General features: G+C 41.3%; 55 protein-coding genes and 3 tRNA genes (2 of these 58 running past the window's edge). 34 read left to right on the top strand and 24 right to left on the bottom strand.

The window, feature by feature from the left end; genetic code table 11:
• The 4 genes from hemA to BLT41_RS11920 all read left to right on the top strand — a co-directional run.
• Positions 1–363, top strand: the end of a protein-coding gene (hemA, locus tag BLT41_RS11935; protein ID WP_092161399.1) for a glutamyl-tRNA reductase. It extends 948 nt beyond the left edge of the window; 363 of the gene's 1,311 nt are visible here — the last part of the coding sequence; its start codon lies off the left edge, out of view; it ends in the stop codon at positions 361–363.
• A gap of 18 nt (positions 364–381) precedes the next feature.
• Positions 382–717: a hypothetical protein gene (locus tag BLT41_RS11930; RefSeq protein ID WP_092161398.1), complete on the top strand. Its 336-nt coding sequence runs from the start codon at positions 382–384 to the stop codon at positions 715–717.
• A gap of 33 nt (positions 718–750) precedes the next feature.
• Entirely contained in the window at positions 751–1,782 is a 1,032-nt protein-coding gene (gene tilS / locus BLT41_RS11925; protein ID WP_092161397.1) for a tRNA lysidine(34) synthetase TilS, read from the top strand.
• Between the two features lie 62 nt (positions 1,783–1,844).
• Positions 1,845–2,516, top strand: coding sequence for an adenylate kinase (locus BLT41_RS11920; protein WP_092161396.1), 672 nt, complete (start codon positions 1,845–1,847; stop codon positions 2,514–2,516).
• 98 nt (positions 2,517–2,614) lie between these two features.
• Here the strand turns inward: BLT41_RS11920 and mgtE are convergent, their stop codons facing one another.
• Entirely contained in the window at positions 2,615–3,967 is a 1,353-nt protein-coding gene (gene mgtE, locus BLT41_RS11915) for a magnesium transporter (RefSeq protein WP_092161395.1), read from the bottom strand.
• 171 nt (positions 3,968–4,138) lie between these two features.
• Between mgtE and nadC the strand changes: the two genes are divergently transcribed.
• The 3 genes from nadC to nadB all read left to right on the top strand — a co-directional run bounded on the left by nadC (position 4,139) and on the right by nadB (position 7,703).
• A complete protein-coding gene (nadC, locus tag BLT41_RS11910; RefSeq protein ID WP_092161671.1) occupies positions 4,139–5,011 on the top strand; it encodes a carboxylating nicotinate-nucleotide diphosphorylase in 873 nt (290 codons plus the stop codon).
• A gap of 11 nt (positions 5,012–5,022) precedes the next feature.
• A complete protein-coding gene (gene nadA / locus BLT41_RS11905) occupies positions 5,023–6,045 on the top strand; it encodes a quinolinate synthase NadA (protein WP_092161394.1) in 1,023 nt (340 codons plus the stop codon).
• 62 nt (positions 6,046–6,107) lie between these two features.
• Positions 6,108–7,703, top strand: coding sequence for an L-aspartate oxidase (gene nadB, locus BLT41_RS11900; protein WP_092161393.1), 1,596 nt, complete (start codon positions 6,108–6,110; stop codon positions 7,701–7,703).
• Between the two features lie 57 nt (positions 7,704–7,760).
• Here nadB and BLT41_RS11895 read toward each other — a convergent pair whose 3' ends face one another.
• Both BLT41_RS11895 and BLT41_RS11890 read right to left on the bottom strand, forming a co-directional pair.
• Positions 7,761–9,032, bottom strand: coding sequence for a M20 metallopeptidase family protein (locus tag BLT41_RS11895; RefSeq protein ID WP_092161392.1), 1,272 nt, complete (start codon positions 9,030–9,032; stop codon positions 7,761–7,763).
• Positions 9,033–9,062: 30 nt separating this feature from the next.
• Positions 9,063–9,251, bottom strand: a complete 189-nt coding sequence (locus BLT41_RS11890) for a hypothetical protein (protein ID WP_092161391.1) — start codon at positions 9,249–9,251, stop codon at positions 9,063–9,065.
• 127 nt (positions 9,252–9,378) lie between these two features.
• Here BLT41_RS11890 and BLT41_RS11885 point away from each other — a divergent pair, with 127 nt between their 5' ends.
• Positions 9,379–9,729 carry a DsrE family protein gene (locus BLT41_RS11885; RefSeq protein ID WP_092161390.1) on the top strand — a complete coding sequence of 117 codons (351 nt, stop codon included), beginning with the start codon at positions 9,379–9,381 and terminating at the stop codon, positions 9,727–9,729.
• A 150-nt stretch (positions 9,730–9,879) separates the two neighbouring features.
• Positions 9,880–11,259, top strand: coding sequence for a bacteriohemerythrin (locus BLT41_RS11880; RefSeq protein ID WP_092161389.1), 1,380 nt, complete (start codon positions 9,880–9,882; stop codon positions 11,257–11,259).
• A gap of 24 nt (positions 11,260–11,283) precedes the next feature.
• On the opposite strand, the gene BLT41_RS11875 is transcribed toward BLT41_RS11880, so the two are convergent.
• The 8 genes from BLT41_RS11875 to rimI all read right to left on the bottom strand — a co-directional run bounded on the left by BLT41_RS11875 (position 11,284) and on the right by rimI (position 15,238).
• Positions 11,284–11,619, bottom strand: a complete 336-nt coding sequence (locus BLT41_RS11875; protein WP_092161388.1) for a VOC family protein — start codon at positions 11,617–11,619, stop codon at positions 11,284–11,286.
• A 105-nt stretch (positions 11,620–11,724) separates the two neighbouring features.
• Positions 11,725–11,811 (bottom strand) — tRNA-Leu (locus BLT41_RS11870).
• 202 nt (positions 11,812–12,013) lie between these two features.
• Positions 12,014–12,100, bottom strand: a tRNA-Leu gene (locus BLT41_RS11865).
• A gap of 163 nt (positions 12,101–12,263) precedes the next feature.
• A tRNA-Leu gene (locus BLT41_RS11860) sits at positions 12,264–12,350 on the bottom strand.
• A gap of 43 nt (positions 12,351–12,393) precedes the next feature.
• Positions 12,394–12,738 carry a preprotein translocase subunit SecG gene (gene secG / locus BLT41_RS11855; RefSeq protein WP_092161387.1) on the bottom strand — a complete coding sequence of 115 codons (345 nt, stop codon included), beginning with the start codon at positions 12,736–12,738 and terminating at the stop codon, positions 12,394–12,396.
• Between the two features lie 43 nt (positions 12,739–12,781).
• Entirely contained in the window at positions 12,782–13,537 is a 756-nt protein-coding gene (tpiA, locus tag BLT41_RS11850) for a triose-phosphate isomerase (protein WP_092161386.1), read from the bottom strand.
• Positions 13,534–14,727, bottom strand: a complete 1,194-nt coding sequence (locus BLT41_RS11845) for a phosphoglycerate kinase (RefSeq protein WP_092161384.1) — start codon at positions 14,725–14,727, stop codon at positions 13,534–13,536. The genes tpiA and BLT41_RS11845 overlap by 4 nt, the downstream gene beginning before the upstream one ends.
• Before the next feature lie 46 nt (positions 14,728–14,773).
• Entirely contained in the window at positions 14,774–15,238 is a 465-nt protein-coding gene (gene rimI / locus BLT41_RS11840; RefSeq protein ID WP_092161382.1) for a ribosomal protein S18-alanine N-acetyltransferase, read from the bottom strand.
• A gap of 135 nt (positions 15,239–15,373) precedes the next feature.
• Here rimI and BLT41_RS11835 point away from each other — a divergent pair, with 135 nt between their 5' ends.
• Complete coding sequence (locus tag BLT41_RS11835) at positions 15,374–15,889, top strand: NUDIX hydrolase (RefSeq protein WP_244512262.1); 516 nt, start codon at positions 15,374–15,376, stop codon at positions 15,887–15,889.
• Between the two features lie 7 nt (positions 15,890–15,896).
• Here BLT41_RS11835 and BLT41_RS11830 read toward each other — a convergent pair whose 3' ends face one another.
• The 4 genes from BLT41_RS11830 to BLT41_RS17855 are packed head-to-tail and all read right to left on the bottom strand — an operon-like array spanning position 15,897 to position 18,984.
• Positions 15,897–16,673, bottom strand: coding sequence for an inositol monophosphatase family protein (locus BLT41_RS11830; RefSeq protein WP_092161380.1), 777 nt, complete (start codon positions 16,671–16,673; stop codon positions 15,897–15,899).
• A 23-nt stretch (positions 16,674–16,696) separates the two neighbouring features.
• Positions 16,697–17,722: a rod shape-determining protein gene (gene mreB, locus BLT41_RS11825; protein ID WP_092161379.1), complete on the bottom strand. Its 1,026-nt coding sequence runs from the start codon at positions 17,720–17,722 to the stop codon at positions 16,697–16,699.
• 26 nt (positions 17,723–17,748) lie between these two features.
• Positions 17,749–18,774 (bottom strand): GAF domain-containing protein, encoded by a 1,026-nt coding sequence (locus BLT41_RS11820; RefSeq protein WP_092161378.1) that lies wholly within the window; start codon positions 18,772–18,774, stop codon positions 17,749–17,751.
• Between the two features lie 3 nt (positions 18,775–18,777).
• On the bottom strand, positions 18,778–18,984 hold the full coding sequence (locus tag BLT41_RS17855; RefSeq protein WP_092161377.1) for a DUF6485 family protein: 207 nt from the start codon (positions 18,982–18,984) through the stop codon (positions 18,778–18,780).
• 288 nt (positions 18,985–19,272) lie between these two features.
• Between BLT41_RS17855 and BLT41_RS11810 the strand changes: the two genes are divergently transcribed.
• The 6 genes from BLT41_RS11810 to BLT41_RS11785 all read left to right on the top strand — a co-directional run bounded on the left by BLT41_RS11810 (position 19,273) and on the right by BLT41_RS11785 (position 27,245).
• Positions 19,273–21,018, top strand: a complete 1,746-nt coding sequence (locus BLT41_RS11810; RefSeq protein ID WP_092161376.1) for a hypothetical protein — start codon at positions 19,273–19,275, stop codon at positions 21,016–21,018.
• A gap of 75 nt (positions 21,019–21,093) precedes the next feature.
• Positions 21,094–22,155 carry a glycine cleavage system aminomethyltransferase GcvT gene (gene gcvT / locus BLT41_RS11805; RefSeq protein WP_092161375.1) on the top strand — a complete coding sequence of 354 codons (1,062 nt, stop codon included), beginning with the start codon at positions 21,094–21,096 and terminating at the stop codon, positions 22,153–22,155.
• Between the two features lie 559 nt (positions 22,156–22,714).
• Positions 22,715–22,954, top strand: a complete 240-nt coding sequence (locus BLT41_RS11800; protein ID WP_139167353.1) for a hypothetical protein — start codon at positions 22,715–22,717, stop codon at positions 22,952–22,954.
• Positions 22,955–22,980: 26 nt separating this feature from the next.
• Positions 22,981–26,040 (top strand): formate dehydrogenase-N subunit alpha, encoded by a 3,060-nt coding sequence (gene fdnG / locus BLT41_RS11795; protein WP_092161373.1) that lies wholly within the window; start codon positions 22,981–22,983, stop codon positions 26,038–26,040.
• Entirely contained in the window at positions 26,040–26,795 is a 756-nt protein-coding gene (locus BLT41_RS11790; RefSeq protein WP_092161371.1) for a 4Fe-4S dicluster domain-containing protein, read from the top strand. Before fdnG ends, BLT41_RS11790 begins: the two co-directional genes overlap by 1 nt.
• Before the next feature lie 24 nt (positions 26,796–26,819).
• Positions 26,820–27,245, top strand: a complete 426-nt coding sequence (locus tag BLT41_RS11785) for a cytochrome c3 family protein (RefSeq protein WP_092161369.1) — start codon at positions 26,820–26,822, stop codon at positions 27,243–27,245.
• A gap of 112 nt (positions 27,246–27,357) precedes the next feature.
• Here BLT41_RS11785 and BLT41_RS11780 read toward each other — a convergent pair whose 3' ends face one another.
• The 3 genes from BLT41_RS11780 to purT all read right to left on the bottom strand — a co-directional run bounded on the left by BLT41_RS11780 (position 27,358) and on the right by purT (position 31,602).
• Entirely contained in the window at positions 27,358–28,551 is a 1,194-nt protein-coding gene (locus BLT41_RS11780) for a type 1 glutamine amidotransferase family protein (protein ID WP_092161367.1), read from the bottom strand.
• Between the two features lie 201 nt (positions 28,552–28,752).
• Positions 28,753–30,057, bottom strand: coding sequence for a Na+/H+ antiporter NhaC family protein (locus BLT41_RS11775; RefSeq protein WP_092161365.1), 1,305 nt, complete (start codon positions 30,055–30,057; stop codon positions 28,753–28,755).
• A gap of 363 nt (positions 30,058–30,420) precedes the next feature.
• Positions 30,421–31,602: a formate-dependent phosphoribosylglycinamide formyltransferase gene (gene purT, locus BLT41_RS11770; RefSeq protein WP_092161363.1), complete on the bottom strand. Its 1,182-nt coding sequence runs from the start codon at positions 31,600–31,602 to the stop codon at positions 30,421–30,423.
• A 286-nt stretch (positions 31,603–31,888) separates the two neighbouring features.
• On the opposite strand from purT, the gene BLT41_RS11765 reads away from it, so the two are divergent.
• A complete protein-coding gene (locus BLT41_RS11765) occupies positions 31,889–32,467 on the top strand; it encodes a UbiX family flavin prenyltransferase (RefSeq protein WP_092161361.1) in 579 nt (192 codons plus the stop codon).
• 2 nt (positions 32,468–32,469) lie between these two features.
• Entirely contained in the window at positions 32,470–33,159 is a 690-nt protein-coding gene (locus BLT41_RS11760) for a metal-dependent hydrolase (RefSeq protein ID WP_092161359.1), read from the top strand.
• Positions 33,160–33,301: 142 nt separating this feature from the next.
• Here BLT41_RS11760 and uvrC read toward each other — a convergent pair whose 3' ends face one another.
• Positions 33,302–35,107 carry an excinuclease ABC subunit UvrC gene (gene uvrC, locus BLT41_RS11755; protein WP_092161358.1) on the bottom strand — a complete coding sequence of 602 codons (1,806 nt, stop codon included), beginning with the start codon at positions 35,105–35,107 and terminating at the stop codon, positions 33,302–33,304.
• A gap of 304 nt (positions 35,108–35,411) precedes the next feature.
• Here uvrC and BLT41_RS11750 point away from each other — a divergent pair, with 304 nt between their 5' ends.
• The 13 genes from BLT41_RS11750 to BLT41_RS11690 all read left to right on the top strand — a co-directional run bounded on the left by BLT41_RS11750 (position 35,412) and on the right by BLT41_RS11690 (position 48,499).
• Positions 35,412–36,803 carry an outer membrane homotrimeric porin gene (locus BLT41_RS11750; RefSeq protein ID WP_092161357.1) on the top strand — a complete coding sequence of 464 codons (1,392 nt, stop codon included), beginning with the start codon at positions 35,412–35,414 and terminating at the stop codon, positions 36,801–36,803.
• A 202-nt stretch (positions 36,804–37,005) separates the two neighbouring features.
• Positions 37,006–38,310, top strand: a complete 1,305-nt coding sequence (hisD, locus tag BLT41_RS11745; RefSeq protein ID WP_092161356.1) for a histidinol dehydrogenase — start codon at positions 37,006–37,008, stop codon at positions 38,308–38,310.
• 12 nt (positions 38,311–38,322) lie between these two features.
• Positions 38,323–39,225 carry a phosphoribosylaminoimidazolesuccinocarboxamide synthase gene (locus BLT41_RS11740; protein WP_092161355.1) on the top strand — a complete coding sequence of 301 codons (903 nt, stop codon included), beginning with the start codon at positions 38,323–38,325 and terminating at the stop codon, positions 39,223–39,225.
• 143 nt (positions 39,226–39,368) lie between these two features.
• On the top strand, positions 39,369–40,133 hold the full coding sequence (locus tag BLT41_RS11735; protein WP_092161354.1) for an enoyl-ACP reductase FabI: 765 nt from the start codon (positions 39,369–39,371) through the stop codon (positions 40,131–40,133).
• 174 nt (positions 40,134–40,307) lie between these two features.
• Entirely contained in the window at positions 40,308–40,622 is a 315-nt protein-coding gene (gene rpsF / locus BLT41_RS11730) for a 30S ribosomal protein S6 (RefSeq protein WP_092161353.1), read from the top strand.
• Positions 40,623–40,624: 2 nt separating this feature from the next.
• Positions 40,625–40,885 carry a 30S ribosomal protein S18 gene (gene rpsR / locus BLT41_RS11725; protein ID WP_092161352.1) on the top strand — a complete coding sequence of 87 codons (261 nt, stop codon included), beginning with the start codon at positions 40,625–40,627 and terminating at the stop codon, positions 40,883–40,885.
• 12 nt (positions 40,886–40,897) lie between these two features.
• Positions 40,898–41,392: a 50S ribosomal protein L9 gene (gene rplI / locus BLT41_RS11720; RefSeq protein ID WP_092161350.1), complete on the top strand. Its 495-nt coding sequence runs from the start codon at positions 40,898–40,900 to the stop codon at positions 41,390–41,392.
• Positions 41,364–42,794, top strand: coding sequence for a replicative DNA helicase (dnaB, locus tag BLT41_RS11715; RefSeq protein ID WP_092161349.1), 1,431 nt, complete (start codon positions 41,364–41,366; stop codon positions 42,792–42,794). Before rplI ends, dnaB begins: the two co-directional genes overlap by 29 nt.
• A 56-nt stretch (positions 42,795–42,850) precedes the next feature.
• On the top strand, positions 42,851–44,149 hold the full coding sequence (locus BLT41_RS11710; protein WP_092161336.1) for a phenylacetate--CoA ligase family protein: 1,299 nt from the start codon (positions 42,851–42,853) through the stop codon (positions 44,147–44,149).
• Between the two features lie 3 nt (positions 44,150–44,152).
• The gene (locus tag BLT41_RS11705; RefSeq protein ID WP_092161326.1) at positions 44,153–44,656 is read left to right on the top strand and encodes a DUF456 domain-containing protein; all 504 of its coding nucleotides are present in this window, start codon (positions 44,153–44,155) and stop codon (positions 44,654–44,656) included.
• A 37-nt stretch (positions 44,657–44,693) separates the two neighbouring features.
• The gene (gene thrC, locus BLT41_RS11700) at positions 44,694–46,145 is read left to right on the top strand and encodes a threonine synthase (RefSeq protein WP_092161323.1); all 1,452 of its coding nucleotides are present in this window, start codon (positions 44,694–44,696) and stop codon (positions 46,143–46,145) included.
• Positions 46,146–46,889 (top strand): TlyA family RNA methyltransferase, encoded by a 744-nt coding sequence (locus BLT41_RS11695; RefSeq protein ID WP_092161321.1) that lies wholly within the window; start codon positions 46,146–46,148, stop codon positions 46,887–46,889.
• Between the two features lie 323 nt (positions 46,890–47,212).
• Positions 47,213–48,499 (top strand): OmpP1/FadL family transporter, encoded by a 1,287-nt coding sequence (locus BLT41_RS11690; RefSeq protein WP_092161320.1) that lies wholly within the window; start codon positions 47,213–47,215, stop codon positions 48,497–48,499.
• 54 nt (positions 48,500–48,553) lie between these two features.
• Here BLT41_RS11690 and BLT41_RS11685 read toward each other — a convergent pair whose 3' ends face one another.
• Positions 48,554–50,104 carry a DUF4139 domain-containing protein gene (locus BLT41_RS11685; protein WP_244512261.1) on the bottom strand — a complete coding sequence of 517 codons (1,551 nt, stop codon included), beginning with the start codon at positions 50,102–50,104 and terminating at the stop codon, positions 48,554–48,556.
• A gap of 300 nt (positions 50,105–50,404) precedes the next feature.
• Between BLT41_RS11685 and galE the strand changes: the two genes are divergently transcribed.
• Genes galE through larB form a run of 3 tightly spaced genes read left to right on the top strand, consistent with a single transcriptional unit; the run spans position 50,405 to position 53,416 of the window.
• Entirely contained in the window at positions 50,405–51,400 is a 996-nt protein-coding gene (galE, locus tag BLT41_RS11680) for a UDP-glucose 4-epimerase GalE (RefSeq protein WP_092161319.1), read from the top strand.
• Positions 51,401–51,444: 44 nt separating this feature from the next.
• A complete protein-coding gene (gene larC, locus BLT41_RS11675; protein WP_092161318.1) occupies positions 51,445–52,671 on the top strand; it encodes a nickel pincer cofactor biosynthesis protein LarC in 1,227 nt (408 codons plus the stop codon).
• Positions 52,658–53,416: a nickel pincer cofactor biosynthesis protein LarB gene (gene larB / locus BLT41_RS11670; RefSeq protein ID WP_092161317.1), complete on the top strand. Its 759-nt coding sequence runs from the start codon at positions 52,658–52,660 to the stop codon at positions 53,414–53,416. Before larC ends, larB begins: the two co-directional genes overlap by 14 nt.
• Here the strand turns inward: larB and BLT41_RS11665 are convergent, their stop codons facing one another.
• From BLT41_RS11665 to BLT41_RS11650, 4 genes are all read right to left on the bottom strand, one after another.
• Complete coding sequence (locus BLT41_RS11665) at positions 53,417–54,151, bottom strand: class I SAM-dependent methyltransferase (RefSeq protein ID WP_092161316.1); 735 nt, start codon at positions 54,149–54,151, stop codon at positions 53,417–53,419.
• Positions 54,152–54,169: 18 nt separating this feature from the next.
• Positions 54,170–54,985, bottom strand: a complete 816-nt coding sequence (locus tag BLT41_RS11660) for a DsbA family protein (protein ID WP_092161315.1) — start codon at positions 54,983–54,985, stop codon at positions 54,170–54,172.
• 127 nt (positions 54,986–55,112) lie between these two features.
• A complete protein-coding gene (locus BLT41_RS11655) occupies positions 55,113–55,553 on the bottom strand; it encodes an exosortase system-associated protein, TIGR04073 family (RefSeq protein ID WP_092161314.1) in 441 nt (146 codons plus the stop codon).
• Between the two features lie 142 nt (positions 55,554–55,695).
• Positions 55,696–57,671, bottom strand: partial view of a PEP/pyruvate-binding domain-containing protein gene (locus BLT41_RS11650; protein ID WP_092161313.1) — the 3' portion only. 1,609 nt of this gene lie beyond the right edge of the window; the window shows 1,976 of its 3,585 coding nt (coding positions 1,610–3,585); the start codon falls outside the window, past its right edge; it ends in the stop codon at positions 55,696–55,698.

Genomic DNA, 57,671 nt, shown 5'->3' with positions numbered 1-57,671 from the left:
GTAAAAGCAAACTCCATCGTCGACTCAGAAACACTTTCTTTCGGTAATTGGATAAACTCACTTGATCTGCAACCAACCATTGTTGACCTTTTTGACCGCAGTGAAGGTGTTGCTAGAAAAGAGTTAGCCAAGACTTTAAAAAGACTTGGTAAAATTGATATTGAAACACAAGAAGCCATTGAAACTATGGCTCTGTCTATCGGTAAAAAACTGCTTCATGAACCCGTTTCTTTTCTCAAACGCCGAACAGAAGAAGAAGGCGCCGCAGAAAAGTTTGTTGATTTAGCCAGACGCATGTTCAACCTTGATAATGATACTATTCCACCGGATGCACACTGTAGGCGCAAGAAACAAAAAGATTAAAGTTTAAGGATATCAAAAATGAGAAATTACCTGCTTGAAGACATATACGAAGAAGACTTAAAAAAGATTTCCAAGGCTCTTACTGACCTTGAATTTACCGGTGGATTAGAAGGAATTTATTACATTCCGGTTCCTGAGGATCTTTTACAGGCCGAACAAAAAGAACACATCAACGAATGCGGTCCGTACTTCATGGCGTTAGAAGTACTTGAAGAAGGCCTTAAACTTGAACTTCTGGTTCGCGCACGCAACAAACTGCGTTGTTCCTGTGTCTGTTACGCGACGACTGACCAGCGTAACCATATGCTCGATTATCTTGATAATTTCATTAACGATCTTGAAATTTCTCTGTAGTAAAAGCTACCTAAGCTTCCGGAAACATTACTAGTGAAATTACCTTTATCAATACAAGAACTGAACTCAGAGCATGCACGGTTATGCCTTGATATTGAAAAGTTCGGTAATCTTAAATCAGGCACAAACTTTGCTTCGCAAAAACTGCTCATTGCGGTTTCAGGTGGAATAGACTCCACCGCCCTTCTGATCATATCAACCCTGCTGGCCCGTAAATCGGGTGGCAGGGTTTTCTGCGCTCATATGGATCACAATCTTAGAGAAGAGTCATGTCAAGATCGTGAGTTTGTTGAAAAATTATGTTCGAACCTAGACGTTCCATGTGTATGTAAATCTGAAGATGTAAGCGATTATGCTGTTAACAAGTCAGTCGGACTTGAAGAAGCAGGTAGAATTTTAAGATACAATTTCTTCAACGAATGCATGAAGAAATTTGATACTTCATTTTTAGTTCTGGCTCATCATCTTGGGGATCTCTGTGAAGACGTTGTAATGCGCCTTATCCGCGGAGCAGGCTGGCCTGCTCTTGGCGGAATGGATGCCTATGATCCAGGCAGAAAGCTCCTTAGACCTCTACTGACAACGAATAAACTGCAACTTGAAGACTTTCTAAAAAGCATAGATTGTCCGTGGCAAGACGACAAAAGCAATTTTTCGGACAAATGGACCAGAAACCGGATTCGTAATCACATAATTCCATTGCTGCACAATGAAAATCCAAGTTTCGGTACCAGCATTGCCAGACTAAAAAGTCAGGCCGATCAGGATCAAAATTACTGGAATTGTGAAATAGCAAAAAGTTTAAAAAAACTGGAACAACTTGATGGCGGAGAATGGCTGGCACCTTGCTCATTGTTAAATAAAAGCCATCCAGCCTTAAGATGTCGCCTTTTTAAAAAAATCATAGAAATGCTTGGTAAAGGGCATGCCCTTGCCGATTCAATAACTCTCCTTGAGAATGCGTACTCTGCCCGGAAAACCGGAGCAGTATTTCAATTTCCGGCTGGAAAAACTGCGACAATTACAAGAAAAGGCATAGTGTTCAAAATTTCCCAGAGATATTGACAGCGAAAGCGGCAGGGTTTAAACCTTGTGAAATTTGTTACTAATTCATTAGGAGGACTACAATGAATATTCTTATTTTCGGACCTAACGGTAGTGGTAAAGGAACACAGGGCGCTCTTGCTAAGAAAAAATTTGATCTTGATCATATCGAATCCGGTGCTATCTTCCGTAAACATATCGGTGGCGGAACTGAACTTGGAATGAAAGCTAAGGCATTCATTGAAAAAGGCGAACTCGTACCTGACGATATCACTATTCCTATGGTTCTCGACGTTCTTCAGTCTTCCGATGAAAACGGCTGGTTGCTTGACGGTTTCCCTCGTTCTATCGTTCAGGCTCAGAAACTTTGGGAAGCTCTCGAAAAAGACGGCGTAAAACTTGATTACGTTATCGAAATTCTTCTTCCTCGTGAAACTGCTAAAAACCGCATCATGGGTCGTCGCCTTTGCGAAAATGATCCTAACCACCCTAACAACAAATTCATCGACGCTATCAAGCCTGATGGAGACAAATGTCGCGTATGTGGCGGAGCTCTTACCGAACGCGCTGATGATCAGGACGAAGAAGCAATCAGCAAACGTCATGACATTTACTACGATGACAAGACTGGTACCATTGCAGCAGCATACTTTTACAGAGATCTCGCTCCTAAAGCCGGCTTCAAATACATTGAACTCAACGGCGAAGGTTCTATTGATTCTATTAAAGAAACTCTCATGGCTCAGCTTGTATAATCCGGTTTATACCAGATTGAATTATAAAGCCCTTCTACCATCAGGTAGAAGGGCTTTTCATTTAGCTTCATAAAAACAAAATTTGTTTCATGCTATTTTTACAGTAAAAATATCCCGGCCAGACCGAGCAAGGAAAGAAATCCTAAACTATCTGTAACCGTTGTTAAAAAGATTGAAGATGCCTGCGCCGGATCACGACCGAATTCTTTTAGAATAATCGGGATAGCACCGCCGACCACAGCTCCCATAAGCATATCGATAAACAAAGCCCCGGACATTACCATTGCAAGAGCTGAATTGTCAGTCAGCATATAAACAGCCATGAGCACTAAAAGTGATATGCAAACACCGTTAGCAAGTCCGATCTTGAGTTCACGAAAAACTGCGTTCCAAGATTTTTTCCGATCAAATTTTTCCGTTGCAAATTGTCTGATCATAACAGCAAGAGCCTGCTGCCCGGTATTACCTGCCTGATTTGCAACAATTGGCATCAGAACCGCTAAAATAGCCATCTTGGCGATATTGGCCTCAAATAGATGAACTACCCAAGCTGAAATAGCAGAATTAGCAACGTTTATAACAAGCCAAGGAAGTCTCTTTTTAACAGAGTAAGTCCACGGAGAATCCGTTGTTTCATCAGTACCCGCACCAACCATTGACTGCATATCTTCACTGGCTTCTTCATTAATAATGTCAATAACATCATCAACTGTGACAACTCCCAGCAGTCTATGTTCAAAATCTGTGACAGGCATCGCAAGAAAATTATAATGTCCTATAAGTCTGGCAACTTCTTCCTTGTCCACTTCATAAGTAACGGAAATCAAATGCTGATTATGAATTAATTCTTTTAATTTTTTTCCGGGACGGGAGATAAGAAGGTCGCGCAAGGAAACTGCACCGGTCAAATGATTTCTGCGGTCAACAAGATACGCGTAATAAGGAATGCTTTTATCTTCAACCTCTGCCCTGATGGATGCAATTGCCTGATCGACAGTGAGATCTTCAAGAAGAATAGCAACCTCGGTGTTCATAACACCACCGGCTGTTTCAGGATCAAAGGTGAGCAGAGTAGAAATTTCTTCTCTGTCTTCAGCTTTTATTTGACGCAGCAAACTCTCGCGCAAATCATCATCAAGCCCTTCAAGAATATCAGTCGCATCATCCGGAGACATAAACTCCAAAATCCGTGCGGCCATTCCCAAATTAAGCTTTTCGACCAGCTCTCGCTGGTCATATTTTTCCATCTCGGCAATAGAATCAGCGGCATCACGAATTGGAAGCTGTTTGATGAACTTTACCTGTTCATCCAGCCCTAATTCTTCGATATGGTCAGCAGCATCCGCAGGATGCATAGCATCAATAACCCGTTGGTCAACTTCACCAACGAGTCCTTTTCCGCTTTCTTGCCATTGCCTGAGTGGTTCAGGTATTCCTTTTGCCCTTTTCATTGCGCTCCAACTAACTTAAATACAACTAAAGGTCAAAATTTCTTAGACTGTAACAATTCAAAGAACACTTTGTGAAATCCTTCTCAGCCCTTGTGCCCATTAGAAAAAACGGATACCAAAAATTGCTAATAGTTCTTAAACTTTATGTTACAAAAAATTAACAGGTACAATATGACTGACAATAAATTCGATACATTCTTTCAGGCTGAATCAAAAATGTTCCTTTTAGCAACAATTAGAATAGCTTTGAGTGAAGATGGGCCGGACCTGACTTCACAGGGATTATTCGAACCTGAAGATCTAGCAAATGCTCAGATCATTGCAAAAGAAGAAACTATTGTTGCCGGATTACCACTTATTCCTCTTATCCTTGAATTTGCAGACAAAGATAACGTTTGCAAAGTTCATTTAAATGTTGATGAAGGCGACAGAATTTCAGCCGGAACACTTATAGCTGCCATTCAAGGTCCTGCCGCAATACTTCTGAAGGCAGAAAGAGTTATGCTTAATTTTCTCTCCCATCTATCCGGAATAGCGACTCTTACCAATAAGTATGTTAAAGCACTTGATCATAGTGAAACAATTTTACTGGACACAAGAAAAACTATTCCAGGACTTCGCTACCCTGAAAAATATGCTGTTCTTGTAGGCGGAGCTCAAAATCATCGTCTAAATCTTGTTGAAATGCTGATGTTAAAAGATAATCATATTGATAGAGCCGGATCTATTACGCTCGCAGTTGAAAAACTTCGTAGCAAATATGAGCCCTGCCCGCCCATAGAAGTAGAATGCCGAAATCAGCAGGAAGTTGATGAAGCGATAGCTTGTAAAGTTGAGCGGATAATGCTCGACAATATGACTTTTGAAGAAGCAAAGGCTTCGATAGCAACGGTTCCTGATTCAATAGAAACAGAAATCAGCGGAAACGTGACTCTTGAAACAATTGCACATCTTGCAGAAGCCGGCCCTGACTATATTTCCGTAGGAAGAATCACACATTCTGCAAAGTGTTCAGACATGAGCATGCAAATATATTCAATCTAGGATTTATTAAAATGTATTCCAAAATTATCAGTGACATAAAAGCAAAATACGGAAGTAAGCTGGCCATTCTTGGGCACCATTATCAGGCTGATGAAATAATCAGACACACTGATTTAAAAGGAGATTCACTGGAACTCGCTCGCCAGATTGATAAGCTTGAAGCCGAATACATTGTTTTTTGCGGTGTGCATTTTATGGCTGAATCTGCGGCCATCGTCCGTAAAGCTAATCAGAAGGTATATATTCCGGACCCTTCAGCTGGATGCGTCATGGCCAACATGGCCCCTGCCGAGCTGGTTGATACTGTTTTGACAAAAATTCTTGAAGAAAGCGGCAGAAAGATAATTCCACTGGCTTACGTCAACACCCCTGCTGCAGTAAAAGCTGTTTGCGGTAAACATGGCGGATCTGTCTGCACTTCTGCAAATGCCGAAAAAATGCTGAAATGGGCACTCGAAAGAGGAGACGGAGTTCTTTTCCTTCCCGATAAAAACCTCGCACTCAACACAGCTGACAAACTTGGCATTCCAGAAAATAAAAGATTAATTCTTAATATCCGCAAGAAAGGTGAAAAACTTAATGTTGAAGAAACTCTGGACAAACAGCTTTTAATTTGGCCCGGACTTTGTGCTATCCATCAAAAATTCAAGATTTCTCAAATAGAAAATCTCCGTAAAAAATATCCGGGAGCAAAGGTTGTCGTACATCCTGAATGCCCGCCTGAAATAGTTGCTGCTGCTGACGGAGATGGTTCGACGTCTTATCTTATTAAATATGTCACTGAAGCTCCAGTCGGTTCGACTATTATTATTGGTACTGAAACCAATTTAGTAAATAGGCTGGCTAAACAGTTCCCTGATAAAAACATTCTTCCTTTAAGTGTAAGTTTTTGTAGCAACATGGCTAAAATAACTGAACAAAAACTTGCCGAACTTCTCCAGAACCTTGAAAGTGCCGAATTTGAAGACGTATCAGACAATATAAGAATTCCCGCCAAAGTTGCCCTTGAAAGGATGCTTAAGGTCTGTGCTTGATTCAAAAGTAATTAACCTTTAGCCGGAAACCTTAATGGCAACCGTCAATTGAGATAAATTGCATGCAAGACAACCGAATGAAAACTGATGTTTTAATTATCGGAGCAGGAATATCCGGCTGTATATCAGCTTTAACCGTAGCGGAAAAAGGTGTCGAGGTAACACTGTTAACTCAGGGAGACGACCTTTTCACAGGTAACACCAGACTGGCCCAAGGTGGCATTGTTTATACCGGTCCAGGCGATTCTCCTAAAATTCTTGAAAAAGATATCAGAACCGCAGGATGGGACTATAACAATATAAAGGCCATCCGTACCTTAACGAAAGAGGGTCCGGAAGCGCTGAAACATCTGCTTCTGGAAAAATATCCTGTTCCTTTTGCCTGCGATGAAAATGGTGACTACAGCCTGACTCGTGAAGGCGGACACGCCGTGCCCCGCATACTCTACTGTGCGGATCATACCGGACATTCCATCATGGAAGTTCTTTCAAAAGCCGTAGCAGATCATCCTAATATCACCGTCTGTACTCAGCGAACAGCTGTTGACCTTTTGACAAATCATCATCACGCGAGAGAAACCGAGTTTAAATATTGCCTCAGCAATAAATGTCTCGGAGCATATGTCTATAACGAATCCATAGATGCTGTTGAAACTATACTGGCTGACTTTACTGTATTAGCAACAGGTGGACTCGGTCAGATTTATTTGCATACTACGAATTCTACCGGATCTATCGGGTCCGGAGTGGCTATGGCTTCACGTGCGAAAGTCAGAATTATAAATTCAGAAATGGTACAATTTCACCCTACTGCTTTTTATCAGGGCACACGTTCAAGAGCGAGCCGCCGCTTCCTGATATCTGAAGCTGTTCGCGGTGAAGGAGCAAAATTAGTAAACTGTTACGGTGAAGCGTTTATGCCACGCTACGACCCAAGAGCAGATCTTGCCCCGCGTGACATCGTAACTCGTTCAATTCAGGAAGAGATGCTTAGAACGGGAGAAGAATGCGTCTACCTTGATGCCGCAAACTTTGTGAAACATGATTTAAAAGAAAGATTCCCCACAATCTATGGAACTTGCGCTGATGCAGGTACCGATATCACAAAGACACCTATTCCGGTTGTTCCTGCCGCCCATTACTACTGCGGCGGAATTCTTGTGGATGAAAAAGGAAGAACGACTCTGGACAGACTGTATAGTGTCGGAGAATGCTCCTGTACGGGTGTTCATGGCGGAAATAGACTCGCATCAACTTCACTGCTCGAAGGAATGTTCTGGGGATATACTTCCGGTAAGGATATGGCGTCAAAGATTTCTAAGAAAACAGCAATTAGCAAGAAATTGATGAACGCAATTCCTAATTGGGAAAACTCCGGTACAAATGAAAATGAAGATCCGGCTTTGATTGCTCAAGACTGGATGTTGATTCGCAGTATTATGTGGAACTATGTAGGAATAACAAGATCTACTGCCCGTCTCAGTCGTGCAATGTACGATCTGCAAAATCTCAACAGAGATTTAAGATCATTTTACAAAAGAACGCCTATCAGTAGACCTATTGTTGATTTATTTCACGGCTGTCAGGCAGCTCTTTCTGTTACGGCTGCTGCGATTAAAAACAAAAAAAGTCTCGGGTGTCATTATAGAGTTGATTAACAACATTCATTGAAAGTTTATAAAAAAAGGCTGTGAGGTTAACCTCACAGCCTTTTTTTATAAGCGCGGTTTAGAGCTGGTTTGATAATTTAATACTGTAGCAGTCATTGTTATAACCGCAGCGAGAATGCTATTTTCATACTGAGGAAGAAATCCGCTGTTATGAAGATTCGGCGGATTAATTAATTGTGTTTCATATAATTCCATATCAGAGGAACTAGTCACGCCGGTAAAAAACATACAACAAGGGATTTCGGTCGAAGCTGACGTTCTGTATAGCGCAAAATCTTCACTACCCATAACCATATCAGCTTCAACGAAATGATCTTTACCCAAATGCTCTTCTACAGCTGCTTTTACTATTGCCGACAAATCATTATCATTAATTGTTGCCGGAAGCTCATCATCCTTTTCCATCGTAATAACAGGGAAAAGATTTTCAGGAAAATCCATTGTTAATGCTTCGTTACGGCAGATACGCTTAATTGACCGCAAAATATGATCACGTGTTTCAGAATCAAAAAATCTGGCTGTTAATTCCATAACAACTTTTTCAGGAATAATATTAGACCTTGTTCCACCATGAATAGAACCTATTGTGACAACTGCCGGAGTAAGAGGATTCAACTCCCTGCTGACTATTGTTTGAATCGACGAAATGATTCGAGCTGCCAACACAACAGGATCACGCGTTTCATGAGGAGCTGATCCATGCCCGCCTATCCCGCGAACTAAAATTTTAAGTTGAAAAACTCCTGCCATCACCGGACCGGGCCTGACAGCAATTGTTCCTGCTTTAACTTTCGGACGAACATGCGTTCCGATACAATAGTCGGGCCGCCCGAACTTTTGAAATAAGCCATCATCAATCATGGCTCTGGCTCCGGACATTGGTTCTTCTGCCGGCTGCCCGACAAACAAAATCCTGCCACTCCAACTATTTTTTAGTTTCGATAAAGTTTTTGCAGCTCCGACAAACGCAGCCATATGAAGATCATGCCCGCACGCGTGCATAACGCCTACAGAATTGCCAGAGCCGTCTACAGCCTGAATAGTGCTGGCATATTCTGCCCCGGAATTTTCGGTAACAGGGAGTGCATCCATATCAGTGCGGATCATAACCGTCGGGCCGTCTCCATTTTCAAGAGTTCCGACAATTCCGAAACCACCGACATTACGCGTGACATCAATTCCACAATTTTCAAGCTGATCAGCCAAAACACGTGAAGTTTCTTTTTCCTGTCCAGAAAGTTCAGGATTAGCATGAAAATGCTTATACAACTCAACCAAAGAATTTAATTCTGACAGAACAATCTTTCTCAAATCCATAATCACAAAATCCTTAAAAAAATCAAACCGTTATTCTTTATTTTGACTAATAGCGGAAACTTCTGTGTGAGCACGTCTTTTAGCGTCTTCAATAAGCGGATGCAAAAGCCCTACAATATTACGAACATTCAGATTTTCAGCTTCCTTTGAGCAAAGCAGAATGTCCAGCGCTTCAAGTCCGTGAAAAATATAATCTACACTCTTTTTGATATCTTTCATTTCTATCTCCTCAGATAAATATTATATACTTAAAACCATCAAAATTGTATTAGTAGCAAGTACTGATGTCTATGAATAATTGTTCATTTTTCGGACATTCTCTACTTTTTTACAGGAGAGGTTGCCAATGAGCTATAAAGTTGTTTTTCATATAGATTGGGATGATGATCAAATTTTAAAAATGGCTCTTGTAAACATTGAAAATTTATTAAAAGACCCTTCTGCTATTTCTTCAAAAATTCATCTGGTTGCAAATGGTGAATCTGTCCGTTTTTTCCGAAAAGAATTCTGCGGCGAAAATTATCCTAAAATAAAAGAACTTCATTCGAACGGCGTTCGATTTTGTATATGTAATAATTCTCTCAACAAGCTTAAATATAAACCGGAAAACATGCTTGATATCTGTGAAATAGTCCCAACGGGAGTTATTGAAATTTGCCGACTACAAGATGCAGGATTTGCTTACATCAAGCCTTAAATTGTTTAGGTTAAATCATAACTGATCAAAAAAAACACTCTTTTCGCTAAATAATTCGCCAGTTCAAAGTTTTCGTTTTCATCCATTGCCATACTGTTTAAATTGATAGTAGTTTTTATACATCCATCTAAACTTTAACTTAATTAAGAAATGTCACCCAAAACACGCCCGCACTTACAATTACTCATTGCCATTCTACTCGTTTTACTTGTTGGAACGGCTGGCTATCTCCTGCTTGAAAAGGGGTGGACCGTACTGGATGCCCTCTACATGACTGTTATCACCATAACCACTATCGGCTATGGTGAAGTTCACAATCTTTCACCGGCTAGTCGAGTTTTTACAATTGGCCTTATTTTTACAGGTCTCGGAGTTGCCGCTGTATTTGCGACGCAAATTGCTAAATTAATCGTGCAATCCGGAATCAAAAACTTATACGAGAAACGCAAAATGAACGACAAAATTAATAAGCTCCAAGCACACACCCTTATTTGCGGTTATGGCCGCATCGGTCGATCTATCAGTCTAAAACTTTTTGAGCTCGGGCTGGATTTTGTTATTTTAGACACAAACGAAGAAACGCTGAATGAAGCTGAACAACGTGGATACTTAACGATGAACGGTGACGCCGCTGTCGACGGAGTTCTGCTTTCAGCTGGAATAGAACGGGCTGACTATATTGTACTCTGTATTAATAATGATGCAGACAACATTAATATTTCATTAGCTTCGCGCGAACTTAATCCCGACATATTCATTGTAGCAAGGGGCTCAGATCCAACAATTGAATATAGAATGCTCAGAGCTGGCGCGAACACAGTAGTCTACCCCATGACCCTTGGCGGTGAACAGATCGCACATATTCTGGCGCGTCATGCAGGAGTTACTCCTGCAAATGGCAAACAAGCAACAGCTCAGGATGTGATGGGCTACAGCTTGCGAATATTTCCACACTTAGAAGATGAACCGCTGAAAGTTGCGAACGCACTTAAAAGCACGAATGCATTAAAAGCACTAGTCTTACACCGCGCTATCGGAGACGATTTGGAGAATCCTGATAGTGAGGAAATTATGGAACATGGAGATTCTCTTTTAGTTCTAGTTCGAAATGAAAAATGCAGTAAGACGAATATAGCAGAGACAGTAACGTGGTCAGAAGACTTACTACTTGGAATCCCGTCAATTGATTCAGAACATCGCGTGCTTGTTAAATACGCAGAAGATTTTCAAAAAGCTGTAATTGAAGGAAAAGAAGGCGAAGCTATCGCAAAGCTATTTGACAGATTGCTGGAGTACACCACCAGTCATTTTGCGAGAGAAGAAGGGTTCATGCAGAAACGCGGATACCCTGATATTGAAGAACATATGAAAGAGCATAGGCGCATAACCAGAGAAGTAATGGAGCTTAACCGCGACAAGCGGTACGTATTCTCTGAAAGTGTTGATAAATTTCTGCAAGACTGGATTATCAATCATATCAATAACACTGATCGAAAATATGTTAAGTTTATGCTTGAGAATAAGAAGTAGTTTTTTTCTTTAACAAAACATTAATTATATGCCCTCTTCTGAAAGAGTTCTATCAATCTGCAATAATTCTACAGGAGCACCGTCAACCTCAATAAAGGCAACGATTACTCCGGGACTTGGACTATTAGGTTGAATAATTATATTCTTTTCAACAATAGCCTCATAGAGGTCATCAACCTCAAAAGCGACATGCGGAACTGTTTTTACAAGCATAGGATAGGGAGCATCTTCTTCAAAACGCATCCACTCAATTCCATATTCATTTCTGCCGTAACCAGAAACATACATCTTAAGATGTGGTAGATGTTTCTCATCCTGAAGTTTTTTATCTGTAGGCATTCCAAGGTGATGATATTTCAAATGAACTCCACATGTTGTTTATATCTATAAATTTTAAACATGCTTAAAATATACAATGAACACAAAAAAGCCGCAACTTTTGCAAGTTGCGGCTTTATGCACTCGTGGTGCCGAGGGGGGGACTCGAACCCCCACGGAATCTCTTCCACTAGCCCCTCAAGCTAGCGTGTCTACCAATTCCACCACCTCGGCAAGAGGTGAATAATTCAAAGAACGATTCGACTTAGAGGGATATAATGTCTACAACCGTTTCGACAAGAAAGTTACTACCTAATTTTTAATTTATCTACAAGATGTTTTTGTTAATAATTAGCCAGAATATCGAAGATTATTAGCCGTCTGAACAGAACACAAAAAAGCCGTAACTTTTGCAAGTTACGGCTTTATGCACTCATGGTGCCGAGGGGGGGACTCGAACCCCCACGGAATCTCTTCCACTAGCCCCTCAAGCTAGCGTGTCTACCAATTCCACCACCTCGGCAAGAGGTGAATAATTCAAAGAACGATCCGACTTAGAGGGATATGATGTCTGCAACCGTTTCGGTAAATGAGGGTCTACCGAGTTTTGAATTTATTTGCAAGATGTTTTTGCAAATAACCGTTCAGAATATTTAGACTTATTAGTCTAGATATAATTTTTCAGATGGTGCCGAGGGGGGGACTCGAACCCCCACGGAATTTCTTCCACTAGCCCCTCAAGCTAGCGTGTCTACCAATTCCACCACCTCGGCTCTGAAAAATCTGAACCTATATTATCAAAGATCTTTTAACTAACTATTTTGTTTCTTCAGTCTTAGCAGCTTCTGGTTTTTCAAAAGTAACCACTGGCTTGTCGACTTCAGGCATTGGGGTAACAATTCCGTCGCCTTGCAGCATTATGGAATCATCTGAAACCTTGTTACCGGCAAGGTAATTGTAGCTGAGTGATGTAATCAAAAAAACCGCTGCGAGAAAAGAGGTAATTTTAACTAGAACGCCGCCTGCTCCGGTACTACCGAAAACAGAGCCACTTCCTCCACCGAATATAACCCCCATATCTTCCTTTCCGCTCTGTAAAAGAACAAAGATAATCAGGAAGATGCAGGCGATAATGTGTACTGTAATTACTAGCGTTTGCAAAGCGTTTTTTTCCTTTTTTTTTAACCCGGATTAAGGCGTATTTTTATGCCAGAGCAATCTGGCTGAAACTTTCGCCGTCCAAGCTCGCGCCTCCTACCAATACACCGTCGACATTGTCAAGGGATATTATCTGCGCGCAGTTGGCCGGTTTAACACTTCCACCATATAATATCCTGATTTCATTAGCTTTTTCAGGAAAAATATTTTTTAGCATTTTTCTAACAAATCCATGAGCTTCGACAATTTCTTCCATTCCGGCCACTTCTCCAGTTCCAATTGCCCACACAGGTTCATAGGCAATTACTATGGAATCAGGAGAAAAATTTGCAGGAATTTCAGACAATCCGACTTCAAGTTGCTCATCAATTACCTGCTGAACTTTTCCAGCTTTCCTCTGTTCGATGGTTTCACCGATGCAGAGAATCATCGAAAGTCCGGCTTTTAAACCGAACGCCACTTTTTTACCAACAAATTCGCTCGACTCGCCTAATACATGCCTGCGCTCGGAATGTCCTGCAAGAGAAAATCCGCATCCGACATCTTTAAGCATTTCCGGTGATATTTCTCCGGTAAAGGCCCCTTCCTCGGCAGGATACATATTTTCCGCACATAGATGGCAGCCAGTCCTTCCGGCAAGCACAGACCCGACACTTTCGAGAGCTGTAAACGGAGCTGCAATGAGTACTTCTCTGTCACTAGGCAATTTACCGTCAATTCGTGAAATAAAATCCTCTGCGGTAGCTTTCGCTTCTGCACGGGTTTTATACATCTTCCAGTTAGCGGCCATCATTTTTTTCATTTATCCAGATTCTCCTTCAAGGCTTTGAAGGCGGGAAGCTCTTTTCCTTCTAAAAACTCAAGGAAAGAACCGCCTCCTGTGGATATGAAGGTGAAGTCGTCTTGCAGTCCAGCCTTGTGTACAACTGCATCGGTATCCCCTCCTCCAACGATGGTAGTGCCGTCAGATTCAGCCATAGCCTTACAGACTTTCATTGATCCTTCAGCAAAAGCAGGCTTCTCGAAAAGTCCCATCGGACCGTTCCAGACGATTGTCTTGGCTTCTGAAATAACATCACAAAATTTTTGAATACTAACCGGGCCGATATCAAGAAGCATTCCGTCATTAGGAACGTGGTCAGCATCACAAACGCCGGCAGCTTCGTCAACATTTCTGCCCCACACAAAATCTTCGGGAAGATGAAGATCAGTACCGGAAGCGGCAGCCTTGGTCATAATATCACGGGCTATATCAACAAGCCCGTCTTCGACCAGAGATTTACCTACATTCTTACCTTGTGCAAGAAGGAATGTGTTGGCCATAGCACCACCGATAATAAAATGATCAACTTTACCAATCAGATTATTGAGAATACCCAACTTCGTCGAAACTTTTGCGCCACCGGAAATAGCAATATAAGGCTTCTTAGGATCTTTGAGAGCTTCACCAAGATTTTCCCATTCAAGCTTCAAAAGAAAGCCGGCACAACATTTCTTAGAATGATAGGGAACATCCACAACCGAAGAATTGGGCCGATGAGCAACCCCGAACGCGTCATTAACATATACATCCGCAAGAGCAGCCAGCTTTGCACCGAAATCGCCTCTTTCTTCTGGAGTCTTTCCCTGCTCCTCAGGATGGAAACGTAAATTCTCAAGCATCAAAACCTGACCGGGCTTAAGATCGGCTGCCATTTTTTCAACTTCTGATCCAATGCAATCAGGAGCAAGAGGAACATCTATTCCGAGATATTCTGACAAACGCTTAGCGACGGGTTTAAGGCTGTATTTGGCAACTCGTTCACCTTTAGGTTTACCAAGGTGAGCCATTATGATTACCGCAGCTCCTTTTTCCAGAGCATACTTAATAGTCGGAACTCCGGCTTTAATACGGTTGTCATCGGTAATTGTTTCACCATCAAGAGGAACATTAAAATCCACTCTCAGAAGAACTTTTTTACCGGAAATGTCGAGTTCGTTAATGAAGCGCATAGTCACTCCGCATTTTGTAAAGTTATATTATACAGTTAAGCAAAAATTACAACTCCAGATCATAAAGAAGCGCATCTTCATGCGTATCCGGATAATATTTTTTGCGAACTCCAACCTGCTTAAAACCTAAACTTTCATAAAGGGATATAGCAGGAATATTTGATTCTTTGACATCAAGAAGACCTTTAACAACATCTGTTTTGCGGCATTGTTCTAGTAACGCCAGCATTAATTCTCTACCGATCCCGCGTTTTCTAAAATCAGGATGAACCCCTAAATTTAAAACTTCCATTTCATCAAGAACCATTGAATACGCCAGATAACCGACAAGAATACCTTCAAATAAATATCCAAGAACATAGAAGGCTCTTCGTTCAAGTCCCAGTCGGAATTGCTCCTCAGTCCAATGGTAATCGAAACAAACGCATTCAAGTTTTCTGAGCTCACTAAGAGATTCCAGCCCCAGTTCGACTATCATTTGGTCACAAGTAGTGACTTCTGTGCTTTTCATATTGTAAACTATCTGTCAGTAAAACAGGACTAGAGGGTGAAGTTCATAATAAACGTGAACTTGATTCTTTTACACGCAATTTTAGTGAATTGGAAGAACACACAATATATAAAACAAATAGTAATCCTAAAAAAAGTGAAAAATAAAATAAATCATGTCGAAGTCGTCGACATTTTAAATCGTCCTTTTGCGAATATGGACCTAGTTGAAGTTCATAGACAGTCATTGAAACATAGATCAGTGATTGTTCTTTTATATGATAGCAACGGGAAACTATACTTACAAAAAAGAAGTACCGAAAAGAAACAATACCCTGGTCGATGGGATGTTTCAGCCAGTGGACATGTATATGCGAAAGAATCTCTTAAAGATGCTGCTTTCAGGGTCTTAAACTCTAAGCTTGGAATACAAAACACTAATATAAGAGACATTGCAGAGCTGAAAGCTTCTTCTGAAACTGGATACGAGTTTATAACAATCTTTATTTTAGATAAAATAAATACGGTCTCGTCCCCAAATTCCGACGAGGTTGAATCAGGATACTTCTACTCTATAAGTGAACTGGACTGGTTGCTTAGAGAGTGCCGTGAACTTCTCGCTCCAACTCTTGTTTATCTTAATGATATAGGAATGTTATATAAATTGAAATAGCACTGAGCTATAAACAAGATCTCAAAATATTTCCAAGCGAATCATGAAGCTTGGAATTGGTGGCAAGAATACCGGGTGAAAAAAGATTGAACTCACCGTTATTATAATCAGAAACTGTCCCGCCGGCCTCTTCAACAAGCAGCCATCCGGCTGCTGTATCCCACGGTCTCAGCGCGTTTTCATAAAAACCATCATATCTACCGCATGCCAGATATGCCAGATCCAAAGCGGCAGCTCCCGGCCTACGCACTCCCTGAGTACTCATAAGAACTTTATTCAGAGCTTTAGTAATAAAGTCGACATGGTCTTCTATGGCGTACGGGAAACCTGTTGCTATGAGAGAATCTTCCATGCTTGCACAATCTGAAACATGAATAGTCTCGCCATTCATAAAAGCCCCGTCACCTTTAACTGTCGTAAAAATTTCATTCAAAATCGGCAGGTTAATTATTCCGAGAGCGATAGAATCATCAATCCATAAAGCAACAGAAGTTGCAACCATGGGTAATCCATGAGCAAAATTAGTTGTTCCATCAAGCGGATCAATTATCCACGTCCGGTCAACAAGCTCAGCATTTCCAGCGGTTTCTTCTGCTAAAAAAGAAGATCCCGGAAGTATTTTTGAAAGTTCTTCTTTAAGAAAAAGCTCTACCGCCAAATCAGTCTCAGTAACAAGATCAATACGGCCTTTGTGCTTTATGTTTTTAGGTTTTTTCCACCCTTCTTTGATAATATTACCAGCTTCAAGAACAACACAAGATGCTTTTTTAAGGATAGAATTCATATAATAAAATTGGGGTATAAAATTTAATTAATATAGACTTTTTCAAAGCCTTTATCTCTTTGGAGGCTCAAACCGGTTCCTCTGACAACCGTGGTCAGTGGATCGCTATCAATAATAACCTTAAGAGAAGTTTCACGGTTTATCAGGATATCAAGTCCCTTTAAAAGCGCACCCCCTCCAGCCAAAAGCAGTCCGTTTGTGGCAATATCGCTAACAAGTTCAGGCTGAGTATTTTCAAGAGCAACCCGAACAGATCTGACAATCGCGGCAACGGGATCAGCAATTGCTTCCCTGATATGGGCATCAGTAATTTCAATAGCTTTAGGCTTTCCGTCTATTAAATTTCTACCTGAAATTGTCATAGTCAAAATTTCCGGTAATTCAATAGCTGAACCGATAGTAATTTTAGCTCTTTCCGCAGTATTTTCACCGATCAATAATTTAAATTCATCTTGAACATAACGCATAATAGCTAAATTCATTTCGTCACCCGCAACTCGTACGGACTGACTGTGAGCGATGGAAGACAGCGTAATAACGGCAACTTCAGTCGTTCCGCCACCGATATCAACAACCATATTGCCTTCCGGATCATGAATGTTAAGCCCGGCTCCGATAGCAGCAGCCATAGGCTCTTCAATCAAACGAACTTCACGAGCACCGGCCTGTTGTCCCGATTCAATAACTGCACGTTTTTCAACTTGGGTAATTCCGGTAGGAACACAAATAATTATCTTTGGCTTAACAAGATTACGCTTACTGATAACTTTCTGAATAAAGAAAGAAATCATTTTTTTGGTAACTTCAAAATCGGCAATAACCCCGTCTTTCATCGGACGAATAGCTTTTATTTTATCCGGAGTTCTTCCAAGATACTCTTTGGCTTCTTTGCCCACGGCAATAACGGACTCATCACGAGCATCAAGAGCAACAACGGACGGTTCGTTTAGAACAATTCCGTCTTTCGGAGTGTAAAGCAAAGTATTAGCGGTACCAAGGTCCATGGCAAGATCTTTACCCAGAAAGCTCATTAATCTAGCCCATAACATATATTATAGCCTCTTACGTGAAGGGGTTAATTATCATTTATCAGAACCGGGTTACTCTTTGCAGGGGTTACCTTCTGCAAAGCTGTCCTTGCTTCCGCAAGTCTGCTCTTTAAAAAAAGATTCTCGAGAAATTGCGTCAAATACTCAGAAACCATAAACAAAAAGTCTTTCAGATCTTCAGATATCTTTAGAGGTTCATTATTCGCAAGAACTAAAACCCCTCTTGTCTTCTTCTGAAAAACAAGCGGAAGACAAATTACACTTAAAAATTCCTGAGTAGCAGCACTGGCCCCAAGCAATCCTGAGCATGCCTGTCCCTGACTGTTTTCGTCAATGAAAATAGATTCCTGATTTTTGTAAACCCAACCGACAAGACCACTTCCGAGTGGAAAAGCGATAGACTTGGAGTCCCTTTTAGGGAGTATAGCCTTATTCTCTCCTTCTACATAAAAAGAAGTTCCTCTTTGATCGATAACAGTCAGGAAAACATGCGAATAACCACTTGCTGCAGCCGTTATGTCTAAAAGATTATCAAGAAAAGCATCCCATTTCGGCTGTCTTTTACGAAGGTCATGAAGCAATTTCAAGGTCAAAAAGTATTCATTTTTTTTCCCTTCGGCATCGGCTGAACTGATACAAGTAAGTATCGATGTAATCATTTTACCGAATTGAGAAAGAATTTTTAAATCTTTAGTACTGAATGAATATGTTCGTTTACTGTCCAAACAAATAACTCCGAGAGCTTTATCAAGCGGAGTCCCCATGAAAGCTTTAATCCTTCCGTCTTCCTTTGAATCGTAATAACCAAGCGGAGTCGCACCTTTTCTATCCATATTATTTATAAATAGCGGTTCACTTTTACTAAGAACTATTCCAGACAGGCTTTTTATCTGTAGAGGACTTCCGATAGGCTTTACATCGTCTCCAAGACTGAAAAAATTCGAAAGACTATATCCATGCTGTCCGTCAGGCAAATATAAAACAACGGTATGTGCTTCAAAGACATTGCAGACAATGCTAAGAATATTTATCAAAATTTCATTTCTAGGCATTGTCTATTTATCCCTGCATTCGATAAAAAAATCTATATTTCTATTATAAGTTTTTTCTTGTTCAGCCGTAAAATAACACGCTGGCAACTGATCCTTTCCGCGATGATAATGCAAACATTCGCAACAAATACCGTGGCGGGAACAGCCTGTATAAGTACACGGACATTTAAAATCCTCTTTCTCTACATTATTACATTTATCAGATCTCACAGTCTTCAATCCTTTATATAACTTTCTAATACATTATTTTGTTTTTAAATCAAATCCGATCTATTCTTATTTGAAAGAATCATGGCGGTCAATAAGCATGGGTTTTCCTAAATCTAATTTCTATACAAAATCTAGAAAAAATTCATTGTAATTCATTACAGTTCGATATATTCATAATGGCATAACTATATTTATAAAGATTTCGTTTCCTTTTTTAATGATTAAAAATACGATTTAAAATCGGTACGGATTAAGTTTTCAAACCTTCGATCTTTGCAGGGTTTATTTATGTGGCAGGAAGCTTTTTCCAAATATATGGGGGAAAACCCCGAAGCGACAGCCCTCAATAAAGGTGAGCTCTATGACCTTAAGTCACTTGATGGGCTTAGGCTTTACCTTGACCATGTTCACATAAAAAACTGCCTTCTGCGCCCTTATTTCGAACAACTAGAATCCTATCCTCTTGTTGACGCACGAGAATTACTTCCTTCTTTTGAAGTAGATTTATATGAATATAAAAAATTGCCAGGCTTCAGCATGGTTGCGCTTGAACGCCCGATTAATTTTTTTCAAGAAATTTTCCAGTTTGACATATTGCACAGCCCGGCTCTTAACGACGATTCGAAAGACTCAAAATCGTGCCCTCTTTTTAATTCTATTCTCAAAAGCAATATTGAAACATTCGAAAGCAGACTTCCCAAAAGATCCCACAAAGATTTTCTAAGCGAGTACGGCTCCGCTGACATTTCCGACATTGAAACTTACGGGAAAATCCTTCCGCACCTTCTTGAAATTGAACGCGCTCATGTTATGGCACAGGATGAGTCCGGAAAATTTTATCTTTCAGGTGTGTTCGGATCACTGCCTTCAGATTTAGATACTGAACTTAAAAGATTCGGAATTAAAATCGGTAAATTTAAACCCGGCGACAACCGTCTATACGAATTAAACAGGCTTTTTGTTTATACATTTTTAATGGAATTACACGGTTTTCCAATCGTATCTGAACGAAGAACTTCATCAGCTCTTTTCGCCCGTCGTCTTTTTAGAATGAGTGAAAAATTCATGGTCAGAGTTCTCGGGCAATCTGATAGAACCATAACATCTCTATTTTCGCATCCAAAAGCAAAATATTATCCACGAGTTGAAAAAATAGCTCTGGTACAAGTCAGCCGCGATAACAAAGAAACCTTAGCCGAGCTAGAAAAAGGCGGATTTCTTGTTGATGTAAAAAAACGTGTGGTTATTTTAAAAGTAAGATACCGTCAGCACAAATTTAATATGGAAAACGTTCGTGAAGATCGTGCCCTGTCTGTTTACAAACAAGAAGTTATCCATCCCTTAACGGGTGAATGCTCAACACGCTTTAATATAATTAAAGATGCTAGTAGCATGACTTTGCTGCTTAACGATATTGTACGTGGTGAATATGCGGGAAATATCGTTTATAAGCGAAATGAACTTATTCAGGATACTGAAACTCACGAGCGACGTTTAAAATTTCTTTTCGCATGGCTTTCTAAGCACCAACGCAGAATTGTAGGTTATTCAGAAGAGTTTTATTCAGGTGTCGTTAAAGTGTTAGACAGTTACCTTCTTGCGCCCGACAACTATGAACCGTTCAATGACCTTTCTGATCTATATCAAGAGGTTTGGTCCAAATATAGTTACATCCAGCAGGCTAGAAAACTAAAAATACTTGAAGATCTTAAAGACAGAATGTTCCGTGGCAAAAAAGTTTCCTACTTGGGAATGCTTCAAGAAATGACCGGAATTATGAATGATCTTAAATTTGAAATAGTTAACTATTTCGACAAACTTGTGGCGACCACGCTCAGTATTGGTGAAAGGGTATTAAATGATCCTTATCTTAGGCGCAAATATATTTGCCGCCCGGATGAAGAGCTTACCGAATATGGACTTAAAGTAAAAAAATATTATGGACGCCTTGTTGTGCTTTTAGATGAATTTAAATCAATTCGTAAAAGCCGTACAAAATATGAAGATGGTGCAGCTGTAAGCGGAATGTTTTAATTTCATACATAAAACCACATAGACTGTTTTTTCAGCCTATATAAATAAACTATCAGTTTTGAATCGGAGGATAATTTGTCATCTTTACGCACGACCCCTCTTACCGAATGGCATCGCGAAAATGGAGCTAAACTGGTTCCTTTCGCTGGCTTTGAAATGCCTGTTCAATATGAAGGTATTATTGTTGAACACAAACATACCCGCGAAAAAGCAGGTATCTTTGATATCAGTCATATGGGTGAATTCTTAATCTCTGGAAAAGGAGCTAAGGACGCACTTAATAAATTGGTAACACAGAATCTGGACACACTCGCCCCCGGTAAATGCCGCTATGGCTTTCTACCGAACGATGAAGGCGGTGTGCTTGATGATTTAATTATCTACTGCCTTGCCGAAGATTCTTACATGCTCGTTATTAACGGAGCATGCGAAGAAAATGACTTTAACTGGATCGACAGTCATCTCCCGGACGGAATTAATTTCGAAAATGTATCTTACGAAACTGCCAAAATAGATTTGCAAGGTCCTCTTTCTCTTGAAATTCTGGAAAAAGTACTCGGTAGAGATTTCAAACATCTTAAATATTTCAATTTTGAACAGACTGAATTTGACGGCTATAAACTTATTATCAGCCGTACGGGTTATACCGGAGAGCTGGGATATGAATTCTATCTCCCTTCCGACAAGGCTGTTTCACTTTGGGAAAAACTGATTGCTGACGATAAAGTTGAACCCATAGGACTCGGCGCTCGTGATACTTTACGCCTTGAACTCGGATATCCACTTTACGGTCAGGATCTGGATACAAAGCACAATCCTCGCGAAGGCGGATATTCCTTTGTATTAGCCGACGATGCATTCACTGATGTTAAAGAGATATTAATTCCTTTAACTATCAAAAGCCGTCGTTCAGCTCGCCATGGTGATAAAGTTCTGCTTAACGGTAAGGAAGTCGGAATTGTCACAAGTGGCTCATTCTCGCCCACGCTGGGATATTCGATTGCTCTGGCTTATGTTCAAGCAGATGCTGCAGACTCCACAGAGTTTCTAGTCAAAGGAGCACGAGCTGACCTGAAAGCTATGAAAGGTGAACTGCCCTTCTATAAAGAAGGAACAGCACGCAAGAAATTTGATTAGCCGATAACCAAACGGTTTTAAATCTTCATCAAAACTCCCGTAAATATTTATATTTGCGGGAGTTTCTTCTTTAATTTGTGTTGAAAATAAAACTACATATATATGATTTAATCTTATTATGTCGAAAATGAAATAATAAGAATTGAACCTCCCTTTTCAACATATTATACAACAATATAAGTGTGTTACGAAGAATAACTACATTTTTACCCTCTTTTGATTTTATTTACAATTTTATACACTTCACACCTTTCTCACTACACTTAAATAAATAAAACGTTAAATACTAGCTACTTATAAAACAGCATCAAGCGCTATATTCTTAATAACCAAAACTTGCCGTTGTGTCAGTCGCACAACAAGCAAGTTTTTTTTTTAAATTCTTATCTATGTGTATAGTTTGAGTTTAGATGAATTCATTATTTGTATTTGAATATCATTAATTTTTCTTGAACTAGTTATAATTATTAACTTTTTGCTAACTGTACAGTTTTTAAATGACAATTGAAGACTTAATAACTCTTAACCTTAATAGATCTAATCAGAGATGAATGAATTCATGAAAATTCTGAATGGTTCTAACAAATCAATTGAGGTCATGGCGTTTCAATTGCCCTTTAATGGTCTTGGCATTTCTCTAGAAACTTGCGCTGCTGCCGCCGAGGAAATGAGTATATGTTACTCTTCATATTCTTCATTACCTCCAGTGTTTGGGGACATTGCAGACAGCCCAGTTTTTGCCGGTTTATCCGGATACGATTTGCTTTTGACTCTTGGGCGAGAAATTCGCGGAAGATAACTCAAACAAAATTTTAAGGAGCGATGATGAGAATTAATCGTAGAGATTTTGTGAAACTTACTACTGTTGCAGCCGCCGGGCTTGCTGCAGCGCCCGCATTCGGCGGACTCAGTAAGGCATTTGCGGCTCCGGCAGTCGATCGGGCCAAAGCTCTTGATCCGAAATGGACCAAGCAAACAACTTCAGTCTGTGCTTTCTGTTCAGTCGGTTGTGGTCTTTTAGTAAACACCTCCCTCGAGACCAAACGTGCGGTCAACGTTGAAGGTAACCCTGATCATCCTATCAATGAAGGCGCTCTCTGTGCCAAGGGCGCAAGCTCAATTCAAATGACAGAAAACCCGGATCGTCCCGGAAAATTTCTGTATCGCGCTCCTTTCGCCGAAGAATTCGTAGAAAAAGACTGGGACTTCTGTAAAAAACGCATTGCCCGTCTTATCAAAGATTCCCGCGACAAATCTTTTCAGGAAAAGAACGATAAAGGTCAGACTGTCAACCGTACCATGGGAATCGCTTCTCTTGGTTCAGCTGCGCTGGACAATGAAGAATGTTATGCAATGCACAGCTTCATGCGTTCTTTAGGTCTGGTCTATGTTGAACATCAGGCAAGGATCTGACACAGCGCAACAGTTGCGGCTCTGGTAGAGTCGTTCGGGCGCGGTGCGATGACAAATCACTGGAATGATTTACAAAACAGTGATTGTATTTTGATAATGGGCAGTAACGCTGCCGAAAACCATCCTATTTCCTTCAAGTGGGCTGTAAAAGCACAGCAGCGCGGCGGCAAGATTATTCATGTCGACCCACGTTTCACACGTACATCAGCTAGATCTGATGCATATATTGCTTTACGCTCAGGTACTGATATTGCTGTCCTCGGCGGCATGATCAATTACATCATCAAGAATAAAAAGTACTTCCAAGAATACATGATCAACTATACCAACGCCTCTTTTATCGTTGGTAAAGATTACGGATTCAAAGACGGCTTATTCAGTGGATTCGATCCTGAAACCAACTCATATGACAAGTCCAAATGGGCTTTTGAGCTTGATGACAAGGGTATTCCAAAACAAGATAAGAGCCTGAAAGATCCTCAGTGTGTATTCCAGATTCTTAAAAAACATTACGCACGTTATACTCCTAAAAAAGTATCCTCCATATCCGGTGTTTCCACCGAAGATTTGGAACTACTTTACAAGACATACACAGCGACCGGAGTAAAAGGCAAAGCCGGAACAATCATGTACGCAATGGGTTGGACTCAGCATTCAGTTGGAGTTCAGAACATTCGTTCCATGGCAATGATTCAGCTCATGCTCGGTAACATCGGTATTGCCGGCGGTGGTGTTAACGCACTTCGCGGTGAGTGTAACGTTCAGGGTTCAACAGACTATGCACTGCTTTACCATATCCTTCCCGGATATCTTAAAACTCCGCTCGCAGGTCAAGATACTCTCGATCAGTACAATAAGACATATACTCCAGTCAGCACCGACCCTGAAAGTGCCAACTGGTGGCAGCATTATCCAAAATATTCCGCCAGTCTTCTGAAGGCTATGTATTCTGATGATACTCCGGCAGAATCTTATAATTATCTTCCACGTCTTGATTCACACAAAGCTAGTGTCTACTCATGGATTCCACTAATCGACAGAATGTACGAAGGCGGATTCACCGGTGGTCTTGTATGGGGTATGAACCCTGCTTGCTCAAGTCCTGACTCAGTCAAGACTCGTAAAGCTCTCACCAAACTAGACTGGATGGTCAACGTCAACCTCTTCCGTTGTGAAACAAGTGACTTCTGGAAAGGTCCGGACATGGATCCTAAAAAAGTCAAAACTGAAACATTCTTTATTCCTTGCGCTTCCGCAATCGAAAAAGAAGGATCAGTTTCTAACTCCGGTCGTTGGATGCAGTGGCGCTATCAAGGCCCTGACACATTCGGTGATGTGAAGACTGACGGTCACTACTTCCATGAAATCTGGGAAGAGCTTGCTCATCTTTATGAAACTGAAGGCGGCGCATATCCTGAACCGATCACACATCTCAGCTTTAATAATATGTGTGAAAAGAACGAAGAAGGACATTATGAGTTCAGCGCTCAGCAGACAGCGAAACTCGCTAACGGCTGGTTCACAAAAGATACTGTCGTAAAGGGTAAAACCTTTAAAAAAGGTCAGCAGGTTCCAAGCTTTGCTTACTTGCAAGATGACGGTTCCACTACTTCCGGTAACTGGCTGTATTGTAACTCAGTATCCGATGACGTGAACAAATCCGAACGTCATGATGCTACTCAGACCAAAGAGCAGGCAAAGATCGGATTATTCCCGAACTGGACATGGTGTTGGCCTGTTAACCGCCGTATTCTCTATAACCGCGCTTCTGTAGATAATCAGGGTAACCCTTGGAATCCAGATAAAGCTGTTATTGCATGGAACGGAAGCAAATGGGTCGGTGATGTTCCTGATGGCGGATGGAAGCCTGGAACTAAGCACCCATTCATCATGCGTAAAAACGGCTTCGGTCAGCTCTTCGGCCCCGGTCGCGCAGATGGACCATTGCCTGAATATTATGAACCGCTCGAATGTCCGGTCTCAGACCACCCATTCTCAAAACGCTTGCACAGCCCGACCGCTATACAGGTTAAGAGCGAAGAAAAAGCTGTTTGTGATCCACGCTACCCATTTGTCGGAACCACCTATCGTGTAACCGAACATTGGCAGACAGGTTCGATGACCCGTTGGCAGTCATGGTTGGTTGAAGCGGAACCGCAGATGTTTGTAGAAATCAGTCCTGAACTGGCTGAACTCCGCGGAATCGAAAATGGCGAAAAAGTTACCATAGAAAGTGTTCGTGGTTCACTCTGGGCAATAGCAATCGTTACTAAACGAATCAGCCCTTACCTGATTCAGGGGCAACAAGTTCATATGGTCGGAATGCCTTGGCATTACGGCTGGGTAGCACCTCTCAACGGTGGTGACTCTGCTAATATTGTTACTCCGAATGTTGGTGATCCGAATACTGGTATTCCTGAATATAAAGCCTTTATGGTTAATCTGCGCAAGTGGAAGGAGGGTGACAAATAATGAATGGTAAAAGCTTTTTTGTAGACCTCACCCTTTGTACCGCCTGCCGCGGTTGTCAGGTGGCATGTAAGCAGTGGAAGAAACTCCCTGCTGAAAAGACCCGCAATATGGGGTCTCACCAGAACCCGCAGGATCTATCTTCTAAAACCCTTCGTCTTGTACGTTTTAATGAAGTGCAGGACGACAAAAATAAACTGAACTGGTTCTTCTTCCCTGAACAGTGCAGACATTGCATTGAACCGCCTTGTAAATACACGGTTAACATGTATGCTCCCGGCGGAGTTATTCAGGACCCGGAAACCGGCGCAGTTATCATGACTGACAAAGCCAAAACCAAAGTCGGTAAAGTTGAAAGCTGGGAACTCTGTCCTTACAATGTTCCACGCCAAGACCCTGAAACAGGTATTTGGAATAAATGTGACATGTGCATAGACCGCGTTCAGATGGGAATGCTTCCCGCCTGCGTACAGAGTTGTCCTACCGGCACCATGAATTTTGGTGACCGTGAAGAAATGCTCGACCTTGCAAATAAACGTCTGGCAGCAGTTAAAAAAACTAAGCCGAAAGCTTACCTTGCTGATCCTGAAGATGTCCGCGTTATCTACCTGTGCGAATCAGCACCGGATAGCTATCACGAAAACCTTCTGGCTTCGGCAGATCAGCGTAAGACTTTAATGGCTAACGGCCCTGCTCCGACTAAAAGCTCGCGCCGCGGATTTTTGACAGCGGCTCTCGGCAAAAATAATAAAGCCTAAACAGACACACAAAAAGGAAATAAAATGAAAAACTTATTTATCGTGTGCCTGCTCTGTATAGGCATGACGGTTTTAACTATCGCGGCTAACGCTGACGACAAAGCGGGTTTTGAAGCTCCTGAAGATGAAATTATGATTAATTTCATCAAAGGTAACAGCAAAGACGATCTCGGAGTTGCGTTCAATCACTCAAGTCATGAAAATTATGAATGTGTTGATTGTCATCATGCTCTAAGAAAAACAAAGGTTCCAACAAGTTGTGCAACTTGCCACAACAATTTTGAACCAGTCCCGGCTAAAGGTTACAAGTCTTACTTTAAGGCTATGCATATAAAGCGTAACAACGATAAACGCCCTTCATGCGTATCCTGTCACATTAAAGAATTCGGAAATGATCCATCAATGACCGGATGTACTGCCTCCTCATGTCATCCGGATGGAATTAAGTAACCGAGTTACAGTCTAAAATTGCAACTGATCATTAAGATCCGTAGCACTCCACATGAAAGCCCGTCTGCACTTAGTGTAGACGGGCTTTCTGTTGTGAAAATAATTCCGGAATTTAATGTACGGCTACAGCCTGCTTAACTAAATAATCAAAAATTGCTGAGGTCTGTAAGTCATCATAAGTATATTGCGGATGATACTGAAATCCCAGCAACGTCTTGTACTTGAACAAATCAACAATCACTCCCCGCCTAAGAGCCTTATTAAAAACTTCACGATTGGCATCTTTCACCTGTGGATAATCGGGAACAGCGCCCTTAATTTCATAAGAATCGACTTCCCCCTTCTTCAAACTCAACGGATGAAAAGAAATTACCGAAAAATCATCAATTACAGGCACTGATTCAGTCATTCCCAGAGTATGATTCAGATCCTTATTAACATATGCTTTACCAGCCGCTCCGCCTTTTCCAAACATTTCAGGCAAAGGATATTTAATCATAGAATATTCAGTACGATCTTCAAGGTTACGTGAGTTTAACATCTGATCAATGGTCCAGACTTCGATTGGTCCGCCATAAGGATTGTTACGGGCATACAAGGGTTGAACTTTCCAATCTGTTTCAGGCGGGAAAAGTCTGATCAATCCTCCGCCAGCGTACAAATATCCTAATTGAGCGCCATGGCAGGTTCCATAAATCGGCTTTTTCTGATTCAAGGCCGCATCAATGAAGAATAAACCATAAAGGGTGTCGTTTACATCTTCACTTACTGCATATCCGACTTCAAGCTTCTTCACTTCAGGATTATAGAAAATAGGATGTAAAACAGTAAGCCCAGTAGATTCTACAACCAACAGACAATAATCCTTCATCATATCAGCAATTTCAACATGAGCTTTGGCTAACGGAGATTTTGGATTAGCCTTTATGCTGGCCATAATTACATCAAAAAGTTTTTCGCCTTTTTTGAGCTTCTTTTTCGCCTTAACAACAGAATCGCGCCCGGCTTCCAAATTTTTGAGAATCGCTTTTTGACGGCCTGTTGGCTCTTTCGTTAAATAAGGATTGAAAATTGTAAACTTCATATCCAGATCTTTTTCAACCTTTGATCGATGCGCAGAAGTTTTAAACGCATAAAAAATGGCTGGCTGCATCTGCGATTGGCTTCTATCCGGAACTACCATTACTTTCAGAGTTCGCGAAAAAGCAGGAACAGGATTCAGAACAAAGCCTAGCAAAACGACGAGCACAGAAATTGCGAAAATTAATTTAAGAAAAAAACTACGTCGGGTGCAAACTTTTGTCATAGAAATCTCCTTGAACAAGTTTAACCTTGTTTGTGAATAGAGCTCTTGCTGATTAAAAATAAATCACAATACTTGACCTCTCTAGTTATCATCAGTTTGCCAGTTTGTGGAGATTTTTTTAAAAAAAGTGTTTCAGCCTAAAAAAGAAAACCCCCGCAACTCAAAAGAGCTACGGGGGTGATAAAGTCAGTTAAATTAAGGTTATCGTTTAGCCCGTGGAAATCCGGTGATAATGCTGATTACCGCAACAAACGCCAGTATATAACAATAATACATGTTTCCAATAATTTCGAGCGGTGACAGCTGTGAAATAGAACCTGCAAGCAGAATTTGCGCTCCGTAAGGAATCAGCCCTTGAATAACACAGGAAAAAATATCCAACAGACTGGCACTACGACGAGGATCAACGTTGTGACTCTTGGCAATTTCTTTAGCCATTCCGCCAGTCAAAATGATGGCTACAGTATTATTTGCAGTACATAAATCAGAAAAAACCGACAAAGCACCAATACTGAACTCACCTGCCCGAGTCGATTTGGTGCCGCGAGTCAACTTGCCGATAAAGTTGATAATGTAAGTAATCCCACCATGATACTTAATCAATTCACCAAGCCCGCCAATTAACAGAGAAAGAACTAAGATCTCTTGCATTCCGGTAAAACCGGTATAAATATCCTGTGAAAACTTGAGAATACTGAAATCAGCCATAGAGAATAAGCCGACAATTCCAGTAAAGACAATCCCTGCACCAAGAACAATAAACACATTAACTCCGATCACCGCCATCACAAGAATGATCAGATATGGCAGAACTTTCAGTAGGCTGTATGTTCCCTGCTGCAAGACCTGACCACCTTCACCTACTATATATAATATGATTACTGTAACGAGCGCTGCGGGAATCGCAATCAGAAAATTCATTTTAAATTTATCGCCCATCTCACAACCCTGAGTACGGGTTGCCGCAATAGTCGTATCAGAAATCATGGACAGATTGTCTCCGAACATTGCACCACCGACAACAGCTCCCATAAGCAACGCTGAAGAAATATCGGTTTTACCTGCAACCCCGACAGCAATTGGAGCAATCGCAGCAATGGTTCCCATTGAAGTTCCCATAGCCGTAGCAATGAATGCCGCAATAATAAACAAACCGGGAAGAACCATTGAAGCAGGAACAATCGACAAACCGAGGTTAACAGTAGATTCAACTCCGCCGATAGATTTTGCCACCGATGCAAATCCACCAGCCAGCAGATAAATCATACACATTGTAATGATGCCGGATTCTCCAGAGCCACTTAGGAAAACATTTATCTTTTCCTTTATCTTGCCCTTTCCCATCCAAATAGCCCATGCAATGGCCGGAAGAATCGCAACAGTGGCGGAGAGCTGATAAAACGCCATGTTTGCGCCGTTCATAGTAAGGGAGAAACCTGTTCCGAGAAATATAACAAGAAATAAGGCAAGAGGGGCTAAAGCCCAACCGTTAGCTTCATGTTTCATAACAACTTATCCTTTCTAAAAAAATTAAGTAAACAAACAGTCGGTCTGCTTACTTAATAAATTCAAAGCTAATAATTTTATTCAAATTTTCATAAACACATTAGATTGATAAAGAACTAATCCTAAGGAAAAAGTAGAAAGTAATCAGTTTTTACTCTTAAAAAGTGATTACTCATTAAGTATTTTCCTTTTTAAGCAACTAAGGGAAAACAAATGCCTCTTTTAGAACTATCTTGTCAATATCAACAAAGCTAAAATAATATTCAAAAAGAGCAGCCCCTTACATATTATATAATACGCAAGAGGCTGTTCATAAAAACATACACCCAAATATCAATTCAAAATTTAAATATATCTAATTTTTTAGTAAGAAACTTCAACGGCTGAAGATGCTTTGATCGCACGTTCTTTGGCGTCTTCCACATCTTTTCCCAGAGCCAAAGCAACTCCGAGACGACGAACACCGTTGCATTCACCTTTCCCGAAAATCAAGACTTTTGTATCAGGCTCTTCAAGAGCTTTATCCACATTAACAAAAGAAGGTGAAGTTGACTTGCCATTTGATAAAATAACACTTGAAGCGGCTGGACCATACTGACGAATAGCAGGAACAGGCAGGCCGAGTATTGCGCGTACATGTAAAGCAAATTCACTGAGATCCTGAGAAATAACAGTCACAAGGCCGGTATCATGAGGACGAGGCGAAACTTCGCTGAAGTAGATTTCTTCACCTTTAATAAAAAGCTCCACTCCGAAAATGCCTCTGCCGCCAAGAGCGTCAGTAATTTTGAGAGCGTATTCTTCAGCTTTCTTAAGGGCGGTTTCAGTCATAGGCTGTGGCTGCCATGATTCACGGTAATCACCGTCTTCCTGTCTGTGTCCGATTGGAGCGCAATAAGAAGTTCCGCCTTTGTGACGAACGGTCAGCAAAGTAATTTCGTAATCAAATTCAACGAACTTTTCTACAATAATACGCCCTTCACCGGTTCTGCCGCCCGACTGAGAATATTCCCATGAGTGATCAATATCCTTTTCGGTCTTAACGGTACTTTGCCCTTTCCCTGACGAACTCATAACAGGCTTGATTACGCAGGGAATGCCGATTTCTTTAACAGCAGCGAGATATTCTTCTTTAGTGTCAGCAAATTTATATGGAGATGTCTTCAAGCCGACCTCTTCAGCGGCTAGTCTACGAATACCTTCACGGTCCATAGTCAGTCTGGCTGCTCTGGCTGTCGGGATAACTGTGAACCCTTCACTTTCAAGTTCTAAAAGAGTCTCTGTTGCAATGGCTTCAATCTCCGGCACGATGAAATCAGGCTTCTCTGTTTCAACAACTCTGCGCAATTCCGCAGCATCAAGCATAGATATAACATAGCTGCGATGTGCAACCTGCATGGCGGGAGTATTCTCATATCTGTCTACGACAATAACCTCTACACCTAAACGCTGAGCTTCGATTACTACTTCTTTGCCAAGCTCTCCGCCGCCTAAAAGCATCATTTTACGGGCAGAACTTGTTCCGGCTGTTCCAAGAGTTACCATTGCATTATCTCCGTCGGGTAAAAATTGTATACGTACTTTCTTCAAGTATCGGGTTAAGATTTGTTTCTACTCTCATATGACAGTTCAAAACTCAAGAAATTAGGAATATATAAAATAATTATTGAAAAAAAATAATCCTGCACCAGCAAGTCTTGTCAACGCCTGCCCCCTGCTGTAGTTTATTTAATTACAAAAGAGTTTCAAACTACTTTTTAATAAACAATTAATTATATCAACATAGCAAGATCAAAAAAGACACAATGTGGAAGGATTTAGGCCTCTAACTATGGACAAAAAAAAAATTATCCTTGCTGTTACCGGAGCAAGCGGAACAATTTATTCTGTGATTCTAGCCCATGAGCTAGGAAAAATGGAAGATGTCGAGCTACATCTTATTCTATCTGATGCTTCACTTAAAGTGATGGAACTTGAGACAGACTTTAACCCCGACAACCTTACTGATCACGCTGATTTCGTGTACCCGCAAAACCTTATATCAGCCCCGCCTGCAAGCGGCTCATGGAAGCATGACGGCATGATCATATGCCCCTGTTCAATGGCGTCCTTAGCGGCAGTGGCACAAGGACTGGGTTCTAATTTAATTCACAGAGCTGCTGACGTTTCCCTAAAAGAACGCCGCAAACTGATTATGGTTACACGCGAAACGCCGTTAAATTTAATACATATCAGGAACATGGAAGCTGTCACCTTAGCGGGGGGCACCATAATGCCTGCTTCTCCCGGTTTTTATCACAGCCCTGAAAGTATTAATGATCTTGCAGCGCATATGGCTGGAAGAATCCTTGAACAACTTAACCTTCCACACAATTTATATAAGCGTTGGGACCAAAACTCACGGAGATAATTATGAATCATTTTTTTACATGGAACGGACATTCAAATTTCAAAATCCAGTCAGACGATAAAACAATAATTATTGATCCTTTTTTCGAAGGCAATCCGAAAGCTCCGGTTTCATGGAATTCAATCACAGAGGCTGATGTTGTTCTGGTCACCCATGATCACGGGGATCATGTCGGGCAGGCTGCGGAAATATGTTGCGCCACAGGTGCTACTCTTGTCTGCATCTTCGATTTTGTAGAAAGCATGATCGCGCAAGGTGTAAGTGCAAATAAAATCATCGGTATGAATATCGGCGGAACAATTGAAGTTGCAGGCATAAAAATTAAAATGGTTCAAGCCATGCATTCATCAACCGAAGGCGCCCCGGCTGGATACATCTTAACATACGAAGATGATTTCTGCGTTTATTTCGCTGGAGATACCGGACTATTCTCAAGTATGGAAATATTCGGAAAAATGAATGACATTGATGTTGCAGTACTCCCCACCGGTGGATGGTTCACAATGGATTCCAAGGATGCAGCATATGCTTGTAAGTTGCTCGGATGCCGTTACGCAATACCTATGCACTGGGGAACTTTCTCAATTTTAGAACAAAATACATCCAATTTTGTAGCGGAAACAGCCAAAACGGCGCCAGAATGCAAAGTTATAGAAATTGCTTTAGGTGAAGAGACAGAAATTAAAGCTTAACTTTTTTTATGCCTCCGGCGGCTTAGGAACCTTTTTGGAAAAAGGTTCCTAAGAACCTCCCAAAACTTTTAGTATTTAAATCAGAAGTAAACTAAAATTATGAGTTTGTTATAAACATGAACAAATCCAGCATACTTAATTTTTATTCAATATCCTTAAAAGAATTATAAATTTGCTTTGCACGGACCTTGCCGATTCCCGAAACTTTTGAAAGTTCCTCGGCAGTTGCTTCTTTCATTTTCTGAACAGAACCATATTGGTCCCAAAGCAACCGCGCTGTTTTGGGACCGATTCCCGGCAGACTCAACACTTCACTTTGTAGAGCTTTTTTCTTGCGTGATTTTCGTTGTTTTCCAATTACAAATCTATGAGCTTCATCTCGCAATCTTTGCAAATACAATAAAGCCGGGCTTCCGCCTTTTAAGGGCAGATGATTTTTTCGTCCGGGTGTAAAGATTCTATCTTCAAGCTCGCCGGCCTTTCGGGTCGGACCTTTAGCTATTGAAGCCAGAGCCGGAATAGGCGCGGAGTCCTGCCAATTCTCAGAAAAAGCTTTTTCAACCGATGAAAGCTGTCCCTTACCGCCATCGATTAAAATCAGATCAGCCCATGGCGCACCGGATTCAATCCGTTTTAAAACCCAATGAAAAAGCGCGGCATAATCATCTGAAGAATATTCCAGTTCCGGGAATGTGTATATTCGGTATTGTGATTTTTCAGGCTTACCTTGCTCGTAAACAACCATTCCAACGCGCATTCCTTCCCCGCCAAGATGAGAGGCATCAATACATTCAATACGCTGGGGCGGAGCAGAAAGATTTAATTTCGCTGCTAAAATATCCAGAATATCTTCATTACTTTTTTCTTTTGCGCCTATAGATGCATTTTTCCGGGCAATATCAAGTAACCGTTTTTCCTCACTTGTTTGAGGAGTGGTAATACGCACCACAGACTTGCTGCGTTCGGTAAGGATCTCCGAGGCGCTATACATATCAAATTCAAACGGTACTAAAATTTTGGGTGGAATAAATTTTGTGGAAGAATAAAATTGCGAAATAAAGCTGTGTAAAATTTCATCGCCATCTTCAAGGCTCAATCCGGGCCAAAAAAAATCTTTTTTATCCAGCAACCGCCCCTGTCTAATAAAAAGCAATCCCAGCCCTATTCCCCGTGAAGATTCAGCAAGAGCGATTACATCGATATCAGCTCTATCATTAAGGACAACGGCCTGTTTTTCGATTGTTTTACTAATTGCCTTAATCTGGTCACGAACTTTGGCCGCCTGTTCATAAGCAAGTTCCAAAGAAGCCCTCTCCATTTCATGCCGTAAATCTGAAATCAGATCACCCGCTTTACCGGATAGAAGCATTTCAACTTTTTTAACCAGCTCCATATATTGTTCTCTCGGAACAAAATTAACACAAGGGCCTAAACACTGCCCAATGTCATAATACAAACAGGGCCTGACTCTATTCTTAAAAGCCGAATCAGAGCATTTGCGAAGTTGAAACACTTTGCCGAGAATTTTCCAAGTTTCCCGCGCAAAGAAACTGGAAGTATATGGACCGAAATAAACAGATCCGTCGCGCACGACTTTTCTGGTTAAACGTAAACGGGGATACTCGGAACGTTTATCAAGTTGAAAAAGAACGTATTGTTTGTCATCCCGCAAAACCACATTGTAACGAGGCCTGTGCTTTTTTATCAGACTCGCTTCTAAAAGGAGAGCCTCCTTTTCTGTGGCAGTAACAAGAATATCAATAGACGCTATCTTTGAAACCAAAATTTTAGTTTTGGGAGTATGTTTTTGAATTGAACGAAAGTAAGAAGAAAGGCGTTTACGTAGATCTCGAGCTTTCCCTACATATATAATAAGACCAGTGGAATCTTTCATCAGATACACACCGGGTGATGTCGGATAATCGACATTAATAAACTCAAACCCCATATTCACCATTCCTGTATAATTTTTTATACTTCCGCTTAAAACAATTAATTAGACCTATCCATAGCAAAGATCCTTGTCAACAAAGGACTAACCGGGCAATATTCAGTATCTAGAAAATTTCTAGAATTTGTGAACACTTCAAATAGTATAAATTTTTATACGGTAAAAAAATTTTAACTTTAGTCAAAAAAATGTAACTTTGGGCTTGCCATTAGTTTTGTGAAGCGATAGAACTGTTTCTGAAGGTAGGTGTCAGGCAATTGTGCATTAACTTCATTCATTCAGCAAAAGAAGGAATACAATTATGAAACGTTTGGTAATTCTCGCCATCCTCGCCACTTTGGTGCTCGGAATGGCTGGTACCGCTTCAGCGGTGGATCTGGAAGCTAAAGGTAAATTCCAGTTCCAGGCTAACATCATGGACAACAGCGATTTTCTCGCTGCTAAACGCAACGGCGCTCAGGAAGATGATCTTAACTTCTGGTTCCGTGCTCGTACACAGTTCCGTTTCATTGCAAACGAAAATTTGATGTCCGAATTGTACGTTGAGTACAAAACCCGCGTAGGTGGATCTGATTCTAACCTCACAACAGGTTCTTCAGACCGTCCTCTCGGTATCAAGCGCGTATTCTTGCAGTACCGCTTCCCTGAAACAGAAGTACTGACAACTGCTGGTATCTTCTCTATCAACCTTCCTGGCGCAGCCGCAGGCAACATGGTTCTTGGTGACCTTGATGCTGGCGCTCTCGTTGTTAGTGCTCCTATCACTGACCAGTTCGCAGTTTCCGTAGGTTACGTTCGTGCATACGATGCTAACTCTACTGATAACGTAGCTTACTCTACAACTGCTAATAACAGAAAAGAAGAACTCGACCTCTTCTTCGCAGCTCTTCCTATCACTATTGATGGTTTTGAAGCTACACCTTACGCTATGTTCGGCTTGATCGGCGAAGACACTTTCTCCGCTGTTGCAACCCTTCCTGGCATGACTGCTCCTGGTGCTGCTGCATTCAACAAGAATGCTAACGCATGGTGGGCTGGTACTTCTTTCGCAATGACAGCATTCGATCCTATCGTACTCAAAGCTGACTTTGTTTACGGTTCTGTTGATGCTAACCAGAAACGCAACGACCGTTCCGGTTGGGGCGCTGACCTTTCTCTTGCTTACACAGGTCTTGATTTCGTACAGCCTAAATTTGTTTTCGCTTACACCTCCGGTGAAGATGACAAAACAAGCAACGGTTCCGAACGTCTTCCTGTAATCAACAATGACTTCGCTTTCGGTACTTACTACTTCGGTGGTTCTGCTCTTACTTCTGCTGACCTTGACTCCAACAATCAGGTTGGTCTCTGGACAGCTGGTCTTTCTTTCGAAGGAATCTCTTTCCTCGACAAACTTACTCATGATCTGCACTTCTTGTACATCAAGGGTACTAACGACAAAGACCTCATCAGAAACAATGCTGGCCTGACCAACATCGCTGCTGATGGCAAATTCCTTACCACTAAAGACCAGGCTTTCGAAGTCGACTTCAACACCAACTACCAGATCTACGACGAACTGGCTGCTATCGTTGAATTCGGTTACATCGGCATGGATCTCGACAAAGCAACATGGGAAGCTTACAATCCCACACGCAATGGTAAAGACGATGCAGCTCTGAAGTTTGCAGTTGGTCTTGTTTACGAATTCTAAGAATTCTTAGACCATCTCTAGCAATTAGTCCTGACACCGGGGCCGGAAGTTATCTTCCGGCCCTTTTTTATTGTTATATACTCTCCATTCTATTATGCTCGACTTTTGAATCGCATTAAGATAATGAATAATTACATCAGAATTAGTACTCTTCGGTAAAAACAAACACCTATTTCACACTCTTCAAGTTAAGGATATTTCAATGCCTTGCAAGGACATAGAATACTCAGGCCAAGACTCGTGGGCTGACGTTAAAAAATGGCTGGACTTACGCAAAAACCCTGATCAGAAAGTAGACGGAATCGTCAGAGAAATACTTAATGCTGTTAAATCAGAAGGCGATCAGGCTCTAATTAAATATACTCAAAAATTTGACTGTCCCGGATTCAATCAGGATATGCTTAAAGTTTCTGCAGACAATCGAAGCGTTGCATATACAGAAGTTAAAAGTGAAGATCTTGAAATAATTGAAGAATCCATCCGCAATGTAAAAAATTTCCATCGCAGACAAGTCCAACAGTCATGGTGGACAACTGACAATGACGGAACAATCCTCGGTCAACTTGTAAGACCTGTGGACCGGGTAGGATTATACGTTCCCGGTGGTCAAGGCGGAGAAACTCCCCTTATCTCCAGCATGATTATGAATGCAGTACCTGCACAGGTTGCCGGAGTTAAACAGATAGCGGTTATTTCTCCTCCGAGAAAAGATGGAACACTGAATCCATACATTCTGGCTACAGCTCAAGAACTCGGAATAAACGAAATTTACGCAAGTGGGTCAGCATGGGCCATCGGCGCTCTTGCATATGGAACACAAACCATTAAGCCTTGCGACGTTATCGCCGGACCTGGTAATATTTTCGTTGCAACCGCAAAGGGACAGCTCGTCGGAGAAGTTGGAATCGACATGATCGCCGGGCCAAGCGAAATTGCAATACTTGCCGATGACACAGCTGACCCTATTTGGATTGCCGCAGATATGCTTTCTCAGGCAGAACATGATCCTCTAGCCTCATCTATTTTGATAACTTGGGATAAAACCCTAGGTAGTAAAGTTAAGGAAGAACTCAGAACTCAGGCAAAAAAACTGCCTAGAGGCGAAATAGCTCTTCAATCACTTAATTCATGGGGAGCTATAGTTGAAGTTCCGGACAGAAATACCGGAATAAACTTTGTTAATAACATGGCTCCTGAGCACCTTGAACTAGCATTTGAAGATCCATGGGGTGCACTCGGCCTCATTAAACATGCCGGTGCAATTTTCATGGGGCATCACACCCCGGAACCTATTGGTGATTACTTTGCCGGACCAAATCATGTCTTACCCACAGTTGGTACAGCAAGATTTTCATCTGCTCTTTCCGTTGAAACTTTTTGTAAAAAATCCAGTCTGATTTATACCGATCAGAATTATATTTCCAGACACGGCGCAAAAATCGCCAGATTGGCTAGACTTGAAGGGCTTGAAGCTCATGCCCGCTCCATTGAATCTCGCTACAAATAAGAGGTAACTCAAATGTCTAAAAACCATCTCATTGAAACAGATATCAAAGAACTAAAACTTCTCTCCAGAGGGAAAGTACGTGATATTTATGAAGTTGATGCCGAAACTCTGCTGATCATTACGACCGACAGAATATCCGCATATGACGTAATTATGCCTAACCCCATTGAAGATAAGGGTAAAATCCTAAACCAGATTACTTTATTCTGGATGGAAATGTGCAAGGATATTATTCCTAATCACCTTATTGCTTCAAATGTGGAAAACTATCCTGAAGTACTGCATAAATACAAAGATCAGCTTCAAGGACGAAGTGTCTTAGTAAAAAGAGCTAAACCACTTCCGATTGAATGTATTGTTCGCGGGTACATCACAGGTTCCGGATGGAAAGATTATCTCGCCACTGGAAAAGTGTCCGGCCATGCTCTCCCTAAAGGACTCAAAGAGTCTGATATGCTTGAACATCCGCTGTTCACTCCGTCCACTAAAGCGGACTTAGGTGAACATGATGAAAACATCACAGTTGATAAAGCAATGGAAATGCTCGGCAGCGATTTGCTTGAAAAAGTTCAAGATGTAACTCTGTCAATCTATAACCGTGCTAGAGATTATGCTCGGGAACGCGGTATAATCATAGCTGATACAAAATTTGAATTCGGTCTTATAGGTGACGAACTCATTATAATTGATGAAGTTCTTACTCCTGATTCTTCAAGATTTTGGCCTGTTGAAGGTTATAAAGCTGGACAGTCTCAGCCGAGCTTCGATAAACAGTTCCTGCGTGACTGGCTGACAGATATCAATTTCAATAAGCAGCCTCCTGCTCCTGAAATTCCGGAAAATATTGCATCAAAAACACGCGAAAAGTATCTTGAAGCGTTTAAGCTCTTGACCAGTTCTGAACTTGATGCTTAAAAACGTATAATTAATAATTTAATTCGACAGAAGCTTAACAACTATCAAAACTGACGTAGGAATAAACACTTTATTCCCGATTACGTCATTGGTTTTACTGCCCTGTCTGCAGATTTATATCTTTTATCTACAAGGAGTAATTAATGCTGCTGGAAGGAAAAAAAGCTCTTATTTTCGGCGTGGCAAATGAAAAAAGTATTGCCTATGGAATTGCTGAACAATTCAAAAAGCAAGGTGCAAAGCTTGCTTTCAGTTATGTTAATGATGCGATAAAAAAACGCGTTGAGCCTATCAGTGAAGAACTTGGCGGAGAATTTATATTCCCTTGTGATGTTAGCAATGATGATGACGTAGCTAAATCAGCTGAATTTGTAAAAGAACAGTGGGGAGACGTTGATATCCTAGTCCACTCTGTTGCTTTTGCAAATCGCGATGACTTGAAAAAACGTTACATCGAAACATCACGTGATGGTTTTCATCTTGCGCTGGACGTTTCAGCATACTCACTTGTTACGCTATGTAATGCCTTTGAACCCATCATGAACCCCGGTTCATCTGTTATGGCCATGACTTACCTCGGCTCTTCTAAAGTCATTACCAACTATAACGTAATGGGTGTAGCAAAAGCAGCTCTTGAAGCCAGCGTTCGCTACCTTGCATGCGATATGGGACACAAAGGGATCAGAGTAAATGCTTTAAGCGCCGGACCAATTAAAACATTGGCATCCTCCGGCATTTCCGGCTTCAAGAGTATTTTTTCTCATATCGAGGAACGCGCTCCTCTTCATAAGAATGTAACTACCGAAGAAGTTGGAAAAACAGCAACATATTTAGCCTCTGATTTATCCAGCGGAGTTACAGGCGAAGTTCTCTTCGTTGACTGCGGCTATAACATCATGGGAATTTAGTTTTTTTAAACAAAATGTAAATATAAAGCTGGAATCGGTAGTATCGTTTCCAGTTTTATATTTTATTATAAATGCTCAAAACTTGACAGAAGCTCAGAAAGGGACTAGACATCCTTTCTTTCGCCTTGCCCTAATATTAAGGAAAGGGCCATAGACCATAAGGAGGTTTTTTTAATGCTCAGAAAGTACGAAGCACTCTTGCTTTTAAGCCCCGAGCTTGCGAGCGACAGCCGCAAGGACATCGTTGAAGGAGTTGTTGCCATCATCGAACGTGAAGGCGGCAAGCTAGAAGAAGTTGACGATTGGGGATCTCGCCAGTTGGCTTACCCTGTCCAGAACCAGTCCCGTGGGTACTACGTTCGTGTAGTTTTCAATGCGCCAGCACCATTGGTTGCAGAACTCGAACGCAATATTCGTATCACTGACGGAATTTTCAAGTTTGTTACAGTTAAACTTGAAGATAAAGCATTGGTACAGGAGGAAGCATAATCATGGCATTCAAGAAAAAATTCACACCAAAAAGGAAGTTCTGTCGTTTCTGCGCAGATAAAGCTCTTCCTCTCGATTATAAACGTCCTGACATTCTTAAGGACTTTGTTACCGAGCGCGGCAAAATTATTGCCCGCAGAATTACTGGTACTTGTGCAAAACATCAGCGCCGCCTTACTACTGAAATCAAACGTTCCAGGCAGATGGCTCTCATGCTTTATACAACTGTGCATAGCACTGATGTTAAGAAAAAGAGCTTCTAGGGGGACGATGATATGAAACTTATTTTACGTGCCGATATAGACTCTCTTGGACGTCTTGGAGATATCGTTTCAGTTAAAGCCGGTTACGGTCGCAACTACTTGATTCCTCAGGGCTTTGCTATGCCCGCTTCTGCAGCTAATCTCAAGCAGTTCGAGCTTGAAAAAAGAAAGCTTCAGGAACAGGCAGATAATCTTCGTACACAGGCTGAAGGACTTAGAGACAGACTTGCAAAAGTCGAAGTCAAAGTTGAAGTTCGTGTTGGTGAAGGTGACAAACTTTACGGTTCCGTTACCGCAGCAAACGTTGCTGAAGCTCTTGTTGAACAGGGATTTGATCTCGACCGCAGAAAAATTCTGTTGTCTGATCCTATTCGTTCACTGGGAACTTTCACTATCGAAGTTAAACTTCACCCCGAAGTTCGCGGTGAAATTAAACTGACCGTTGCTAAACCCGGTCAGATGATGGAAGAAGAAGAAACTGCAGAATCAGAAGCAGAAGAGGCGTAAGCCCGGCTCTAATTACAATTCAGACGGAGCATCATCAGATGCTCCGTCTGATCTTTTACGGAAAGTACCACCTCACAATCTGGAAGCAGAACAGGCTGTGTTGGGCGGAGTTTTTTTAAGCAACTCTATATTCAACGATCTCGTTGATATCGTTCATTCTGACGATTTTTACTCTCCTTCCCATCATGAAATTTTCAAAGCTTTCGAAGCTCTGTATGCCAAAAACGCTCCTATAGATATTGTCACCGTCAACGAGTACCTTACCAGTACCGGTAAAATTGACACTGTCGGTGGCCCTGTTTATCTAGCTGACCTTGCTAATTCTGTTATAAGTGCGGCAAATGCGCTCCACCATGCTGAAATTGTAGCTGAAAAAAAGATCCAGCGAAGCCTGATTGATGCTGCGGCTTCAATCATCACCGATAGCTTTGAAGCGCAGAACGTTAAAGAACTGCTTGATCATTCAGAACAGGCAATCTTTGAAATTACTGACGCCAAAAAAACTACCACAATTAAAAGTAGTAAAGAGCTTATAAAAGAAGTTTTCAAAGAACTTGAAATTAGAGTTGAGCAAAAATCTCTTGTAACCGGCATCCCGACTACATACACCAAATTTGATGAAATGACGGCAGGACTTCAAAACTCTGAACTCGTCATTATTGCCGGACGCCCAAGTATGGGTAAAACCGCTTTTGCGTTAAACGTCGCTATGCGCGCGGCTCTTCACAGCGGAGTCCCTACAGCTGTATTCTCCCTTGAAATGGCTATGGGGCAGCTCATGACAAGGATGCTCGCCTGTCATGGAAAAGTAGATCTTTCCAGACTCAGAACAGGGCAACTTGATGATGAGGACTGGGCAAAGCTTTATGAAGCTGCTCAAGACTTGACAGAAGCACCTATCTTTATTGATGATACTCCATCTCTTTCCACTATGGAATTAAGAGCCAGATGCAGAAGACTAAAATCACAGCACAATCTGGGTCTAGTAATGGTGGATTATCTCCAGCTCATGCGCTCCAGTGCGCGTACTGACTCACGTGAGCAAGAAATTTCCGATATTTCACGATCATTAAAAGCGTTAGCCAAAGAATTGAAAATACCAGTTCTTGCACTGTCTCAGCTGAACCGCAAAGTTGAAGAACGTACAGACAAAAGACCTATGATGTCTGACTTGCGTGAATCAGGTGCGATTGAACAGGATGCTGATATTATCCTATTCCTCTATCGTGAAGATTTTTATAACAAAAAAGAAGACAAGCCTATTAACAACAAGGCCGAAGTTATTATCGGTAAGCAACGTAACGGCCCTACCGGAATTGTAGAGTTAGCCTTTTTCGGCAACTATACAGCCTTCGAAAACCTTGCTGCCGAGCCTTATCCGTCTGAGTATGGCGATGATTAATCGAAGCTATTACAAAAGACGAGAATCACTGAAAAACAATTAGCGGGAGAAATAAAATGTATTTCGATAAAGCGGAAGTGCTCGATAGAAGTGAATTGGAAAAACTCCAAGCCGAAAGACTGAGGAAAACCATCGAGCAAGCCGCTAACTCTCCGTATTACCGTGAATCTTTTAAAAAAAATAACATCGATTCCTCCATCATTAAAACTGTTGATGATATAAAAAGGTTACCTTTTACCACAAAAGACGACCTTCGTTCTCAGTATCCATACGGACTGCTTACAAAACCTCTTGATGAATTTGTTCGTCTTCATGCTTCCTCCGGAACAACCGGAACGCCCACTGCTGTTTTTTATACTCAAAAAGACCTTGATACCTGGGCTGACCTTATGGCCCGCTCAATGTACGCAGTTGGTGTAAGACGCTCTGACGTTCTGCAAAACATGTCAGGTTATGGACTTTTCACAGGCGGTCTCGGAATTCATTACGGTTCTGAACGTCTCGGTTGTTTGACCGTTCCGGCAGGAGCAGGCAACACTAAACGACAGATTAAACTTATCCGCGATTTTAATGTTACAGCCCTGCATATCATTCCCTCTTTTGCTCTCTATTTTGCCGGCAAAGTCAGAGAAGAAGGATATGATCCCGCAGAAATGCCGTGGAAAATTGCTCTTATCGGAGCCGAACCCCACACAGAACACACCAGACAAAAAATTGAAGAACTCCTGCATATTAAAGCTTACAACTCTTACGGCCTCTCTGAAATGAACGGCCCGGGTGTTGCTTTCGAGTGTACCGAACAAAAAGGGATGCACGTGTGGGAAGACTCATATATCGCCGAAGTTATTGACCCTGAAACCGGGGAACATGTTGCTGAAGGCGAAATCGGCGAACTGGTAATGACAACGCTTACCCGCGAAGGTATGCCCATCATTCGCTACAGAACCAGAGACTTGACCCGTTTCGTTCCCGGTAAATGCAAATGCGGTAGAACCTCCAGGCGCATTGACAGAATTGTCGGTCGCGCCGATGACATGCTCATCATCAAGGGTGTTAATATCTACCCTATGCAAATCGAAAAAATAGTTATGGCGATGCCTGAAGTCGGACAAAACTATGTCATTGAACTCTTCAGAGAAGGGTTTATTGACCAGATTAAAGTTAAAGTCGAAATTAAAGATCAATTTTTTGTTGAAGATATGAGAGTATTGCAAGGACTACAGAAACGTATTGCCGCCAAGCTGAGAGATGAAATTCTTGTTACACCAAGAGTTGAACTCGTTCAGCGCAATTCTATCCCTAAATCTGAAGGTAAAGCTCAACGAGTTATAGACCTCAGAGAAGTTGAGAATTAGAAAATGATTACAGCCTTGGCAGTGCTGGTAATTCTGCTAATGTTTTGCTCTTTGGCACTGCATATCTTTGGACTGCCTGCGAACTGGATTCTGCTCGCCTTTATCATCGGTTGGAAAATATTTCTGCCTGAGACAATGAGCTGGAACTTCATTTCGATTTTAGCTGTAATCGCGCTTATCGGTGAAGTTTTAGAATTTGCAGCACAGTACTTCGGTGGAAAGAAATACGGAGCTACCGGTAGAGGCAGCTTGGGTGCATTCATCGGCGCAATAGCCGGTGCAATATTAGGAGCACCCTTTTTCTTTGGACTCGGAGCACTTCCCGGGGCCCTTTTGGGGTCATTTGGCGGTTGCCTTGTTCTTGAACTTTCACACGGCAGATCCTTTGCTGAAGCCCAGCACTCCGCATGGGGAGCCTTCTGGGGCAAAGCATTCGGGTTGGCAATCAAGGTCAGTCTCGGTGTGTGGATGTTCACCATGAGCATCCCTAAAATCTGGCCTTCTTAATATTTACCGCTTTTTATGAAACCTCGCGGAGGAATTTATGTCTCAAGCTAACACATTCCCTGAATACAGGGGAAAGATGGAATATCACTGTCTCGGTTGCGGACAGCATTACGGAATCGACGAATTATATTACACCTGTCCAAAATGCGGTTCTGTTTTCATTCTTCAAGATCTCACTTTTGATGAATTAAAGAAAACCAGCGGTCAGGAATGGCGTGACTTGTTCGATGCCCGTACAGCTACAAAAAAAGACAGCCTCCGAGGTATTTTCAGATTCTATGAGCTGTTCGCTCCAGTCATCGAAGAAAAAGATATTTTGTTTCTCGGTGAAGGAAACACTCCTATTGTCGCTTCAAATACAAATTTAAATAAAATTGTCGGGATTAAAACCGCTTATAAAAATGACGGTCAAAATCCAAGCGCATCCTTCAAAGATAGAGGGATGGCTTGTGCTTTCAGCTATATCAATGCCCTTCTCGCAAAAAATAACTGGGACGAAATTCTCACAGTCTGTGCTTCAACAGGTGACACTTCCGCTGCGGCAGCTCTTTATGCCTCATATATTGGCGGCCCCGTTAAATCCGTGGTTATTCTTCCAGAAGGTAAAGTTACTCCCCAGCAGCTTGCTCAACCGCTTGGAAGCGGCGCGAAAGTTCTTGAAGTACCCGGAGTCTTTGATGACTGTATGAAAGTCGTCGAACATCTGGCAGACAATTACAGAGTTGCCCTGCTCAACTCCAAGAATTCATGGAGAATTCTCGGTCAGGAATCGTACGCCTTTGAAGTTGCTCAATGGTATGACTGGGATCTGAAAGACAAATGTATTTTTGTACCAATCGGTAATGCCGGAAACGTCACAGCCATTATGGCCGGTTTCCTGAAACTTTATGAACTTGATATTATTAAAGAATTACCTAGAATTTTCGGTGTCCAGTCTGCACATGCAGATCCTGTCTACCGCTACTACTCTGTTGATGATCCAAAAGAACGCGAATACAAACCTGTCACTGTACAACCTTCAGTTGCACAGGCGGCAATGATCGGTAATCCCGTTTCATTTCCGAGAGTAAAATACTTTGCGGATAAATATGAAGCTATCGGTGGCAAAACATCCTTTCAGGTTGTTCAGGTTTCCGAGCAGCTCATTATGGACAGCATGCTCCTAGCCAACGCGAATGGCCACATTGCCTGTACTCAAGGCGGAGAATGTCTCGCCGGTCTTATCAGAGCTAAAGAGCTTGGACTTATTAATGAAAATGAATCAGCTATACTTGATTCTACTGCTCATCAACTCAAGTTTGTCGGATTTCAAGACATGTACTACCAAAACACCTTCCCAGCTGAGTACGAAGTAACACCCGATTCATCTAAATCAAATTCTCCTGAACTTGTTATTGAAGCTACGTTGAAAGATTCTATGTCAGAAGCTGATTACATCTCAAAAGCAGCCGACAATGTCGTAGCTATGCTTGGTCTGGAGAAAAAATAAGTGGCTAAAAAGGAACGCGCAGATCAAATGCTTTTCTCTCAGGGGCTTTCCGAAAGTCGCGAGCAGGCTAAACGGTTGATCATGGCGGGACAAGCTCACTTTCTTCAAAACGGCCAAAAGCTGCCCATAACAAAACCAGGTATGCAGCTCGACCCCGATTTAGAAATAGTTGTGAAGGACAAAGACAGATTTGTCAGCCGAGGCGGATATAAACTGCTGACGGCCATAGAAGAACTAGGACTTGATCCAAAAGGTAAAGTTGCTCTTGATGCTGGGGCTTCAACAGGCGGATTCACAGACTGCATGCTTCAATTCGGAGCGCTTAAAGTCTATGCGGCTGATGTTGGATACGGACAACTGCATTGGAAACTTCAGAAGGATGAGCGCGTAATTAACTTAGAAAGAGTCAATTTACGACATGCTGAAAAAGATCTTATTCCCGAAGAGGTCGATCTTGTTGTTTGTGATGTTTCTTTTATTTCTTTAACAAAAGTACTTCCTGCTCTGGTACGTTTTTTAAAAAATACCGGAGAAATTGTTTGCCTGATTAAACCTCAATTCGAAGTTGGTCCGGGACAAACAGACAAAGGAATAGTGCGAGATGAATCCCTCAGACAGCAGGCTGTAGATATGATCATTAATTTTGCAGCTTCTGAGCTTCATTTAATACTTAAAGGACTTGTTCCTTCAAGTATTAAAGGTCCAAAAGGTAATCAAGAGTATCTTGCTTACTTTATAAAATAACATTCCTAAGAACAACTTCTTAAAAGGCAGCCCATCAGGCTGCCTTTTTTTATAGCAATACACTGCAAAAAACAAAAAAAGTGTGTGTTGCACACAAATAAAAAGTACTTCACCACAACTAATAAACATACACATATGTATAATAAGTGGAAAGTGACTACATTATACTAATGAACACTTAATATAAACAGTAGATACATTTAATTTTCTTTACATATACTATCAACCAAGATAGTAAAATAACCGCTTAAACTATGGGGAATGATGATATCATTATAAAACTTACTTGATAAGTTGCATGTATTTCGTTTTAAGGAGTTTGTATGAAGAACAAATTTACAGTATGCGTAAGTGTACTGCTAATTATGATGGGACTAATGCTGTCTTCCAGCATATGTACTAAAGCTGAAGCAGCAGGATTTGCATTGTATGAATGGAGTGCTCGAGGCAACGCTCTTGGGGGAGCAATGGTTGCCAAAGCAGATGATCCTTCTGCTATAGCATGGAATCCCGCAGGTATTACGCAGCTTCAGGGCACTCAGGTACTAGCCGGAATTTCAACAATTGCGCCCTCAAATGATGTGACTACCAACTATAACGGTAATAGCAAAAAAGAAAGCATCAACAAAAAAGTATTCGTTCCACCACACGCTTACTTTACACATCAGGTTAACGACAGCCTATGGTTTGGTGTCGGCTCATTTACACGTTTTGGCCTTGGCACTTCTTTCGACGAAGACTGGAGCGGAAGATACTCTTCATATGACACTGAAATAAATAGTTTTTCTGTTAACCCGAATATCGCATATAAAATCAACGAATATATTTCAATAGCTGGTGGTTTTGAACTTATGTACGTAAGGGCTGACCTTCGTAAAAAAATTGACCCCACCGGCGCAAACGATCCTAACAATCCAACAAATGATATTGATCAGCGCTTAATAGTCGACGGCATCACACCTGGCTTCAACGCAGGCATAAGAGTTACACCGAATGATGAATGGGCTCTCGGCTTTTCATACCGCAGCAAAATGCAGCACCATGCTACTGGATCTGCAAGCTACAATGTTCCTACAGGAATTAGCACTGCAACAAGGTTCAATGACAATGACATTACAATGTCAATGAATACACCGAATACCTTTTTATTCGGTGTAGAATACAAGCCACTTGCAAACCTTAGCTTTGAAGCTGATGCTATTTATTCCGAATGGAGTGAATACAGCGATATTAACTACGACTTTGCAAAGACCAATTCTATTGGCATAAAGAATTATACTGCTGTAAAAAAATGGGAAGATGTATGGAGATTTCAGCTTGGTGTTGAATATCTCCCAATCGAAGATCTAGCTCTTAGAGCCGGTTATGTTTATGATCAGAGCCCTATCCGTGAAGGATATGAAGATTACATGCTGCCCACGAATGATCGCCAGATAGTATCTACCGGTTTGGGATATAAATTTGACAACTTTGTTGTTGATGTCTCTTACATGTATCTCTGGATGAAAGACCGCACAATCGCAGCTAGACCGGGAACCGGGGTTCTTGACACTAAAACCGAAAACGGCCTTACCTACATTGTAGGCCTAAGTCTCGGTTACAATTTCTAATTTCAAATTTGTTTAATAAAAAAGCCCGCTTCTAGCGAAACGGGCTTTTTTATTTTATCTGCCAAGTCCAAAATCAATTATCATATCCTCTGGCGCATTCAAGTCTACACCGTATTGAACTTCTGCCTTTTGGCTAGCAGGAACAGTTATATCCCACTCAAAATTATTATCTTTAACGACAGCCTTGGGTTCAGCCGAATCGCTTAGCTTGATCCGCTTATCACCGGAAGATGGAGCCGGTTCCTGAACTTTTATCATAACCGGATTTTTTCTGGAATTAGACAAGGTTATTAGATACTTCCAATTATATGTCTGTTTTGATCCAAACACTCCTTTTTCTCCTGAATACTTCTCAAGAGTTTTGCGTTCTGCCTTAAGCAAAGGATCAGCCCCGAAGAATAATGTTTTATCCTTACCAAAAAAGGAAAATTTCATTTTCCCTATCATAGCTCCTTCCATTAATACCAATGCCTGCCCTGATGGGAAATCTTTTGCGTCAATGAGTTTCATTTTGGCTGAAACAAACACTTCTGGAGTTGCCGAAGGCCGTGACAGGAAAGAATACTCAGCATCCCAGCTTTCATTTGAAATTGCATACTTTCGCGCAGGTCCGGCAACGATAGTCTTAGTGCCGAGTTCCCATATTGAATAAGTTGATTTTTTAATTTGTACAGGTGCATTTGCAGCTACAGCATCATTCATTTGAACAGATGATTCCATAACCTTCATTGAACGTGCATACTTAGCCGGTTCCGGCATATCGGGACGCTTCGGAGCGATCTTCCAAAGACGGAGTTCAGGGGGATAAATTCTGGAATGTTCTTTAACAGTTGCAAGTGCTACATCAAAATTCTTAAAATTCATTCCGCTGGACTGCCAGATTTCAGCATCAAATGAAAACTCAACTTTCTTCTGGTCAGGATACCCGTCAAGTTTATACTTAGGTCGCCATCCGCAATTGCGAAGCATGTAATTAATTTTGAAATCTGCGCTTTTATTACCACTTGCAACCACTGAGACTGTAACAATCCAGCGACTTTTTCCCGGCCCGGAAATTTCTTTAATCTTTCTACTCAACTCATTTATCAGAGATGAAATATCCTTACTTTGAGATCCTAATTTTACAGATTGATTATATAGCTTTGTAAGATTTGAAACGACTAGATCAGCAATCTTATCAACTTCACCGACTTTAGTTTGTTGAATTTTACCTCTTTCGTTCCAAAAAAGAATACCACCTTCAACAGCTTTAATTTGAGCATTTACAGACATCAACTTTGATTTAAGCAAATCAATTTTTTTTCCTAGATCAACAGCCGCAGGAGACTGGGTCAAATCATCCCGGGTCCAAGAAACATCATTAATTACAACCTCTTTTGTTATAGGTGCAATTGAAAATGTATCCGGCAGAGCCTGCCCCGGCAGGATAAATGTTACAGTCCCGCCAGAACTATCAACATTATTACCTGCTGTAATATCAGCATGAATCAATCTTGAAATATCCGCACCGGAAGGATAAAAAACGACTCTGTCGGTCGAAGCAACAGCATAACCGCTTGATGTTATTAAAATCATAAAAATGAACAGCATTATTTTTTTTAACAATTTATCATCCTCTTTTATAGGTGACTAAGAACCGTCATCATATCAAATAATCCAAAGCAATTAAACAAAGATTACTATTTGACCTAATCTAAGTTAAGCTTTTTAATATTTTGAAATTTCACTACTGTTATTTTAAATATATTTTTTTTGAAAAACAGTGAATCAAAAATCATTAAAAACTGATAATATTTCATTTATATAATAGAGGTATTCTATCCAGACGTACTCGACAAATTTTAATATTTATTAAATAATCAAAAAGATAACATGCAATAATAATTATGAACTCACGGAAACGTAATGGATAACAATAAAAAGAAACTATCCCTGCTAGTATGCGGTGGAGCCGGATATATCGGATCACATATGTCTAGAATGCTGAGTGATCACGGTCACGAAGTAACTGTATTTGACAACCTTTCTACCGGATACTCCAAGGCCCTGAAATGGGGCGATTTTATACAGGGTGATTTGCGCAACCCGGATGATCTTGAAAAAGCTTTAAGCTCGAAAAAATTTGATGCTGTATTCCATTTTTCAGGTCTGATTGTAGTTAGCGACTCAGTTAAACATCCCTTTCAATACTATGATAACAACGTCACGGGGACTTTAAATTTATTGCAGGCCATGCGTAATAATGGTGTAGATAAATTTGTCTTTTCGTCATCGGCCGCGGTTTACGGCGATCCTATTATGGACCTGATTACCGAAAACCACCCACTTGCTCCGCTTAACCCCTACGGCAGAACAAAACTATACACTGAAGAAATACTTGAAGATTATGCCACCGCGTACGATTTCAACTCCGTAAGTTTCAGATATTTCAATGCTGCCGGAGCTCACCCCGATGCACTCATAGGTGAAGCCCATCGCCCGGAAACACATCTCATTCCCAACATATTGCTAAGCAGCATTGACCAAGGCCGTAAACTCAAAATATATGGCGACGATTACCCTACTCCAGATGGAACCTGCGTCAGAGATTATATTCATATTCAGGATTTATGCGAAGCTCACCTTGCTGCCATAGAATTTCTCGAAACATCGCAGGGAGCACACTCTTTCAATCTGGGTAACGGCAACGGGTTCAGTGTTCTGGATGTAATCAAAGCAGCCGGAGATGTCATTGGTAGAAAAATTCCATACGAGTTTGAACCAAAACGGGACGGCGATTCTCCAAGATTAGTTGCCGACAGCTCTAAAGCACACAAACTGCTAAACTGGAAACCGCGATATGGTGATCTTCGTGAAATCATCGAAACCGCATATCGCTGGCATAAAAATCCTGCTTTTTAATTTTTAACTCTACTGATTTACCAGTCAGTTGCTGAGGGCTAAAAATGAAATCATTATTAATTGATCCACGAATGGCCGGAGTTGCCGGAGACATGCTCCTAGCCGCCCTACTTGACCTTACAGGCGACCAGGAATGCCTCCCTCTCCTGAGTAAGGCGATTTGCGAACTGACTCATTGCACCGCGTCCATTAAAGCCATCCATACCACTTCTATGGGAATAGGCGCTATAAAAATGGACATCGGGCTTAAAGGTGAACGCTTTGCTTCAGCAGAAGATCTTGCAAGAGCTTTCAAGAACATTTCAAATTTCATGGAAATGAGTCCGACAGTAATCGATAAAGGACTTGAGGTCATATCCGTGCTTGCAGAAGCTGAGTCTGCCGTTCACGAAGGACACTATCATCTGCACGAAGTAGGTTCTGTTGATACAGTTATAGATATTGCCGGAGTTCTATGGCTTTTGGATAAGTACGAATTTATGGACGGACAAATTTCCTGCCTGCCCGTTGCTGTCGGCAATGGTATTATTTCAATGGATCACGGGAAACTCCCTGCTCCGGCGCCTGCTACTTTGGAAATTTTATGCAAAAGAGCAATCCCCATAGCGTCTTCAACTGAAAAGTTTGAACTAGCCACCCCGACTGGAGTTGCCCTGCTCGCCTGTATCGTAGATGATTTTATAAAGATTTATCCAACGTCCACCCCTCTCAAAGCAGGACAGGGAGCCGGAAATGCGGAATTAGAATCATCTCCCAATATCATAAGAATTATTGAAAATATTTCATCCTGTGAAAACATTGAGCAAGCAATTTTACTTGAAACTTTGATTGATGATGCAAGCGGAGAAATTTTAGGACACGCACTAAACGAGATGCTTGACGCTGGCGCTCTCGATGCCTACATCACACCCGCAACAGGTAAGAAGAACCGCCCGGCACACCTCGTTTCAATTCTATGCGTCCCCGGAGAAGAAAGAGAAATGAGCTGCAAACTAATGCAGCAAACAGGCTCTATCGGAGTTCGCACCCATGTAGTTGATAGATTTATAGCTGAACGGAAAATAGATAAATACAAAGTTGAAATAAACGACACGAAATATCCAATAAGAATTAAAATATCTACATTTGATCAACATTTGATCAGTAGAAAACCAGAATTTGATGATTTAATAGAAATTTCAAAACAAACCGGATTGTCTCCACGCATAATTTCAGAAGAAGTTAAGCGACAATGCTTCTTACCCATAAAGGATTCTAATGAGCGAGATTGAGCTGATTAAGCTGCTTCAACTTTATAAAAATGGTCAGATAGACGATTCTGAAATTTTGGAAACAATTTCACAGCTACCTTATAAAGACTTAGGTTGTGCAAAGCTTGATACTCATCGCGGACTCAGGTGCGGAGTTGAAGAAGTAATCTTTTGCCCGGGCAAAATCCCTGAACATTTACAATCCATATGTAAAGCCGCTGCAAACATGACAGGTCTGTGCATTTTTACCAGAGTTTCAAGCGATCAGGCTCAACTTATCTTGAAAGAGCTTCCAGAAGCAAACTACTATAAAGATGCGGCTATCATCGCAGTTAATATAGTTGAACAGGACAAACTTGAAGGTATAGCAATTGTAACCGGAGGAACCTCGGATATCAGAGTTGCAGAAGAAGCCGCAATCACAGCAGAGCTTATGGGTAACCGGGTTGAACGGATATATGATGTCGGAGCTGCGGGAATTCACAGATTGTTCCCGTACCTTGACACATTACGCAAAGCCAACGCCATCGTTGTTGTCGCAGGAATGGAAGGAGCGCTTGTAACGGTCGTGGGCGGGCTGGTATCAGCTCCGGTTATCGCAGTGCCGACAAGCGTAGGTTATGGCGCAAACCTTGGTGGAATGACTACACTGCTCTCGATGCTGAACAGCTGTGTGCCTGGCGTAAGCGTTGTTAATATCGATAACGGATTCGGAGGCGGAGTTTCGGCTCACCTTATAAACAGAAAGGTTCACGGCAAAAAATAATCACCGTGTAAGCAACACAATATCCTGATGATTGCCTGATTTTATGCCACTCCAATTTCCGTACATGACTTCTTTAATTTTAAAGTTATGCTTCTCAAAAAGATTAAATGCGAACTGCTCATCATACCCTACAGCGTCCATCGGTTCTTTTGGGTCTGCGGTATAAAAAACTCCGAACTTATGAAAATCATGAACACTTTTTCCTAGATCCATCAATTCAAGAGACTCTTTATTGATCAGAAAAAACGTCACGAACACTCTACCGTTATCATTTAAAACTCTATCGATTTCAGACAGATAATTAATGATATCATCAGGCATCATATGAGTGAAGACTGAATTCAACAACACGAGGTCAAAGGTATTATCCTCATAGGGAAAAATGAATTCAGAAGCTTTAGTCTGAGCGTATGGATTATAGGTTGTATTGAAAATATCAACTTGCTTAAAATTAAAATTTGAAAATTCAGGAGTAATATTTTCAGAACACCATTTAACTCCGGCTGGAAAAGTATCAAATCCTTCGTACCCGCCACTTTCATTCAGATATTCCAACAACGGAAAAGCAAGCCTTCCAACTCCGCAACCAATATCCAAAACTTTCTCATCAGAGGCAAACTCCAACTTATCCTTACAAACGGCGATCATTTTTTGACCGATTTTACGAAAATCTCCCCCTCCGAAACAAATATGCAGATCTTCTGGAGGGTCAACAATATTAGTTACATCTCTCATTTTATTTCTCTACAAAAATTACATTTTATTCAGGCAGTCTTCACAAACCTCGCCATCATCAGCTTCTTTTTTGGGACTTTTTTCAAGAATAAGCCCTATTATCGATTCAAATTTATCAGCAGGAACATAGCCGCGAATTGAAACTCCATTAACGAGGAAAGTAGGAGTTGCATCAAATCCAAACAATTTGGCTTCGGCTTTATCTCCGGCAAGATTTTCAACAATCTTATTAGATTTCAAAACCTTTTCTAACTCAATCAAGTCAATATCAAGGTCGAGCAAAATCTTGCCTAAAATTTTTCCATCACTATCGTTATACAGACTTTTTTGCATTTCAAACGCGACATCATGAAATTTGAATGCTTTTTCTTTATCTAAAAGAGCAATGGCCTCATAGACAGCCGCAAGCTTTTTTGATTCTTCATGCAAAGGAAGATGTTTATATATCAATCTGTATTTATTGGGATTACTGGCTACAAGATCCCGCGCAACTTTTGCACCTTTACTGCAATACGGACAAAGAAAATCGGAATATTCAACAATGGTAACAAGTGCTTCAGGATTACCAATGCTTGCTCTGTCAGGAGAAATAACAGGGTTCAGAGGATTATCAATTTCAGCTTGAAATTTCTCTCTACGCTTCAACTCGCTCCGGGAATCAATACCGCTTTCTACTATTGTAAGAAGCTCAATGTTATTTTCACGCATAGCATCTAAAACAATCTGCGGATTGTCCTTTATGACTTGAGCAATCTGCTCTTTTAATCCTTGCTTGCTAACGCAACCCGATGCAAACATTGCCAATATAATAAAAAGCGCTGTATTCTTTAACATATTAATCCTTCATCTCTTTGGAATAAATACAAACAAAAACCCTCCAACGGAAAATCCTGTGGAGGGTTAAATTTTTAAATAACTTTGTCTAGCAAGATAATAATCGAGTAATTAAAAACTACACAAATCAATCCATAGCTATGTTGGTAATATCCATATAACTGTCATTACGCTCTTCAACTTTATCAGCAAATTCGGACGAAATAAACTCCTCATCCATTGTAGGACCGGCAGGCCCGCCAAAAGGAGAAGTAACAATATCATACATCCCGGAAACAACTCTTCCGGTTCCATACACAAAACCTGTTATGAAACCGCCGAAATATCCAGCCAACTGCTCGGCAGGGACATCACTTTCAGCAGACATATTAACAGCCTGATTTGGAATTTCTATCGGAGCAGTTATTATATTAGTCATTCCCCGTCCGAGTTTACGTGAAACTCTTGAACCATAAGAATCCTGACTTCCAACATAATTATCTGACTTCATGGAGCAACCGCAAAGGATAAGCATCGACAGACTGATTGTCGTGAGAGTTATTTTTACAAACCATTTAGATTGGTACATTTTGGCTCCTGTTATGCCGCAAATATGCCTTTGCCCACCTTTTCTGTCAAGGCTCGCTCTTTAAACTCCAGAGAACATACAAATAACAATTAGCAGGACCGATACTTAACTGAGTCGGTCCTGCTAATTGATCAATATAACTTTACCACTTCTTAGAATACTGTTTCTTCAGAGCCGCTTCCTGATCTTCAAAAGTAGCAAATCCGGCATGATGCATTGCATCTTCGACTGTTTGTGACCAGTTCCATGCAGAATAGATCACAGGCTTATGGAATGTTCCACGGAAAGCGTTCATTTCCTGTCTGTAGAAATCTTCCTTAGGAGTATCTATGTTGTCACGAAGCTGCTCATTAAGTCTTCTTATTTCACCTTCATACCAATCTTCGAGATCTTCAGGTGTTTTATATTTCTTAATAATATGACCGTATCCATTTCCTTCCATCAACTTAGCGAGCCGTTCAAAATGTCTTGCATTTATCCACTTACCAAGTTCGCTAACCTTAATGTTTTCAGCTTCTACAGCAGCCATATCTAGCTTTGTCTGAAGATAAGTATCAGGCACAACAGATGCGGAAACAATACCGGCAATGCAGACAACCCCGCGCAGGATGACACTGTTCGAGACGCCCTGACCGCAGAAACCGATTTTCTTACTGAATTTCTGCCCGGTGAATATAGTCGAAAGAATCGCCCATACTACCGCAGGATCTTCTTCGTCGTAAATATGCTGCAATCTTGAATTATCTCTGTCTGTTCCGAGAACAAGCTGAGTCATATCATTCGAGCCGATGGAGAATCCATCAACTTCTTTAATAAACTCTTTACTGAGAATTGCATTACTTGGAATTTCCGCCATCAGGATAAGCTTCAAATCATCCTTTCCGGATTCAAGATGATGAACCTGAGCAAGATAACGTTTCATGCTCCGAGCTTCTTCAATTGTTCTAACAAAAGGAAGCATCAGATGAAGATTCTTTCCACCGAAAACCCCCCTTGCCAGTTTGAAAGCTTCAAGCTCCCAATCATGGACATCTCTGGAAACACCGCGATATCCAAGCATCGGATTATCTTCATGATTTTCAAAAAGAAGTCCGCCAAGCAAGTTGTGATATTCGTTTGTTTTAAAATCTGTGGTTCTGTAAATGATGTCTTTGCCGTAAAAAGCCATCGAGAACAAAGCAAGTCCTTGCGACAAGGTCTGGATATAATTTTCCTTACCTGAGCGCAGTCCGCGAGACTGGAGAAGTTCAAAAATACGCTTTCTTAAGGTGCGAACCTCGTCCATTTCAGACTTAAGTCCCATCTTACGAGCAACTTCTTCACGTAAAGCTTTAATTTTTTCGTTAAGTTCAATAACAATCGGATTCTTGACAGCTTGTTCCAACATCTCTGAAATTTCATCAGAAGACTCGGAACGTCTATAGATAAAGCGTGAATCTGCGTTTTCTTCAACACCGTGCTGGAGTCCTAAAACGGCTTTAACATGCTCTTCAATTTTAACAGAAGTCTTCAAAATATATAGACTTTCTGCGCCGTGCATCAAATAATTATCCAATTTTTTATCTAGCTCTCTGAGCCTGCGATGCATTGCCAGAACTTCTTCAGTTCCTCTGGCATTTTCACCGCTGGCAAGCGCATCCATTTCATCAGCAAGCCCGGTAAGAGCCCCTACATATTCCCTCAGCTTAATATTCAAAGAAATAAGACCGGAATCAAGTTGAGATCTCATAACAGCAGTGAGTCTTGCATCAAGTTCATCAAGTTTATCCTGAATTAACTTATCAAGAGCTCCGTTATCATAAGCTTCAAGGGCCAATGGATGGACACCGACATTACCAAGCATAAACTCAGCTCTCAGCAAGCCCACTTCAAAATCAGGAACTTCTCTGAGGCGTGAAAGGAAGAGTGATTGTCCAACGTCAGCAAGGATAAGCCCGACTTTGGTCTTGGTAGCAGGAAGCTTAGAGGTATCAATTGTACCGCCAACTTCACGCAATGGAAGCAGTCCGCGATAAACTTTACCTCTGGAACCGTCGACAGTGACTTCCTGTCCATCAAGTGAACGAAGGATTTCAAGACGCTGAATACCGATGATTGCGGGAATTCCGAGTTCACGGG

Origin of the sequence: Maridesulfovibrio ferrireducens, assembly GCF_900101105.1 — a bacterium.
GTDB lineage: Bacteria > Desulfobacterota > Desulfovibrionia > Desulfovibrionales > Desulfovibrionaceae > Maridesulfovibrio > Maridesulfovibrio ferrireducens.
Note: the sequence above shows the minus strand (reverse complement) of the source record. Positions and strands in the feature narration are given on the sequence as shown.

Excerpts from the sequence above, each read along its gene's own strand:
- BLT41_RS11930 (WP_092161398.1), top strand. The coding sequence starts at position 382 with ATGAGAAATTACCTGCTTGAAGACATATACGAAGAAGACTTAAAAAAG.
- BLT41_RS11920 (WP_092161396.1), top strand. The coding sequence starts at position 1,845 with ATGAATATTCTTATTTTCGGACCTAACGGTAGTGGTAAAGGAACACAG.
- mgtE (WP_092161395.1), bottom strand. The coding sequence starts at position 3,967 with ATGAAAAGGGCAAAAGGAATACCTGAACCACTCAGGCAATGGCAAGAA.
- nadC (WP_092161671.1), top strand. The coding sequence starts at position 4,139 with ATGACTGACAATAAATTCGATACATTCTTTCAGGCTGAATCAAAAATG.
- nadA (WP_092161394.1), top strand. The coding sequence starts at position 5,023 with ATGTATTCCAAAATTATCAGTGACATAAAAGCAAAATACGGAAGTAAG.
- nadB (WP_092161393.1), top strand. The coding sequence starts at position 6,108 with ATGCAAGACAACCGAATGAAAACTGATGTTTTAATTATCGGAGCAGGA.
- BLT41_RS11895 (WP_092161392.1), bottom strand. The coding sequence starts at position 9,032 with ATGGATTTGAGAAAGATTGTTCTGTCAGAATTAAATTCTTTGGTTGAG.
- BLT41_RS11890 (WP_092161391.1), bottom strand. The coding sequence starts at position 9,251 with ATGAAAGATATCAAAAAGAGTGTAGATTATATTTTTCACGGACTTGAA.
- BLT41_RS11885 (WP_092161390.1), top strand. The coding sequence starts at position 9,379 with ATGAGCTATAAAGTTGTTTTTCATATAGATTGGGATGATGATCAAATT.
- BLT41_RS11880 (WP_092161389.1), top strand. The coding sequence starts at position 9,880 with ATGTCACCCAAAACACGCCCGCACTTACAATTACTCATTGCCATTCTA.
- tpiA (WP_092161386.1), bottom strand. The coding sequence starts at position 13,537 with ATGAAAAAAATGATGGCCGCTAACTGGAAGATGTATAAAACCCGTGCA.
- BLT41_RS11845 (WP_092161384.1), bottom strand. The coding sequence starts at position 14,727 with ATGCGCTTCATTAACGAACTCGACATTTCCGGTAAAAAAGTTCTTCTG.
- rimI (WP_092161382.1), bottom strand. The coding sequence starts at position 15,238 with ATGAAAAGCACAGAAGTCACTACTTGTGACCAAATGATAGTCGAACTG.
- BLT41_RS11830 (WP_092161380.1), bottom strand. The coding sequence starts at position 16,673 with ATGAATTCTATCCTTAAAAAAGCATCTTGTGTTGTTCTTGAAGCTGGT.
- mreB (WP_092161379.1), bottom strand. The coding sequence starts at position 17,722 with ATGTTATGGGCTAGATTAATGAGCTTTCTGGGTAAAGATCTTGCCATG.
- BLT41_RS11820 (WP_092161378.1), bottom strand. The coding sequence starts at position 18,774 with ATGCCTAGAAATGAAATTTTGATAAATATTCTTAGCATTGTCTGCAAT.
- BLT41_RS11810 (WP_092161376.1), top strand. The coding sequence starts at position 19,273 with ATGTGGCAGGAAGCTTTTTCCAAATATATGGGGGAAAACCCCGAAGCG.
- BLT41_RS11800 (WP_139167353.1), top strand. The coding sequence starts at position 22,715 with ATGAAAATTCTGAATGGTTCTAACAAATCAATTGAGGTCATGGCGTTT.
- BLT41_RS11790 (WP_092161371.1), top strand. The coding sequence starts at position 26,040 with ATGAATGGTAAAAGCTTTTTTGTAGACCTCACCCTTTGTACCGCCTGC.
- BLT41_RS11785 (WP_092161369.1), top strand. The coding sequence starts at position 26,820 with ATGAAAAACTTATTTATCGTGTGCCTGCTCTGTATAGGCATGACGGTT.
- BLT41_RS11780 (WP_092161367.1), bottom strand. The coding sequence starts at position 28,551 with ATGACAAAAGTTTGCACCCGACGTAGTTTTTTTCTTAAATTAATTTTC.
- BLT41_RS11775 (WP_092161365.1), bottom strand. The coding sequence starts at position 30,057 with ATGAAACATGAAGCTAACGGTTGGGCTTTAGCCCCTCTTGCCTTATTT.
- purT (WP_092161363.1), bottom strand. The coding sequence starts at position 31,602 with ATGGTAACTCTTGGAACAGCCGGAACAAGTTCTGCCCGTAAAATGATG.
- BLT41_RS11765 (WP_092161361.1), top strand. The coding sequence starts at position 31,889 with ATGGACAAAAAAAAAATTATCCTTGCTGTTACCGGAGCAAGCGGAACA.
- BLT41_RS11760 (WP_092161359.1), top strand. The coding sequence starts at position 32,470 with ATGAATCATTTTTTTACATGGAACGGACATTCAAATTTCAAAATCCAG.
- uvrC (WP_092161358.1), bottom strand. The coding sequence starts at position 35,107 with ATGGGGTTTGAGTTTATTAATGTCGATTATCCGACATCACCCGGTGTG.
- BLT41_RS11750 (WP_092161357.1), top strand. The coding sequence starts at position 35,412 with ATGAAACGTTTGGTAATTCTCGCCATCCTCGCCACTTTGGTGCTCGGA.
- hisD (WP_092161356.1), top strand. The coding sequence starts at position 37,006 with ATGCCTTGCAAGGACATAGAATACTCAGGCCAAGACTCGTGGGCTGAC.
- BLT41_RS11740 (WP_092161355.1), top strand. The coding sequence starts at position 38,323 with ATGTCTAAAAACCATCTCATTGAAACAGATATCAAAGAACTAAAACTT.
- BLT41_RS11735 (WP_092161354.1), top strand. The coding sequence starts at position 39,369 with ATGCTGCTGGAAGGAAAAAAAGCTCTTATTTTCGGCGTGGCAAATGAA.
- rpsF (WP_092161353.1), top strand. The coding sequence starts at position 40,308 with ATGCTCAGAAAGTACGAAGCACTCTTGCTTTTAAGCCCCGAGCTTGCG.
- rpsR (WP_092161352.1), top strand. The coding sequence starts at position 40,625 with ATGGCATTCAAGAAAAAATTCACACCAAAAAGGAAGTTCTGTCGTTTC.
- rplI (WP_092161350.1), top strand. The coding sequence starts at position 40,898 with ATGAAACTTATTTTACGTGCCGATATAGACTCTCTTGGACGTCTTGGA.
- BLT41_RS11710 (WP_092161336.1), top strand. The coding sequence starts at position 42,851 with ATGTATTTCGATAAAGCGGAAGTGCTCGATAGAAGTGAATTGGAAAAA.
- BLT41_RS11705 (WP_092161326.1), top strand. The coding sequence starts at position 44,153 with ATGATTACAGCCTTGGCAGTGCTGGTAATTCTGCTAATGTTTTGCTCT.
- thrC (WP_092161323.1), top strand. The coding sequence starts at position 44,694 with ATGTCTCAAGCTAACACATTCCCTGAATACAGGGGAAAGATGGAATAT.
- BLT41_RS11690 (WP_092161320.1), top strand. The coding sequence starts at position 47,213 with ATGAAGAACAAATTTACAGTATGCGTAAGTGTACTGCTAATTATGATG.
- galE (WP_092161319.1), top strand. The coding sequence starts at position 50,405 with ATGGATAACAATAAAAAGAAACTATCCCTGCTAGTATGCGGTGGAGCC.
- larC (WP_092161318.1), top strand. The coding sequence starts at position 51,445 with ATGAAATCATTATTAATTGATCCACGAATGGCCGGAGTTGCCGGAGAC.
- larB (WP_092161317.1), top strand. The coding sequence starts at position 52,658 with ATGAGCGAGATTGAGCTGATTAAGCTGCTTCAACTTTATAAAAATGGT.
- BLT41_RS11665 (WP_092161316.1), bottom strand. The coding sequence starts at position 54,151 with ATGAGAGATGTAACTAATATTGTTGACCCTCCAGAAGATCTGCATATT.
- BLT41_RS11660 (WP_092161315.1), bottom strand. The coding sequence starts at position 54,985 with ATGTTAAAGAATACAGCGCTTTTTATTATATTGGCAATGTTTGCATCG.
- BLT41_RS11655 (WP_092161314.1), bottom strand. The coding sequence starts at position 55,553 with ATGTACCAATCTAAATGGTTTGTAAAAATAACTCTCACGACAATCAGT.